The following is a 57,671-nucleotide window of genomic DNA, read 5'->3' on the forward strand; positions in this document are numbered from 1 at the left end:
AACCGCAGGCTTCGATGGCTCCTTGCCGTCGGCCTGGCAGTCGTCGTGGCGGTGATCGCCGCGGCCCTCGTCCACCAGGTGCCGAAGCTCCCGTCCTCCGCGGCCCGCTCGTCGCTCTCCCCTTCCTTTTCCTTCGACGACGCGAGTCCGGCCGTGACCAACCTCGATCCAGCTCTGCTCAAGGCCTTCCGCCAGGCCGCGACGGCTGCCGCGGACGACGGAGTCGAGTTCTACGTCAACAGCGGCTGGCGCTCCCCGGAGCACCAGAATCAGCTCCTTCGTGAGGCGGTCGCCAAGTACGGGTCCGAAGAGGAGGCCGCCCGCTGGGTGGCCACCGCGGAGACGTCGCCGCACGTGTCGGGCGACGCGGTCGACATCGGGCGCTCCGACGCGACGGCGTGGCTGTCCGAGCACGGTGCCGAGTACGGGCTGTGCCAGATCTACAAGAACGAGCCCTGGCACTACGAACTGCGCACCGACGCGATCGACCGTGGTTGCCCGCGGATGTACGCCGACCCCACCCAGGACCCGAGGATGCAGCAGTGAACGGCAGTGAAGAACGAGGACAGACGATGACGCGGACGAGCACGGCGGACACAGCGGACACAGCGGACACGGCGGACACGGCGGACACTGCAGCCACGGCGGAGACCGGACAGGGCGGCTCCGGCACCTGGCGCACGCGCATCCGCCGGGCGGCCCGCGCCTTCTCCCGGCCGGAGCCTTGGAAGCGAGGCCCGCTGCTCGCGGCGGTGGCGCTGCTGCTCGGTCTGCTCCTGCTGCTGCACGCGCGGATCCCGAACCGGATCGGGGGCATCGGCAGCCTGGTCGAGTCCCTCCTGCCGTGGTTCGGCCTGGTCGTCCCCGTGCTGCTGGCCGCGGCGCTCCGGCGACGCTCCGCCTCCGCGGTGGTCGCGCTGCTGCTGCCGGTGGCGGTGTGGCTGAACCTCTTCGGCGGGCTGCTCATCGACAAGTCCCACTCGGGCGGCGACCTCACCGTGGTGAGCCACAACGTCGGCGCCGAGAACCCCGACCCGTCCGGCACCGCCCGCGACCTCGCCGCCTCCGGTGCGGACCTGCTGGCGCTGGAGGAGATCACCCCACAGGCCCGGGGCGCGTACGAGAAGGAACTTGCGAAGACGTACCCGCACCACACGGTGCAGGGCACGGTCGGGCTGTGGAGCAAGCTGCCGCTGTCGGACACGCGGCCGGTCGACACCCGGCAGGACGTCGGGCCGCTGGGTGACACCAAGCCCGCCGACGTCAAGCTGGCCTCCAACCGGGCGCTGCGCACCACGGTGGCCACGGACCAGGGGCCGCTCGCGGTGTACGTGGCCCACCTGGGGTCCGTACGCGTGATGCCCAGGAGCGGCTTCTGGACCGAGAGCCGGGACCGCAACGCGCAGGCGCTCGCCGAGGCCGTCGCCGCCGAGCGGAACGAGCGGGTGGTGCTGCTCGGCGACCTGAACGGCACCACGGACGACCGCGCGTTCGCCGGCATCACCTCGCGGCTGCACTCGGTCCAGGACGCGGCCGGGGACGGCTTCGGCTTCAGCTGGCCGGCGAAGTTCCCGGTGGCGCGGATCGACCAGATCCTGGTCAGGGGCGTGGAGCCGGCGAGCGCGTGGACCCTGCCGGCCACCGGCAGCGACCACTTGCCGGTGGCGGCCGGAATCAGCTGGTGAACATCGCGTAGAGCCTCCAGAAGCCGCCGGAAGCCTCCGGACCCGGCCCGCATCCGAACCGAAATTAGTAGCCATGGACATAGTAGCCATGTACTCTATTGGCCATGAGCAAGGCTTCACCGGGTCCCACGCCCGGCTTCCTGGTATGGCGGCTCGCCAACAAGTGGCGCGTCGCGGTCGATCGCGCGGTCGCTCCGCTGGGCCTCACCCACGCGCAGTACTCACTGGTCGCCTCGCTGTACGGCATGCAGCGCACCGGCGAGCGGCCCAGCCAGCGCCGGCTCGCCGACCACACCGGCCTCGAGGCGCTGTACGTATCGAAGCTGGCACGCGCGCTGGAGTCGGCCGGGCTGATCGAGCGCACCCGGGATCCCCGCGATCCGCGTGCCGTGCAGCTGGCCCTCACCGAGCAGGGCCAGGCCGTCACGCGGCAGGCCATCTCGGTGGTCCAGGAACTGCTTCAGCAGTTGCTTGAGCCGCTCGGCGGGCTCGACGCCGAGCGGACGCGCGCGTTCACCGACGAACTGAAGACCCTGCTCGACGCACCTCTCGCTCCATCCCGACCGAACGACGAGAGCACTCAGGGGACATCACCATGACCACCACCGCAGCCACCTCGGCCACGTCCACCTCCACGTCCGCCTCCACGTCCGCCTCGACCGCATCCACCACCGCACCTGTCGCCAACGCACGCGACCTCGCCCTGGCCCACTACGCCGCCCGGGGCGTCCTGGAGCACGTCCTTGCCCTGCACGGCATCACGTACCAGCAGCAGATCGCGCTGCGCGCCGCCATCACCGCCGACGGCCCGCAGACGCCGGACGAGCTCGTCGCCCAGGTCCGGGGCTCGCTCAAGGCCGATCCTGCCGACATCCGCGTCACGCTCGACGAACTCCTCGCCAAGCGGCTCCTTGCCGTGGACGGCGCGCACCTTCGCGCCACGGATGCGGGGCGCGAGCTGAACGCCACCGTCGGCGCGGAGACCGCACCCGTCTCCGCCCGCATCTGGGGCGGAATACCCTCCGACGACCTGGTCGCCGCGGGCCGCGTCCTCGCCCTGGTCACCGAGCGCGCCGACGCGGAGCTTGCGGCGCTGGCCGACTGACCGAGCCGCTCAAGGGAGCATCCGGGCGAAAAGACGGGTCAGCGGGTGGAAGCGATAGCGGCCCGGCGCCCGCGACTCCAAGAACTGCACGTCGAGCAGTTGCTCCAGGATCACCTCGGTCGCCGACGGCGCGCCGCCCGTGGTCGCGGCCGCCTCCGCCACCGTCAACTCGCCCTGCTCCAGGGCCAGTAGCGGCAGCGCGAGAGCCGCCGCCCGGCCGGAGGGACCGCGGGTCAGCAGCTCTCTGTGGCCCGCTTCGAGGGCCGCACGCATGTCCAGGTCCGCGAAGGACAGCTCCGCCAGGCGGCGCGCGGGGTCGGCGAGCCGCCCCGCGAGTTCCCGCGCCGGCCAGCGGGGGCGTGCCGCGAGGCGGGCGCCCGCGATGCGCAGGGCCAGGGGGAGGTGACCGCAGTGGCGCGCGATCGCCTCGGCGGCGTCGCGTTCGGCGCCCAACCGCCCTTGCCCCGCCCAGAGTTCGAGCACGGCGATGGATGCCGGGGGCCGCAGTGGTGTCAGGTGGAGGTGGTTCGCGCCGTTCAGGGCGGCGAGGACACCGCGGCTGGTGACCAGGACCGCGCAGCCGTGCGCCGCGGGCAGCAGGGGGCGGACCTGGGCGGCGTCGCGGGCGTTGTCCAGGACGATCAGGACCCGGCGCTCGGTGAGCAGCGTGCGGTAGGCCGCCGCCGCGTCCGCCGCGCGGCACGGATACAGCCTCGGCGCACCCAGCGCACAGAGGAATCGCCGCAGGACGTCGGCGGGCGGAACGGGACGCTCGTCGTGGCGTGAACCCCGCAGGTCCGCATAGAGCTGACCGTCGGGGAACCGCTCGGCGAGCCGATGGGCGGCATGCACGGCGAGCGCCGACTTGCCGACACCGCCGGGCCCGTCGAGCGCGACCACGACGGGGCCGCCGCCCCGCGGCCCCGGGCGGAGCACGTCGAGGGCGTCCAACTCCCAGCCGCGGCCCAGGAGTTCAGGGACGTCCGCAGGCAGCTGGCGCGGGGCGGGCAGGAGCGGTCCCGCGTCGTCCGTGCCGGATGAGCCGGTGCGTCCGCCCGCGGCAAGGCGGGAGCGGCGCGCCTCCTCCACGCGGTCGCGGGCCGTCGCGAGGAGCCGCAGTTCGCGGCCGGTCGCGCCGAGCAGCTGGACCAGCGTGTCGAAGCGGTCCGTCGGCGGAAGGGTCTTGCCCGCGAAGTAGTCGCCGATCACCCCGTGCGCCCAGCCCGTACGCGCCGCGAGCTGCCGGTAGGTGAGCTGTGCGCCGCCGTTCCTGCGCGCCGCGCGCCTGCGCAGCTGGCGCAGCAGCGCGGCCAGCGCGTCCGTCGTGTCCACGTGGTCCACCGGGCCGACGCCTGCCGACGTCTCCCGCGGTCCCCCGTCCGGCGGGTGTTCCGCCGCCCCCGTCGCCTCAGCCACCGTTCGCACCCTCCGCACCGGCCCGCGCCGGCGACGCCCTGTGACCGTCGCCTGGCCGAGGCCATCCGGATCTGTCCGGCGGTGCCCGACTTGGCGGACCGCCCCCAGGGGCTCGTTGCGAACATCCGACTACCGCTCGGATCCCGCGTATCGGCGACCGGGCACCGCACCGGCTGTCACTACGGCATTCGTGGAATGCCGTCCGCCGGTTTGGTGCCGCTTCCCGCCGGGTGCCGCAGACCGGGCGCCGCAACACCGCACGACCGACGTCGGAGAACCGGCGCCGGACAACCAAGGAGGCACGACCTATATGAGTAGGGTCTGCAACAAAGCCCCCAATCTGCCTGACGGCAGCGTGGCCGAACAAGCCCTGTACCAGCGCGTGGACGGGCCCATCGCCACCGGTTCGGCCCACTTCATGCGGGCGGGCAGTGAGCTCCACCTGATGCACTCCGACCTGGAGCTCAACGACGTGCGCCAGGCCGCCCTGCGGGTGCGCTGCGCCGCCGCCGCGGTCCAGGCCGGGCTCGTGGAGTACCGCACCTCCCACCGCGCCGCCCAGGAGCTCGGCTTCTACCCGGTCCACGACGAGCGGCTGCGGGCCGCGGGCGGTGGGATCGCCCCGGTGCGCGAGACACTCGGCACCGCCAGGGACGCGGACCTTGTCCAGCTGGACAGGGCCGCCATCGAGACCATCGCGCTCCGCTACGAAGAGGGCGGGGACGAGGCGGCGTTCGGCCACTTCGTCACCGCGCTTGCCGCGTTCTCGGCGGACCTCGACGGCTTCGCGGCCTACGCCGATGTGGCGGGTCCCGCGGACTGGCAGCGCGTGGCCTGGCAGTTGCTCACCGCGTTCGACCGCATCCGGATCTACGGCCAGGCACTGGCCGTCATCAACATCCTCGGCATGACTCCCGGCGCCGTCGCGGTCGCCGGCGCCGGAAACGGAAGGAGCGACAGGATATGAGCGCCGTCTGCAACAAGTACCTCAGCCTCAGCGCGGAGGACCTGCGCGACAAGAAGCAGCTGGCGCAGGCAGCGGGCACCGAGCTGACCGCGGCGAGCAGCGAGGTGTGCCGGGCGCTCGAACTCGCCGAGCACGGCGACGGTCTTGCCGCCGCCTCGGTGTACGCCGCCGCCGCGAAGGACCGGCTCGGCGCCGCCGCCCGGATGCTGGACCAGGTGGCCGACATCCTCGCGACGGGCACCCTCACCCCGGAGACGGCCGCGTGGGCCAGCAGGCTCGACTACGACCGGCTCTACCGCTCGGGCATCAGCCTCGGCCAGGTGCCGCACTCGGCCGAGCTGTGGCAGGAGTTCACCTGGCAGGCCAGGACGGGCGGCCCGCTGGGCATCTGCCACGACATGCGCGAGCGCACCCTCGCCGTGGCCGTGCTCATCGGTGACTGGCTTGAGCGGACCGACGACCCGGCCGCGGACACCGCGCTGACCCGGATCCAGTCCGCGATGGCCGACCTGGCCGCGTACGCCCAGATCGTGGCCTTCGCCAACAAGGTGGAGCCCCGCGACCCGGCGTGGGTGGTGCCGCAGGGCGCCGCCGCGTAGCCGTCGGTGGGCAGAAAGCCCGTAGGCAGTCCGCGGGGGAAACAGGAGGAGCGCCGGCCCGGGCCGGCGCTCCTTTCCGTGTGCCCGTCAGCGGTAGGCGCGCGCCTGGATTCCGTACATCTGCGCGTACAGGCCGCCTTGGGCGAGGAGTTCGTCGTGCCGGCCCGTCTCGGCGACCCGGCCGTGGTCGAGTACGACGATGAGGTCGGCGCCCCGTACGGTCGAGAACCGGTGCGAGACCAGCAGCGTGACCGTGCCCGGATCACCGCCGTAGGGCCAGGGGCGGCGCGCGGCCTCGATGTACCGCTCGAAGATGACGTGTTCGGTCTCCGCGTCCAGGGACGCGGTCGGCTCGTCCAGGATGCGCAGCAGGGGTGCCGGACGCATCAGGGCGCGCGCCAGCGCCAGCTTCTGCCACTGGCCCGTCGACAGGTCGACGCCGCGCTCCCAGCGGCTGCCCAGCTGGGTGTCGGGGCCGTCCGGCAGGGTGCCGGGCAGGTCGGCGGCGCCCGCCCGGTCAAGAGCGGTCGCCACGGTCCGCGGGTGGTCGATGCGCGGCAGATCACCGATGCCGACCGTCTCTCGGAGCGTGAACTCGAAGCGTACGAAGTCTTCGAACGCGGCGCCGATCCGTTCGCGCCACCGCTCCGGGGCGAGGGCGTCGATGCGGACCCCGTCGAGCGTGATCCGGCCCCGCGTCGGCTCGTACATCCGGCACAACAGCTTGACCAGGGTGGACTTCCCGGAGCCGTTCTCGCCGACTAGGGCCACCACTCCCCCGGCCGGCAGCAGCAGTTCGACGTCGTGCAGCGTGGCCGCCGCGGTGCCCGGATAGCGGAAGGAGAGACCTTCGACGGCGATGCCCTGCCGCAGCCTCGAAGGCACCGGCGCCCCTGCGGTACCCGAGTCTGCGGTCGTCGCCGGCGCGAGGCCCGCCTGATCCGCGTAGGCGCGCAGCCAGCGCAACCGCTCGGCGCTCTGCAGGAGTTCGACGACGGCGCCCGTGGCCTGCACGAGTCCGCCGACATGCGCGGTGAACCGTCCGGCAAGGACGACGGCGAGCAATACGGCGCCGAGGCCGGTGTGTCCGGTCACCGCGAGATGCACGACGAAGGCGACCGCGCCGATCAGGCCGAGCGAGTTGAGCAGCCCGGCCGCGCAGCCGATCGCGGTGACCTGCCACTGCGCCCGGCTCTTCACTCCGTCCGCACGACTGCGCAACTCCCTTACCCTGAACCAGAGTTCAGGCCCTGCGTCGAAGACGCGCAGCTCCTTGCCCGCCGCAGGCGAGGTGGCGAGACGGGCGAGGCGCGCTGCGAGCCGGTAGTCGGCCGCCGTGGCCTCCTGGGAGCGGGCGATGACGCCGCGGGCGGAGATCTGCAGGCGCAGGGCGATCGCCCCGATGAGCGGAAGGACGAGCAGGGCTGGGTGGACGGTGGCGAGGAGCGCGGCGGTCACCAGGAAGCCGCCGAGCTGTTCGAGCAGGTTGAGCACCCAGTTGAGCAGCGCGCCCATGGCCAGGGTGCGGTCGCGCAGCAGGTGGAGCCGGTCCTGGAAGGCGGGCGACTCCTGGTGGCGAAGGCCGGGAATGCCCGCGGCGAGCCGGGCCAGGAGACGGTCGAAGGCGAAGCCCACCCGCTCGCTGAGCCCGATCCTTGCCCCGATGGCGGCGAGTTCGACGGCCTCCCACACGCCGAGGCTCACCACGAGCAGGAGCGCCGCCGTCACGGTGGATTCAAGGAGCTCCTGTTGCGCGCCCTCGGCCATGGACCTCAGCCACAGGGCCTGCAGGGCGGCGAGTCCGGCCGCGGCGGGCACGAGCAGCAGTCCGAGCACGGCGAGTTTCCAGGACTCCCGGAAGGACTCGACGACCAGGGTGCACAGCGCGTCGAGCACATCGCGCCAACCGCGCCCGGAGACCTCGGGGACGTCGCATCCGGCGGGGCCTTCCGCCACGGCAGGCGGTGCCGCCCGGGGTGCACGGTCGGCAGTGACACCGTCCCGGAGCCCGGCACCGCCTGGGCCACTGTCACCGTCGGCGAAGCGCTCCGCCTGCAGCCGGTACATCCGGGCGTACCTGCCGCCCGACAGCATCAACGCGTCGTGCGTGCCGCTCTCCACGATCCGCCCGCCGTCCATGACATGGATGAGATCGGCCTTGCGTACGCCCGAGAAGCGGTGCGAGACCAGGATCGTGGTGGCGCCCCCGCTCACCGTGAGGAACCGGTCGAAGAAGGCGGCCTCCGCGCGCGCGTCGAGATGGGCGGTGGGCTCGTCGAGCACGAGCACGGCCCCCGAGCGTGCGGCAAGCAGCGCGCGGGCGAGCGCGACCCGCTGCCACTGGCCCGCGGACAGATCGGCGCCGCCGGCGAACTGCCGGGAGAGCACGGTGTCCCAGCCCGCCCCGAGCGTGCGGGGCAGCTCGGCGCCGTCGGCCAGTTCCAGGGCGCGCTGCAGGGCGCCTTCCAGGGCGCGCGGGCCGCCGCCGGTGTCCGGGGCGCCGATCGCCACGTTGTCGCGCAGCGTCAGCGGATACTTCACGAAGTCCTGGAAGACGACGGAGATTCCCCGGCGCCACTGCCGTGCGTCGCACTCCCGCACGTCCGCGCCGTCCACGGTGATGCGCCCGGCGTCCGGCTCGTACAGCCGCGCGAGGAGCTTGATCAGCGTCGTCTTGCCGCAGCCGTTCGCCCCGACGATCGCCACGGACGTCCCCGCCTGGATCTCCAGGTCGAGGCCGCGCAGCACGGGGGGTTTGTCCGTGCCGGGATAGGCGAAGTCCACCGACTCGAAGGCGATGCGGCGGCGCACCTCCATCGCCCCGCCGCCTTTGTGCCCCTTCCGGGCGCTGTCGGCGGTCCCCCGCCGCTCAAGGGCGGCAAGCGACCTCAGGCCGAGCAGCGCGTCGCGCACCATGAGGTCGTCGTCGCCGATCCAGCCGAGCGCGGGCAGGGCGAGCGCCGCCTGGACGCTGATCACGAGCTGGGTGAGGCTCAGATCGCCGCGCGCGGCGGCGAACGCCGCGTACCCGAGGACCACGCCCTCCGCGAGCACCACGAACCCGACCGCGCCATAGGCGCGCCGCGCGGCCGTCCCCCGGGTGGCCCAGACCCTGGCCATGCCCGACTGCCAGACGGCCGTCATCCGGTCGGCGAGCCAGTCACCGAGCCCGAAGACACGTATCTCCTTGGCGGGCTCGGGATCCACGGCAAGTGACCGCAGATAGCCCGCCCTTCGGATCACCGCGCCGGCCGCCTCCATGCTGCCGTGCACCTGGCGCGACAGACGCAGATAGGAGCGGTAGGTCAGCACCGCGGCGAGCCCGAGCAGCGGCGGCGCCCACCATGCCAGCGGCGCCAACAGGACGAGCAGGCCGATCCCTTCGAGCCGGGGACGCACGATCTCGGGCAGCAGGGCGGCGAGTTGGTCAGGCCGGGTGCCCGGCTCGGTGGCCAGGCGCAGCGTATCGGCGTAGCCCGGCTCTTCGAGGTGTCCGATGCCGTCCGGCCCCGTCCCGGCGGCGATGGCCCGGTCCTCCACCACGCTGGCCGCCCGGAGCCGCAGCACCGCCGCGAGCCCGCCGTCCAGGGCGCGCAGTCCCGTACGTACGAGAATCAGCGCCGCGAACACGGTGAGGACGACCCCGGCGTGCCGGGCCTCGGCCGACCCGGCGCCCGCTTCCACGGCTCCGGGCAGCGCGCCCACGAGCCGCCCGGTCGCGACCACGACGAGCGGGCCGGTGAGCGCCCCGCAGACCACGGTCAGGGCGAGTGCGACGGTGTGCCGGGGCCCGGCCCGCCACAGCAGCCGCACTGCTGCCGTCCATTCCTGCCCTGTACGCATGCCTGTCTCCTGAGCCGCGCCGCCATTGGGAGCCCGATGCTCACAGAGGCCCAGGGCGGCCGGTCGACGGTCCCGGCCGCGACCGGACGCAGCCGGTCGCGGGGGTGTGTGCCCCTGCCGTCGCGGCCTGCGCCCAGGTGGGGCCGCCGTCTCGTCATCCGGCCCGCCCTGCCCGATGCCGGGCTGATCGGTTAGAAAGGTAGGGACCCGGCCGCCGCTCCCCCGATGCAGGCGTCTCGGGGACGCCGCTCCACCCACCGTCGAAGCCCACCCAGAGGTCGTACGCACATGCCCGCCGCCGCAGCCCCCTGGCTGCTCCTCGCCGTCTTCTCCGGCACCCTGATCTCCCTGCAGGCCCGTATCACCGGGGAGCTCGCCGCCGGGCTCGGCGGTGACGGTTTCGCGGCCGCGGTGATCTCGTTCGGCTCAGGGTTCGCGGTGCTGGCCCTCGGTCTCCTTGCGCTGCGAAAGCCCCGCCGTGGGGCGGGCCTGGTGCTCGCGGACGTACGCGGCGGGCGGCTCAAGTGGTGGCAGGTGCTCGGCGGATTCGGCGGTGCGGCCTTTGTCCTCACGCAGGGGCTGACGGTCGGCGCGCTCGGGGTCGCACTGTTCACGGTCGCGATCGTCGCGGGCCAGGTCACGGGAGGGCTGCTCTTCGACCGGATGGGGCTCGGGCCCGCCGGACCGCAGCGGCCCACGCGGCGCCGGGTCGTCGGCGCGGTGCTCGTGCTCGCGGCCGTGGGTCTGTCGATGGCGGACAAACTGGGCGGCGGGTTCCCGTACGCCCTGCTGTCGCTCCCGCTGGTGGCGGGCGTCTGCGTGAGTTGGCAGCAGGCGGTCAACGGGCATGTGAAGAACGCTGCGGGATCCGCGTACACGGGAACGTTCTTCAACTTCCTAGCAGGTACCGGCGCGTTGAGCGCCGTCTTCCTGGTGCATGCCGTGGCGACGGGGCTTCCCTCCCGTCTGCCGGCCGAGCCGTACCTCTATCTCGGCGGTCTGGTCGGCATCTCCTTCATCACCATCGCGGTCGCCACGGTGCAGAAGCTCGGCGTCCTGGTGCTCGGACTGTGCACGATCACCGGCCAGTTGGTCGGCTCCCTCGCCCTCGACCTGCTGCTGCCGCACGGTGATACACAGGTCACGGCGGCCACGGTCGCGGGCGTCGTGCTCGCGCTCGCGGCGGTCTCGGTCGCGGCGCTCTCGGGCACGCGGACGAGCCGGGTCGTCGCCACGGCCCCTAACGCAGCACGGCCGACAGCAGATCCGTGCCCAGCGTCGTCATCGCGGGAAGGTTGAGGGTGTAGCGGATGTAGCGACCCTGCCGCTCGGCCGTCAGCAGGTCGGCACGGCGCAGTACGGCGAGGTGGCGGGAGACCTCCGGGGCCGTCAGCTCCCAGGCGTGGGCCAGTTCGCCGGTGGTGTGCGGGCCGCGGGCCAGGGTGCGCAGGAGGCGCAGCCGTATCGGATGGGCGAGCGCCTCAAGCCGCAGCCCGACCGTCTCCAGCGATACCGGCAATGGAGGGTTCGGCTCGGCCACGGGGTACTGCACCACCGGCTGCCACCCGGGCGTGTGGACCACCGCCAGGTGCGGACTGCAGAAGACACTGGGGATGAAGGTGACCCCGCTGCCGTGGGCGGCGGTCGCCTTGTCCTGGAGCTTGTCCACGGTGATGTGGTCGCCGTCCGGTGCCAGGGTGAGCGCGCCGGAGACCGACGCGAGTGCCGCCGACAGGCCCTGCCGCTTCAGCAGATCGTTCTTCACGCGCAGGTCGGTGGCGAGCTGTACGGCGACGCCCGCCCAGGCGGCGTCGAAGAAGGCCCCGGCGCACAGTTCCAGGGTGTGGCGCACCCGTGCCCGCACGGCGGCGGGGTCCGCAAGGAGCCGTTCCACGAAGGCCTCTTGGCGCGCGCCGCGGGCCTGGGCCAGGTCAAGGGCCCTCGCGCGCGCGGTCGCGTCGGTGAGCGGCGACGGCACGGCGAGGGGGACCCGGTTGCTGCCGCAGGTGGTGATGAGCGCGGCGGTCACATACGTTTCGTCGTCGATCCGGTCCACGTCGTCCAACTCCTCGGCGAGGCTCGGCCGGGGCCGGGCCGGGAGCAGGAAGTCGGCCTGTGAGGAGCGCCAGAGGAACTCCGACTCGCGCAACCGCTCGGCGAGCTCCGGCGCAAGTCCGGCCCAGACGTCCGCGGCCCAGTCGGCGAGCCGCGGATGATGCCCGGGTTCGGCGAGGACGTGCAGCATCGCGGTCAGCTCGGCCAGCGGGGAGGTCGCGAACCGCACGTGCTCGGACGGCAGGCCGGTGATGTCGATGCGCAACGTCATCCCTTCATCATCGCTGGTCGCACGGTCGGTGCAGACGTGGATTGACGGAGTCCGTCAACCCACGTGCCCCACCGGGCGGCCGACCGCACGGTGTGCTCCATGCCCACCACCAAGATCCGCCCCCGCGCCCTCGTCCGTGCGTCCGGAGGCCCCCGCTATGCCGCCGCCCTGGCCGTGGACGCGCTCGGCACCGGTCTGTTGCGGCCCTTTCTGCTGCTCTACGGCGTGACGGCGCTGAGCCTTTCGGCCCCGGCCACCGGCATCGCCATGACGGCCGGCATCGTCGCGGGTCTGGTGTGCATGCCCGCGGTGGGCCGCTGGCTGGACCGGGGCGCACGCAGCACGGTCGTGGCGGCGTCGATGCTGGTGCGGGTGGCCGGCGTCGCGCTGCTCCTCGCCACCCCGGCAGGCCATGTCTGGCTGTTCGCGACGGCCGCGCTCCTCCTCGGCATCGGCAACCAGGCCTGGCCTGCCGCCCACGCGGCCCTCGTCGCCACGGTCGCCCACGGCCGGGAACGCGACGCCGCGCTCGCGGGAGGCCGCGCCCTGCGCAACGCCGGCATGGGCGTGGGCGCGCTCATCGCCACCGCATGCCTGGCGGGCGGCAGCACCGCCCTGCACACGCTGGCCGCCGTCACCGGACTCGCCTATCTCGCCGCGGCGGCCTTGGCGTGGTCGGTCCACCTGCACGCGCGCCCGGCCGCTGCCCCCGCCGAGGCCGACGGCCCCGCACCTCGGATGCGCACGCTGCTTGCCGCCAATGTGGTCTACGTCTTCTGCCTCAACGTCCCCGAAATCGCGCTCCCCCTGGTCCTGGTGACGCAGTTGCACGCATCGCCGGTCTGGTCGGCGGGCATCTTCGTGGCCAACACGGTCCTGGTGGTCACCCTGCAGGTTCCGGTCACCGTCCTGCTGTCCCGCTACTCCCGGCGGACCGTCCTGGCTCTCGGCGGAGTGGTGCTCGCCGCGTCCTACCTCGGCTTCCTCGCGGCCACCTCGCCGGGACACGGCTGGGGCGCCCCGGCCGTCGCCGCCGTGTCCGTGCTGTGCACCATCGGCGAGATCATCTACGCGGGCAGCGCCACCGCCCTCGTCACCGCCCTCGCCCCGGCGCATGCCCTGGGGCGCACCCTCGCCCGCTTCGAGCTCTCCACGGGCTTCGGCCTCGCCGTCTCCCCGGCGGTCATCACCGCTCTGGCACCCCACGGCCCGGCCGCCCTCTGGGGCAGCCTCGCCGCTGCGACACTCCTCTCGGCCGGTGCCGTTGCCACATAGCGGTCGGGCTCAGCGGCCGTGACGACCAGGCCTCAGCCGCGCAGGCGGGCAAGGTGGTTCGACAGCCGGGTACGTACGGGAGATGCCGAGCGACGCTTCTTCGGCGCGCCGCACGCCAGAGACGAGGACCGATAGTGAGCCGTCCGCCCATAGCCCCTGCCGCCCCGAAGCGGGCCATGTGGCCGCTGTACGCGGCGGGGTTCACCACCGCCTTCGGCGCCCACGGCATCGCCGCCAACCTCGGCGGTTCCTCCGCGGACGCCGTCACGTCCCTCATGGTCCTGGGCGGTCTGCTCGCCCTGTACGACGGCGCCGAGGTAGTCCTCAAGCCGGTGTTCGGCTCGCTCGCCGACCGCATCGGCGGCAAGCCGGTCCTGCTCGGCGGTCTGATCGCGTTCGCCGCCGCCTCCGCCCTGTACGCCGTCGCGGACAGCCCCGGCTGGCTGTGGGCGGCCCGCCTGGGCCAGGGCGCGGCGGCCTCCGCGTTCTCGCCGTCCGCCTCCGCGCTGGTGGCCCGCCTCAACCCGGCGGCCAAGCGCGGGCGTGCGTTCGGCAGTTACGGCTTCTACAAGTCCATCGGCTACACCCTCGGCCCGCTGCTCGGCGGCGTCCTGGTCTGGGCGGGCGGCCTGCGCCTGCTGTTCACGGTGATGGCCGTGTGCGCGGCGGCCGTCGCGCTGTGGGCCGCGCTCGCCGTCCCCGCCGTACCGCCGCTGCCCCGCAGGCGACAGACCGTCGCCGACCTGGCACGGCGCCTGGCCGACCGCTCCTTCCTCGCCCCGACCGCCGCGCTCGCCGCAGCCACCGCCGCGCTCTCCGTCGGCGTGGGCTTCCTGCCCGTCTCGGGAGCCGCGGCCGGGCTCGGCACCGTGGCCACCGGCGCCGCCGTCTCCGTCCTCGCCGCCACCGCCGCCGTCGTCCAGCCCAAGGCCGGCCGCGCCTTGGACGCCGGACGCCTGAGCACCCGTACCGGGCTATTGGCCGGACTGCTCGTCACCGCCGCCGGACTCGCCGCAGCGATGCTGCCCGGCCCGGCCGGGGTCCTGTCGGCCGCCGCCCTCATCGGCACCGGCACCGGTCTTATCACTCCGCTCGGCTTCGCCGCCCTCGCCGCATCGACGCCGGAGGAGCGCATGGGTCAGACCATGGGCTCGGCCGAACTCGGCCGCGAACTGGGCGACGCCGGCGGCCCGTTGCTCGTGGCGGGCGTCGCCACTGCCGCCACCCTCACCTACGGCTACGCGGCCCTGGCCGTCCTCCTGGCCGCAGGCGCGCTGCCCGCCCTGGCCGGCCGTCGCCGAACGGCAGACGGACGGAACGCCGGAGGGTCAGTCTCCCGTTGACACCGCCGGCGGGCTCATGGACAAGGCCAAGTGGTCGACCACGTCGTGCAGGTTCGAGCGGCGGCGGTAGACCGCGCGTTGGCGGTCGGCCCCGTTGCCCTCCGCGCACAGGCGCGCCCAGCCGGCCCTGACCACTTCCAGGTCGCCGTGGCGGTGCAGGGCGGGCCGGATCCAGGACAGCATCCGCCGGACGTGCGTCCGCACCGGGACGAGGCGGCCGGTGAGCGGGTCGACGCCGTGGCCCGTCAGCCCGTCGCGGGCCGCGCGCCAGCAGGCCGCGCGCAGCAACTCCGGCTCGGGCCGCGGTGCCGGCTCACCGGACGCGATGGCGCGCAGGGCGGTGGCCGCGAGTGCCCGTACGACGGCGGCGAGCAGGGCGGTGTCCTCGACGGCGCACGCCGCGTCGGCGATGCGGACCTCCAGGGTGGGCACGTGATGGGAGGGCCTGATGTCCCAGTACAGGGCAGTGCGGTCCATGATCGCGCCGGTGGCCACACAGCGCCCCACGAGTTCTTCGAAGTGGGCCGGGGACTCGAAGTACGGCGGTGGGCCCGCGACCGGCCACCGCGCCCAGACCATCGTGCGCCAGCTCGCGTAGCCGGTGTCCCGCCCTGCCCAGTACGGCGAGTTCGCAAGGAGTGCGACGAGGACCGGGAGCCAGGGCCGCAGCCAGTTGCTGACCTGAAGCGTCCCTGCCGGATGGTCCGGCAGACCGATGTGGATATGGCAGGCACAGACGGTCTGTTCGTCGTCAAGGGCGCGGAACTCCGCGACGCTCTGCCTGTAGCGTGCGCCCGGGACGACGGGAGGCGGCGCGGGCTCGTCGATGACGGGCGTTCCGCTGGAGATGGCGCGCACCCCCTGCTGCTCGGCGGCCACGCCGACCGCGGCCCGCATGGCGCGCACCTGCTCCGCCAGTGCGGACAGGTCGGTGTGCACATCGGTCCGCGCCTCGACCTGATAGCGCGTCAGCTCCGTACCGACCCGCGTGCCGAGTTCGGGCGCGGCCGCGGCCACCACCTTCACGCTGTGCGGGGCAAGCTTCCGGAACACCGGGTCGACCAGCAGGTATTCCTCCTCCAGACCCACCGTCAGATGTTCCGGCGCTGCCTGCACGGACGTCCTCCCTCGATGTCGGCCGCAAGGGGCGGTCTTGCGCGTAGGGGGCGGCTCCGGCTCCACTGGGCAGGGGCGGTGGCCATGATGTCACGGCTGGTAACCGCAGGGCAGGGCGCATTCCGGGCATGCAGCCGTGCCTGCCCGGGCGCGGATCCTCCACACGACGAGGAGCTTGGCGTGGACGAGCGGACCCAGGTACTGGTCGCCGGCGGCGGACCGGCAGGCGCCACCGCCGCAACCCTCCTCGCCCGGCAGGGCTTCGATGTGACCCTGCTGGAACGGGACCGTTTTCCCCGCTACCACATCGGGGAGTCCCTGCTGCCCTCGCTGCTGCCCGTACTGGACGTGATGGGCGCACGCGAGGCGGTCGAGCGCCACGGCTTCACCCGCAAGACCGGAGCCTTCTACGGCTGGAGCGGGCAGGAGTGGCAACTGCGGTTCGACACTTCGGACCGGCCCGCCGCCTACAGCTTCCAGGTCATCCGCTCCGAGTTCGACCATCTGCTCCTGGAACATGCCCGCGCGCAGGGAGTGCGGGTGCGCGAGGAGACACAGGTACGCCGTGTCGGATTCGACGGCGACCGCACGACCTCGGCCACCTGGACCTCCCGGGACGGCCGCGCCGGACAGACGCACTTCCGCTGCCTCGTGGACGCCTCCGGCCGGGCCGGAGTCCTGGCCGCACGTCAGTTGCGCACGCGCCGATTCCACGATGTCTTCCGCAATGTCGCCGCCTGGGGTTACTGGCGCGGCGCCGCGCCCCTGCCGGGCGCACCGGAGGGTGCGATCGGCGTCTTCTCCCTGCCCGAGCACGGATGGATCTGGGCCATCCCCCTCCACGACGGCACCCTCAGCGTCGGCCTGGTGACGGACAAGCGCTCCTTCAACCGGGCACGCGATCAACACGGCTCCGTCGACCGCCTCTACGCGCAGGCGCTCACCCAATGCCCGCTGCTCGAGCGCATGTTGGGCGGCGCGCAGCGCGTCTCAGACCTCAAGGTGGAGAGCGATTACTCCTACGTGGCCGAGGAGTTCTGCGGCCCCGGCTACTACCTCAGCGGCGACGCCGCCTGCTTCCTGGACCCCCTGCTGTCCACGGGCGTCCATCTGGCCATGTACAGCGGGCTGCTCTCCGCCGCCGCGATCGGCAGCGTGCTGCGCGGCGAGATCGACGAGGCCTCGGCCCAGCGCTTCTACCGCACCGCCTACCGGCACGCCTACGAGCGCCTGCTCATCCTGGTCGGCGCCTTCTACCGCATCCACGACGGCCGCGACGCGTACTTCCGCAAGGCCCAGACCCTCAGCCACCGCGACCAGCAGGACCTGCGTCTGCACGAGTCGTTCCTCAACATCGTGACCGGTGTCGAAGACCTCGGCGACGCCCAGGACGAAGCCGTCGCCACCCTCATCGACAGACTCCGCCGGCCTCTCGACGGGCACCGCGCGCAGGGCCTCGGCGGTCACGGAACCAGCCACATGGTCCCGCTGCCCACCCGCCCCGAACAGGCGTCGGCCGGCCTCTACCTCACCCTCGCCCCCGTGGGCCTCCGCCGGGCGGAGGCCGACCGCTCATGACGACCGGGCCGCCGGCGGCCCCACCGGGTGAGTGCGCTCACCGGGCGGCGCGGTCATCGCGGCCTCATGGCCGCGCCTACTTCTGCAGGGTGAGGATTTCGGCTCCGTCGTCGGTGATGGCGATGGTGTGCTCGCTGTGCGCCGTACGGCAGCCCGTCGCGCTTCGGAGTGTCCAACCGTCGGCATCGGTGATGAGTTGAGCGGTGTCCGCCATGACCCACGGCTCCAGGGCGAGGAGCAGCCCAGGGCGCAGTTTGTATCCGCGGCCGGGCCGTCCGGTGTTCGCGACGTGCGGGTCCTGGTGCATCGTCGATCCGATGCCATGACCTCCGAACTCGGTGTTGATCCGGTACCCCGCCTCGCCGAGGACCGTGCCGATGGCATGGGAGATGTCACCGATGCGGGCCCCCGGCCCGGCGGCCGCGATCCCTGCGGCCAGCGCGCGCTCGGTCGCACTGATCAGCGCGACGCTCTGCGGCGGCTTCGCCTCGCCCACGATGAAGCTGATGGCGGCGTCCGCGGCGACTCCGCCCTTGGAGACGGCGAGGTCGAGGGTCAGCAGATCGCCGTCGGCAAGCGCGTAGTCGTACGGCAGTCCGTGGAGCACGGCGTCGTTGACGGCCGTGCAGATGTAGTGGCCGAACGGGCCGCGCCCGAAGGACGGCGCGTAGTCGACGTAGCAGGACTGCGCCCCAGCCTCGACGATCATTTTCTCGGCCCACCGGTCGATGTCCAGAAGGTTCGTGCCGATCGCGCTACGGCCCTTCAGCGTCTGCAGGATGTCGGCGACCAGGGCGCCGGTCTCTTTCGCCCGGGCCAGCAGGGTGGGGTTCAGGATCTCGATCATGCGGCGCCCTTCTCATGTAACCAATAACTATACCGGTCAAACTATACCGGTACGAGAATGGGGTCACCCGCAGGCGTCCGAGGCGCCGCTCGCCGCCTCCCGGCGTTGGCTGGAGTCGCTCACGCGGCTGATCGACGACGGTCGCCGTTCCGCGTCCGCGTAGGCTCAACACCCGTACACCGCAAGGAAGGTGGAAGGCGGAGCATGACGCGTGACGAGCTGATCCGGCCGGTTCCCGAACTGCTGAAGGAGCACGCCGAGTCGGCGCCCCGGCGTGTCGCGTACGCCGACTCCCGGCGCAGCGTCACCTACTCCGAGCTCGAGAGGCGCACCCGCGCGCTGGCCGGGTACCTCACCCTGACCGGACTCCGCCGCGGTGACCGCGTCGCGATCTGCCTCGGCAACTGCGTCGAGATGGTGGAGAGTTGCCTCGCCGTCCTGCGGGCCGGGATGGTCGGCGTCCCGCTCGACCCACGGTCCTCCGACACCGAGCTGGCCCACTTCCTTCAGGACAGCGGCGCCGACTTCGTCATCGTGGACGCCACACGCCTCGCACAACTGCGGCGCCTGGGAGCGCCGTACGACCGCTTGGGTGTGCTGGTCACGGGCGCAGATCCGGTGCCGGACGGCGTCCCGAGGTTCGAGAGCGCGGCCGAGAGTGGCAGCGCCGACGAGAGTGCCGGTGCCCCCGAGAGTGGCAGCGAGAGTTTCGGTGCCGCCGAGATCGACCTGCTGGGGCTCGACGATCCGGCCTGGATGCTCTACACCTCCGGCACCACGAACCGACCCAAGGGCGTGCTGTCCACGCAGCGGGCCGCGCTGTGGTCCGTGGCCGCCTGCTACGCCCCTATCTTCGGCCTCTCGTCCGGCGACCGACTGCTCTGGCCGCTTCCGCTGTTCCACAGTTTCAGCCACTCGCTGGCGATCCTGGGCGTCACGGCCGTGGGCGCGAGCGCCCGAATAGCCGATGCGCTGTTGCCGCCTGACGGTCTGAGACAGGAGCTGCGCACGGCGTACGAGGCGCTAGGCGGGCCCTTCACCATGCTGGCCGGCGTGCCCGCCACGTATCACCGGCTTGTCGATTCGGCCGGAGACGCCCCGCAAACCCTCCGGGTGTGTGTCGTGGCCGGTGCACCGAGTGGTCCTGCCCTGCGCGCGGCCGTGGAGGAGGCCACGGGGGCACCGTTGCTCGACATGTACGGCAGCACCGAGACCTGCGGCGCGATCACGGCGAACCGCCCCCAAGGGGCCAGGGTCGACGGCTCCTGTGGGCCGCCCGTCCCGGGCGTGGACGTGCGCATCGTCGACCCGAGGAGCGGCGAGGGCGTCCCGGACGGAGCCGAGGGTGAGGTCTGGGTGCGCGGGCCGAACCTGATGACGGGGTACCACGAGCAGCCCGGGGCCACGGCCTCCGCACTGCGGGACGGCTGGTATCGCACCGGCGACCTCGGCCGCCGCGTCGAACACGGCCACCTCGGACTCACCGGCCGCGTCAGCGAGTTGATCATCCGCGGCGGCGAGAACATCCACCCGACCGAGGTCGAGCAAGCGCTGCTGCAGTGTCCCGGCGTGTCCGACGCCGTGGTGGTGGGGGTGCCGCACGCCGTGCTCGGCGAGGTGCCGGTCGCCTTCGTCGTACCGGGTCCGGACGGGATCGACGCACGGCAGGTACTCGCCGGGTGCCGTACCCGGCTCGCCGACTACAAAGTGCCGACCGAGATCCACGAGATCGCCGCCGTCCCGCGCACGGCGTCCGGCAAGACCGCCCGACACAAGCTGGTCGTCCCTGCCCCGCCCGCCTCGGTCACGGTCGACACCGCTCTCGCCCTGCGCGCGCGGCTCGTCGCTCTCTCGCGCGACGAGCAGGAACGCGCCCTGCGCAAGACCGTACTCACCGAGACTGCCGAGGTCTGCCGCTGCGCGCCGGGCGAACTGCCCGACGCGGACGGCACCTTCGCCGATCTCGGCATGACGTCCGTGGGCGCGGTCGAGCTGGTGGACCGGCTCGGTGCGCTGACCGGGCTGAGCCTGCCGGCGACGCTCGTCTTCGACCATCCGACGCCGGCCGACGTGGCCGGGTATCTGCGCGTCGCGCTCTTCGAGGGTCAGCCCGAGGGGAGCCCTCAGCGGCGCGGTGGGCAGCGCCGGTCCCGCAAGCCCTACGAGAACGATCCCGTCGTGATCGTCGCGATGGGCTGCCGGTATCCCGGTGACGTCAACTCACCCGATGACCTATGGGAGTTGGTGGCTCAGGGCAGGGACGCCATCTCCGAGTTCCCGGCCGACCGCGGCTGGGATCTGGACGCCCTGTACGACCCCGATCCCGACCGGATCGGCACCTCGTACACCCGACACGGTGGATTCCTGCACGGGGCCGGGGAGTTCGACGCCGGTCTGTTCGGGATCGCACCGCGCGAGGCGCTCGCGATGGACCCGCAGCAGCGGCTGCTCCTGGAGACGTCCTGGGAGGTGTGGGAGCGCGCCGGGATCGACCCGGCCCAGCTGCGCGAGAGCGACACGGGGGTGTTCGTCGGCGTGATGCACGGCGACTACGCCGCCCGCTTCACCCGCCCCCACGAGCTGGAGGCGCACCTGGGCCTGGGCTCGACCGGCAGCGTGGCCTCCGGGCGGATCTCGTACGTGTACGGTCTGCGCGGTCCCGCGATCACGGTCGACACCGCGTGCTCCTCCTCGCTGGTGGCGCTGCACTGGGCGGCGCAGGCGCTGCGCTCGGGCGAGTGCTCGATGGCGCTGGCCGGCGGGGTCACGGTGATGGCGACGCCCAACCCCTTCCTCGCCTTCAGCCGCCAGCGCGGCCTTTCGCCGGACGGTCGCTGCAAGTCGTTCTCGGCGGCTGCCGACGGCACGGGCTGGGCAGAGGGTGTGGGACTCGTCCTCCTGGAGCGGTTGTCCGACGCGCGGCGGGCCGGTCATCCGGTCCTTGCCGTGCTCCGCGGCTCCGCCGTCAACTCCGACGGCGCGTCCAACGGGCTCACCGCGCCCCACGGTCCCGCACAGCAGCGGCTGATCGCGCGGGCGCTCGCGGACGCCGGGCTGCGCGCCGCCGACGTGGACGCGGTGGAGGCCCACGGCACGGGTACCCGGCTCGGCGACCCCATCGAGGCGCAGGCCATTCTGGCGACGTACGGACAAGGCCGCGAGCAGCCGCTGTGGCTCGGATCGGTCAAGTCCAACCTCGGGCACACGCAGGCGGCCGCCGGAGTCGCCGGCGTCATCAAGATGGTCCAGGCGATGCGGCACGGCGAGCTGCCGGGAAGCTTGTACGCCGACTCACCGACACCGCACGTGGACTGGAGCGCGGGCCGGGTGGAACTGCTGACGGCCGCCCGGCCCTGGCCCGCCTCGGACCGGCCGCGGCGTGCGGGGGTCTCGGCCTTCGGGATCGGCGGGACCAACGCGCATGTGATTCTGGAAGAGCCGCCGCGGAATGAGCCGGCGGTTCGCCAGCGGGAATCTGAGACAGCCGCACCGGTGCCCGCTCCGATGCCCGCTCCCTGGCTGATCTCCGCCGCCGATGAATCCGCCCTGCACGCCCAGGCGCGGCGGCTGGCGTCCGAACTGGCGGACCGGCCGGACCTGTTGCACTCTGATGTCGCCCACTCGCTGGCCGTGTCGCGCTCCGCGCTCACCCATCGGGCGATGGTGCCGGCCGGTGACCGGACACAGCTCCTGTACGCGCTGAGCGCACTCACGCAGGGGCGGCACGCGCCGGGAGTCGTACAAGGCGTGGCGAACCCGGGGATCCGTACGGCCTTCCTGTTCACCGGACAAGGGGCCCAGCGCCCCCGGATGGGCGCCGAACTGCGCGCCGCCTTCCCCGTGTTCGCCGAAGCCTTCGACGAGGTCTGCCACTACCTGGACGACCGTCTCCCCCAGCCGCTCGGCGCGGTGCTGTCCGCCGATCCGGGCTCGCCCCAGGCGGCCCTCGTCGACCGTACGGACTTCACCCAGGCCGGACTCTTCGCCTTCGAGGTGGCGCTGTTCCGGCTGCTTCAGTCGTGGGGTGTGCGAGCCGACCGCCTCGTGGGCCATTCCGTGGGCGAGTTGGTGGCTGCGCACGTCGCGGGCGTCCTCGATCTGCCCGACGCCGCGACGCTCGTCGCAGCTCGTGGCCGCCTGATGCAGGCGCTGCCCGACGGCGGCGCGATGGTGGCGCTCGACGCGACCGAGGAGGAAGTCCTCGCGGATATAGCCGAGTTCGGGGATCAAGCGGCCGTCGCATCGGTCAACGGGCCTCGTTCAGTGGTGATTTCGGGTGCGGAGAGCACGGTGCGGGCGGTCGCGGCCGGCTTCGAGGAGCGCGGCCGCAGGGCCGTACGTCTGCGGGTGAGTCACGCCTTCCACTCACCCCTGGTGGATCCGATGCTCGACGAATTCCTGGGCGTCGCCCGGACGTTGACCTTCCGGCCGCCGCGCATCCCGGTCGTCTCCACCGTGACGGGCCGGCCCGCAGTGGCCGCCGAGCTGTGCTCGCCCGAGTACTGGGCGCGGCACGCACGGCAGCCCGTCCGCTTCTCCGACGCCGTGCGCACGCTCGCGGACGACGGAGTCTCGGCGTACCTGGAGCTCGGCCCCGGCCCCGCCCTCACCGCGGCGGCCACCGACTGTCTGGGCGATGCGTTCGATGGCGGCTCCGTGCTCGTCGCGGCCACGCGCCGCGATGCGTACGAACCGGAAACGCTCCTGTCAGCGGTGTCGCGGCTGCACGTCGCCGGGGCGGCTGTCGACTGGCCCGCGGTGTACGCGGGCTCCGGCGCGCGGCGCGTGGGCCTGCCGACATACGCCTTCCAGCGCCGACGGTACTGGCTGGACGCGCCGCGGACGGCCACCGTCGACGCTCCGTCGCTGCTGGGCCCCGCTTTCGCGGTGCCGGGCACGGACCGGACCGTACTGACCGGCCTTCTGTCCCTCGTGACGCACCCGTGGCTCGCCGACCATCGCGTCGCCGGGAGGGCGATCGTGCCGGCCACGGTCTTCGTGGAGATGGCCGTGCGAGCAGCCGACGAGGTGGGCTCCGAGGCGGTCGAAGAGCTCGTGCTGCTGTCGCCACTCGCCCTGTCCGGTTCGGCGAGGGTGCGTGTCCAGGTCGTGGTGGGCGCGGTGGACGACTCAGGTTGCCGGACGGTCGACGTCTACTCGCGGCCGGATGGGTCCGACGGGTTCAACGGGTACGGCGGGTACGGCGGGTCCGACAGGCCCGACAGGCCCGACAGGTCCGGCGGGTCCGGCGGGTCCGGCGGGTCCGGCGGGTCCGATGAGTTCAACGGGTCGGAAGGCGGCGGCCCTTGGGCCCACAACGTCTCCGGTCGGCTGGGCAGTGGGCCTACGGCGGAGCACGGGCACGAGCTGACCCAATGGCCTCCCCCTGGCGCCGAGGCACTCGATCTCACCGACGCGTACGCCGCGGTCGCCGATGCCGGACTCGCCTACGGGCCCGCCTTCCAGGGGGTCGGCGCGGTCTGGCGGCGCGGCGACGACGTCTTCGCGGAGGTCCGGCTGCCCGCGTCACACATCGGGGAGGCGGGCCGCTTCGGGCTGCACCCGGCGCTGTTCGACGCCGCGGCGCACGCGTGTCTGTTCGCCGCACCCGCCGACACGGGCACGGTGCGGGTGCCGTTCGCGTGGAGCGGGGTGCGCCTGCACGCCTCGGGAGCCACGGAACTGCGGGTACGGGTGGTTCGGACCGGCGCAGACACGGTCTCGCTCACGCTCACCGACCCGGCCGGGCGACTCGTGGCCTCCGTGGACTCCTTGACCACGAGGGAACTTCCGGCCGAGACCACGAGTCAACTCCCCGCCGACCGGGCCGACATGACGGACGAGCTCACGGCGAGGGCTCTACTGCGCCCCGAATGGGTCGCGCTCGAACTCTCCGGTATCGCCGGTGATCGCGGCTGGACGGTGCAGGGCCGGGACGACTTGAACCTCGCCGGGTTCCTGCCCACCGCCGCACACCCTGAATTCGTAGCCGTCAGCGCCGTCAACACTGTCACCGCCGCCTCGACCGGGTCCGACCCGCTTTCGGCCGTACACGAGTCGACCGACCGCATGCTCACGGCACTGCAGGACTGGCAGGGCGATCCAGGCGCGGCCGGCTCACGGCTGGTGGTGGTCACGCACGACGCCACTGCCCCGGTGCCGGACCTGGCGGGTGCGGCGGTGTGGGGACTGGTGCGTACGGCCCAGGCGGAACTGCCCGGTCGCGTCGTCCTGGTGGATGTGGACGGGCGGCCCGAGTCACTGCGGCTGCTGCCTGCGGCCGTCGCCACCGGTGAGCCGCAACTCCGGGTACGGGACGGTCAGGTGACGGTTCCGCGACTGACCGCGGTCAGGGATGCCGAAGACAATGCGGTGGCCGCCTTCGGCGGGGACGGCACGGTGTTGATCACCGGAGGCACTGGCGCGCTGGGCGCGGAGGTGGCGCGTCATCTTGTCGCGGAACACGGCGTACGGCATCTGCTGCTGACCGGACGCCGTGGGCCGAAGGCGCCCGGAGCCGAGCAACTGCGCGGCGATCTGGAGAAGTCGGGGGCACAAGTCGGCATCGTCGCCTGTGACGCGGCCGATCGTGCCGCGCTGGCCAGGGTCGTCGAGCGCTGCGATCCGCCGCTGGCGGCTGTGGTGCACGCCGCCGGGGTCCTAGACGACGGCGTGCTGGCCTCGCTGACCCCCGATCGGATGGCGGCCGTGCTGGGGCCCAAGGCCGACGCAGCCTGGCATCTGCACGAACTGACCCGGGGCATGGGCCTTTCGGCGTTCGTGGTGTTCTCCTCCGTCTCCGGTCTGCTCGGCCGGGCGGGCCAGGGCAACTACGCGGCCGCGAACGCCTTCCTCGACGCCCTCGCCCACCGCCGCGCCGCCGAAGGGCTGCCGACGCTCTCGCTGGCGTGGGGCCCGTGGGAGCACTCCGGCGGCATGGCTGCGGGGCCGGTTTCCGACCACTCCCGACAACGTCCACAGCCACGTGAAGTGCTCGTGCCGCTGTCGACTCAGCGGGGCCTCGCCTTGTTCGACGCGGCGTTGCGCTCGACGGAGCCGGCACTCGCGCCGATGCTCCTCGACCAAGCCGCGCTCCAGGCAAGTACGGAGCACCAACTCCCGGCGCCGCTACGCGGATTCGTCCACCGGAAGCGGCCGACCGCGGCCACGACGACCTCGGGCTCGGGCTCCGGCTCGGGCTCCGAGCAGGTCGTTGAGCCGGGAGCCTGGCGGAGGCTTCTGCGCCAACTACCCCCGGACGAGCGGGAGTCTGCCCTCGTGAAACTGCTGCGGGCCGACGTGGCCGCGGTGCTCGGGTACCCGCACGCCGACGCGCTGCCGGTCGGCAAGTCCCTCGCCGAGCTGGGGTTCGACTCCCTGACCGCCGTACAGCTCCGCAACCGGCTGAGCACGGCGCTCAAGGTCCGACTGCCGGTGGCAGTGGTGTTCGAGCACCGCACCGCCGAGGAACTGACACGCCACCTGCTCGGCATGCTGGACGACGATGCAACTGCCGCAGCCGCCCCTGAGCCCCCAGAGGCGCCCGAAATCCCCGGGGCCGAGCACCCCACGTACACCCTTTCCTCTCTCTTCCGGACGGTCAGCGCCGCCGGACAACCGGTGGCTGCGATGCACCTGCTCGTCACCGCCTCCTGGGCGCTGCCCACCTTCACGGCCGCCCAAGGCCACGAGCACGCCCTGCCACCGCGCCGCCGCACCCACGGACGCCGCACCCACGGAGGGCCGACCGTCGTCTACTTCCCGGCCTACCATCCGTCGCTCGCACCGGACGGCGGCGACTTCCCCCGCTTCCACGACGCCCTCCAGACCGACCAGTACGACCAGAACGACCTGCACGACCTGCACGACCTGCACGACCTGGGCACCCTGAACATCCTGGAGTTCCCGCATCCCGGCATCGGCGCCGGCGCCGCGGTGCCGGAGGACCGCGCCGCCCTGGCGCGCACCCAGGCAGAGAGCGTGCTGCGGCACGTCGGTGACGGACCCTTCGTGATCGTGGGACGCTCGGCAGGCGGCAACGTGGCGCACCTGGTGGCCCACCACCTGGAAGGCATGGGCCGGGCACCGACCGGCCTCGTACTCCTTGACACGTACCACATCACCCCACACAACAGCGGCAAGGGCTGGCTGCTGTCCCTGGCCGCCCCACCGCAGCGCGAGACCGGAGGGACCGACTTCACCGGCGACGACGACAGCACCCTGGCCGCGGTGGGCGCCTACAACCGGATCTTCCTCGACTGGGCGCCCGAGCCGGTCACCACGCCCACCCTCCTGGTCCGAGCGTCGCTCCCCACGCCCGCCATGGCGGCCTCCGCGGACGCCGACGACTGGCGGACGTCCTGGCCGTCGGCGCACGAGGTGGTGGACGTCCCCGGCGACCACCTGACGATGATGCGGGAGCACGCGGAAACCACCGCGTCGGCGATCCGCACGTGGATCCAGGCACGCACGGCGAAGGCGACCTCCTGAACGGCCTGCCCTGCACGGGGAGTCGGCGACCCAGAGGCTGATGGCCGCCGCGCCTACACGTCACTGATCGCGCAGCTGCTCGGCGGCTTCCTGGTACGCCTCGGCGGCACGGGCGAAGTAGTCGAAGAGGACGTCGAGTTGCTCCGGTGAGTACCCCCCGAGAATCTGCCCGATCTTCTGCCGCGCGGGGGCCATGACGCGGTCGAGGTCCGCGGGTTCGCCGAGCGGCTCGACGGTCACCTTGCGCCGGTCGCCGGGGTCGGGCACGCGGCGGACGTAGCCCGCCTGCTCCAGACGGTCGATCAGACGGGTGGTCGGCCCGGTCGTCAGACCGGTGCGCGCGGCCAGTTCACCCGGGGTCATCGCGCCCGTCAGCTGCAGGATGTTCAGCGCGTACAGATCGGTGGCGCCGAGCTCGCAGGCCCGGGCGCTCGCATGACCGTGGAGCAGCACCGCGCTGAGGTACTGGCGGTAGATCTGGCCCGCATCGGGGCGCTTGGCCGGCGTTGACATGGGCTGCCCCACTCCCTAATCTCTTCCTCAGAGAAGAGAAATCTTTGACGCAGTAACTTCGCCTACGAAGTTATCACGGGAGGGGCATCACCATGAACGCCACCAGCACCCCGCAGTCCGAGAAGTCCGAGCCGGCCGAGCAGGCGGAACCCGCCACCGCCCCGGCTCCGAAGAGCCGCCGTCGCCGCCGCATCAAGATCACCCTGGGCGTCACCGCGCTGACACTGGTCGCGGCCGCGGGCGGCGGATACCTGTGGCTCAACGCCATCTCCGACGCTAAGAACCTCGGCGTGAGTGACTGCAACGCCGTCAAACCCGAAGTCACCGCCACACCGGCCGGCACCGCGACCGCCGACGACCAGCGGGCGGTCTGCCGCACCCTGCGTTCGATGAAGGACGCGTGGGCCCGGCACGACGCCACCGCGTACGGTGACCAGTTCACCAAGGACGCCACGTACACCAGCTACGTGGGCACCGCCTACCAGGGCCGACGCGACATAGCCGAAGGCCACCGCGCTCTGTTCGACGGATTCCTCAAGGGCACCAAGCTCTCCGACTCGTGGCTCAGCATCCGCTTCTACGGCCCCGACACCGCCGTGGCCACCAGCCGCGGCGACACCTACGAGGGCGGGGAGCCGAAGGCGGCCGACCTCTCCAAGACGCAGACCTACACACTGGTCCGCCAGGCCGACGGCACATGGCGCATCGCCGCCTTCCAGAACACCAAGCGCCAGCGCGTCATGGAACGCATCTCATTCCTGTTCTCCCCGGACACCAAGCCCGCGGCCGAGAAGTGAGCCCCCCAAGACATGACGACGGCGCCGGTGACCGGTGCGAGCGCGGGGACCACCGCGGTTCACCAAGCCCCGCCGACCCCAAAGAGGGTGGCGGGGCCGGTACTTCGGGCTGCGTGCGCGTCAGGCGACGGCTGGTGTCGGCTGCTCGGCCTCGGTCTTGGCGTCGGCCGCCCGAGGGGCGAGGAGACGCTGTGCCAGGGCTCCGAAGAGGATGCCGAAGACCGCCCACAGCACGGCCTGGATCGCCAGTGAAGCGACTCGGAACTCCCACAACAGGGCTGCGGGGAACCCGGCCTTGACCGCGTCGTCGTTCGCGGGCAGGAACACGAACGCGACAGCGACCACGGCGATGAACCCCGCCCCGGCGGCAAGCGTCGCGTTCCAGTTGCCCAGACGCGGTGCCAGTCGCCGCCCGATGATGACGGCGGCGATGCCGAGCAGCACGCTGAGCAGGATCATCAGGAAGAACAGTGTGGTTCTCTTCGAGATGGTGTCCGGGTTGCCCACCGCGGGTGGGGTCGCCGGGTACTTCAGGAACGGCACGAGGTAGACGGTGGTGAAGGCGGCGGCGGCCGTGAGCGCGGCGGTCGCCCGTGGGCTGAACCGGCCGACGCGGCCCAGCGCGAAGGAGAACGCCAGGGACGCGATGCCGCCCAGAGCGACCCCGTACACCAGAACACCCGTGGCCAGACCGGCGGTCGACTGCACCGACCGGCTGACCGCTTCTTCCTCCTCGGCGGCTTCCTCCTCGTGCGCGGCGCCACCGTGCCCCGCGTGGGGCGCTTCCTGGGCGGCCTGGGCCTCCTCCACGGCGATCGAGCCGTCGACGGGCGGCTCACCGATCGCGTAGGCCACACCGAAGGCGAAGAGTCCGGCGATCAGGCCCGCGAGCATGCCACGGACCAGCAGATTTCTCACAGTTGAGGCGTGCACGTACTTGTCGCCTCTCAGTGGCACGGGAAGCCGAGCAGATGACGACCGTCGTGGACCCACTCGTGCACGTCGGTGCCGGCGAACACAGAGGTGACGCCCTGCTCGGCACCCACGAAGTACAGCGCGATCAGCGCCAGGAGCCCCACGAACAACGCCCAGGGCAGGACAGCCCGTACGGGCAGAGCAGCCGGTGCAGGAGCGGGAGTGGCGGAAACGGCAGCATTGACGACAGCATCGGCCATGATGAAACCTCCTTGGGGAACACGCGTCCCATACGGTGGTGCAGGACGACGGTCCACGGGTCTGACTCACCGCGGCGTCACCCTCGAAGGGTTCCGCTGCGGCTCACAGTGGCGCGACCGTGCCGGACTTGCACCGGACTTCCGTCTCGCCGTCGTCACGTTCTGTTGAATGTTCGCCGTGACCGTACCGCGTGCCGTACCTCCGGCCAAGGGCGTGAGTCCTGTATCACGCCGATACGCCCCCAACACGCCGACACGCCCCCGCAGATAGGGTTGCCGCGGGTCAACGGCCATGTGAAGGCCCTGCGGAGGAATCGATGACCGTACGTCTCACGCTGATATCTCCCGCGACGAGTGAAGCTCTGAAGGAGGTCCGCTTCGACGACGACAGTCCTCTCGACCCGGCGGGAATCGCACGCGCCGAGGCGGCCGCCGGCTCACTCCCCCCGGCCGTTGCCACCTACACCTCACCGTCCCCGCGCTGCCGCGGGACCGCCCACGCACTCGGCCTTGCCCCCGCCGAACCTCTCGCCGCCCTCGCTGCCTGCGACATGGGCCGCTGGCGAGGACGGACGCTGGACTCCGTGGCAGGCGCCGAAGCGGAAGCCGTCGCTCTCTGGCTGGACGATCCAACTGCCGCACCCCACGGCGGCGAATCACTGCGCGAGGTACGCCACCGCATCGCGGCCTGGCTCGATACGTTGGGCAGCCAGGCCGGGCACATCGTCGCCGTAGCCGAGCCGGACGCGATCCGTGCCGCCCTCGTCCACGCCCTGTCGGCACCCGACCAGGCATTCTGGCGACTGGACGTCCGCCCGCTCACCGCCACCCGGCTCAGCGGCCGCACCGGGCGATGGAACCTCCTCAGCGGTCACGCCCTGGCACCGTAGGGAAGTTCCGCCCCACTGGGCCGTGGTCAGATCACGACACCTGCCCACAGCTGTGGCGCGGAGCCTCACCGAAGATCCTCGCCACAGGAGAACCCCCGGAAGACAGGGCGAACGGACGCCCGACGGACTGGATGCGCCACCTGAAAACGCCACGTCGCGCCACCCCTTCCACCACGTAGAGATATCTACCAGCATGAACATGGCGAACCGGGCCAGAGCACCGGACGTCGGGATTTTTGCGGTCTGCCGAGGGGGTCAGATCTGGCACCACGACATCAGCCTCACGAAGGAGAGCCATGAGAAGTCACGCGCGACAAGCAGTTGAGTGGCTCGCCGCCGCCGCGACGGACCCCCGGGCATGCAAGCGGGCATGGCACGCAGAGAACGGGACCGCAGTACTGGCATCCGGACGGTTCTGGGATGTGCTGAGCGTGCCGGAGGAGCTGGGCCTTTTCACCCTCGACGTCCTGTTGCGCACCCCGCTGCAGGAACCCGGCCCCACACTTGCGGACTTCGCCGCGCACCGGGTGGGCTTCTTCCTGCCCCCGGATCCCGAAAGTCGCTGGGTCGGCTCCGGCATCCGTTACGCGGGCAAGGGCGCGTGGATTGCCGCACCGGCTCCCCATCGGGCAACCGGCTCTCTGCGATGGCTTGTCCCTCCCGACGGCTGCGGCACCCTGTTTGCCCCAACCGCCGTGGAACTGGCGCTCCATCAGGCCACCGGGATACTCGCCACCCTGCTCGAACCGGTCGCACCCCACGACCGCGGCCGTACGACCGCCGGCAGCGCGACCCGTCGCGGCCGTCGCTACCCGCGCGGAACCAGCGCACTGGACGGCAGCAGGTCGGAGTGACCGCCTACGTCGGTGCGGGGTGGGGTGACGAGGGCGGCCCACTGAGCATCGTCCCAGCCAGGCACCATCCGCCCCTTGGCCCACCACTCAGCCACCAAGGTGGAGTAGATCGGCGGGTTCATCCCGTACGCATCGGCGAGTTCGGCGTAGGGCGGATCGGCTGCCTCCTGGTCCAGGAGGCACCCGGTCGTGGTGGAAGTGCTGTCCATGCCGCTGCAACATGGGCGGGGAGGCCGGCGGTACGCCCGCCCTGGACGATGCCCCCGAATCGAGTGAGCACGCCCCCTCGATCGGGGCCATGTACTTGTCCGATAAGAGCTTCCGGACCGGCCATCGCCTCACCTCTCAACGGGCGTTTCCACTCGGAGAGTTGCGCGATGGCCGCCCCATGACCAGGTTCCAGATCCTGCCGGGCGCGGTGTCGACGTGCGGCCCAGATCGCTCGGCATTCTGAGGGCATGGATCATCGCAGCCTCGAACCGGCGGAAGCAGCGGCCCGGGACTACTCCGGCGCGGTCTACGGCTCGCTCCTTGCCGCCTCAGTCATTGCCGCGGTGGGGACGCTGGGTCCCTTCCCTCGGCTCCAGGTCGTGGTCATGCTGCTCACCAACGGTCTGGTCTTCTGGATCACGCACGTCTACGCCCGCGTTGTGGGCGACAAGCTGGCACATCAGGCGCTGTCGTGGGAAGTGATCCGCCGCGAGGCACGCAGGGAATGGCCGATCGCCGGGGTCGCGCTCCCGCCGGCTGCCGCCGTGGTGGTGTGTCCTTCCCTGGGGCTCAGCCCCTCAGGCACCGGGTGGGTTGCCCTCGGCGTCGCCCTCGCCGAGCAGGTCGGCTGGGCCACCGTGGCCCTCGTCAGAGCCGGTGCCCCGCGCCGGCTGATCGCCATGACCGGTGCGGTCAACCTCTTCGTGGGGCTGATCCTCGTGAGCGCGAAGGTCCTGGTCAAGCACTGAATTGCCGCACGCGTGCGCAGGGTGCGGTGCTGGTACAGGATCGCGTTCACCGTCAAAGTGCCACGGCCTCCGGCAGTGTCTGTTCGGCCCAGATCACCTTGCCCTGGGGGGTGTACCGGGTCCCCCAGCGCTCCGCTATCTGCGACACCAGAAACAGGCCCCGGCCTCCCTCGTCCATCGTCGCGGCGTACCGCAGATGCGGTGAGGTGCTGCTGCCGTCGGCCACCTCGCAGATCAGCGTACGGTCGTGGATCAGCCGTACGTGGATCGGCTCGGAGCCGTAGCGGATGGCGTTGGTGATGAGCTCGCTCAGGACGAGTTCCATGCTGAAGCCGAGCTCGGACAGGCCCCACTCGTCGAGCTTCTGGGACACGGCGTCGCGCATCCCCGCGACGGCGGCCGGGTCGAGCGGCACATCCCAGTCGGCGATCCGGTCGGGCGGCAGTCCCCGGGTGCGGGCGATGAGCAGGGCGACGTCGTCCTGGGGACGCCCGGGCAGCAGCTCGTCAAGCACGGCCTGACAGCTCTCCTCGGGCGGCCGGTCAGGGTGGCCCGCCAGCGCATCACGCAGCAGTTCCATTCCCACGTCCAGGTCGCGCCTGCGGTCCTCGATGAGGCCGTCGGTATAGAGGACGAGCTGGGCGCCCTCCGCGAGCTCCAGCTCGGCGGTCCGGAACGGCATGCCGCCGAGGCCGAGAGGCGGCCCGGTCGGCAGGTCCGCAAAGGTGACGGTGCCGTCGGGGTGGACGAGTGCGGGCGCCAGGTGCCCCGCACGCGCCATGACACAGCGGCGCGTCACGGGGTCGTAGATCGCGTACAGGCAGGTGGCCCCCACGACGCCCGCGGCACTGTCCGTACCCACCTCGTCCTGGTCGATCCGGCCGACCAGGTCGTCCAAGTGGCTCAGCAGCTCGTCGGGCGGCAGATCGAGTGTGGAGAAGTTGTGCACCGCGGTCCGCAGCCGCCCCATCGTGGCGGCTGCGTGGAGGCCGTGGCCGACCACATCGCCGACGACCAGTGCCACCCGGCTCCCCGGCAGGGGAATCACATCGAACCAGTCTCCGCTCACGCCCGACTGGGCGGGGAGGTAGCGGTAGCCGATGTCGAGGGCGCTCTGCTCGGGCAGGGCCCGCGGCAGCAGGCTGCGCTGGAGGGTGACCGCCACGGTGTGTTCGCGGGTGTAGTGGCGGGCGTTGTCGATGCCGACCGCGGCACGGGCCACCAGTTCCTCCGCCAGCGACAGTTCCTCCTCGTCGAAGGGCTCGCGCTGCTCGGAGCGCCAGAAGTTGGCCATGCCCAACACGACGCCGCGGGCCTGGATCGGGGCGGCGATGAGGGAACGGATGCCGTAGTCAATGATCTCCTTGGTGCGCTCCGGGTCCTGTGCGTGCCAGCCCGTGGCGGTCGACAGGTCGGTCACCAGCTCGGAGTGGCCGCTGCCGTAGCCGCGCGCCTGGGGCGTGGAGGGCAGAAAGTCGATCAGCCGGCCCTTTTCATAGAGCGGATGGTCGTCCCGGATGCCGCACACGGCCGTGCGTCGCATGGCCGGTGTGGCGGGGGTCGGCTCCTCGCCGTGCAGCACGGCGTCGGCCAGGTCCACGGTGACGAAGTCGGCGAAGCGAGGGACGGCGACCTGTGCCAGCTCCTCGGCGGTGCCACGGACGTCCAGGGTGGTGCCGATGCCGAGTCCGGCGTCGTACAGGAGCTTGAGCCGTTCCCGTGCGGTCTCGGCCTTGCCGGTCACGGCCTGCAGCTCGGTGGAGTCGCGCAGCGTCACCACCGTTCCCTCGGGGCCTCCGCCGCGATCCGTCGGCCGCTGGTTGACCGCAAGGAGCCGCTCTCCGGCGAAGTGCACCTCGTCGGTGACCTCGCGCCCGGAGACGAGCAGCGCCACTGTCTCGGGGTCGAGGCTCGACAGTTCCGACACGAGCCGCCCCTCGACGTCCGGGGGCAGCTCAAGGAGTCGTTTGGCCTCGTCGTTCGCCAGCAGCAGCCGTCCGTCGCCGGCGACGATGAGCACCCCTTCGCGCACGGAATGCAGGACCGCGTCGTGATGCTCGTACATGCGGGTCATCTCGTCCGGGGCCAGGCTGTGGGTCTGCCGTCGCAGCCGCCTGCCCACCAGCGCCGTCCCGCCGGTGGCCACCGCGAGCGCCCCGGCCCCGGCGCCCAGGATGATCGGTAGTTGCCGGTCCACCTGATTGCTCACGTTCTTGACCTTCAGCCCGGCGGAGACGAGGGCCACCACCTTGCCGTCGGCGTTTTCGACGGGGACGATGGCCTGCACCTCGTGGCCGAGCGGGCCGTGGACGCTTTCCGTGTAGACCTTCCCTGCCAGCGACGGTCCGATGGTGCCCACGAACTGCTTGCCGATCCGGTCCGGCAGGGGGTGGGTGTAGCGGATGCCCTTGGTGTCCATGACCACGATGAAGTCGACGCCGGCAGCCTTGCGCCCCACCTCGGTGAGCGGCTGGAGAATCTGGGTCGGGTCGGGGCTCCGCAGTGCCGCCAGGACACCGGGAGAGTGCGCGAAGGTCTGCGCCACGGCTACGGAACGGCGCTTGGCCTCTTCGTTGGTGTCCCGCTCGGACTGCAGGACGAGGGCGATGACGGCGCAGGCCACGAGCAGCACTACCACGGCCACCTGGAGCACGAACACCTGCCCGGCTACGCTTCGCGGACTCTTGCTGACAAGTGGCCTGAGCAATAGGCGACGAAAACGGGCGAAAAGACTCGCCATGCACCCTTTTTAGCACTGGCGATCCAAAGGGGCCAGGGCCCGCCCGACGACTGACCCCCACCCGGCCAGACCTTGGGCGACTGCTCAAGCATTGCGTTCCGCAGCCTCTGCCATTCCGGCCACTGCGGCATCCTGGTCGGCGGGATCCACCGCGCACGAGCACATACTCCAGCAGGGATAAATGCCCGCTTAGACCGATATGATGCCTTTCGTGATCACGTTCGGACGGCTGCGACGCCATCGTCCGCCCTACGGCGACAAGTGGGCCGCTGCCCATCTGTCACCGGTGATCCTTACCGTCCTCATCGCCGGCCTGGCGTTCTCCACACCGAGGCAGATTGCCTTCAGTCGCCTTCTGCCCGCCGCCCCCGCCCTCGCCGCCGCGATGTGGCCCGTGCTTCCCACAATCCTGTTGGGGGCGTTCTGCCTGTTGGTCATGATCAGCCTCAGCTTCTTCTACGCCGATCTGGGGACGCAGTACACGGCGGCCGCAATCGTCGCGGTCACCTTGGCTGCCGCATACGCAAGCCATGTCCGACTCCAGCGGGAGGAGATTCTCTTCCAGGTCCGGCTTGTCGCCGACGCAGCCCAGAAGGTGCTGCTGCGCCCCTTGCCGCGCCGCTTCGAGGACATCGAGATCGAGTCGCTGTATCTGGCGGCCCAAGAGCAGGCCCGGATCGGCGGCGACTTCTATGAGGCGGCCGACACACGCTACGGAGTCCGGCTGCTCATCGGCGACGTTCGGGGCAAGGGCCTGACCGCGGTGGGGGCGGCCTCAGCGGTGATCAGTTGCTTCAGGGAGGCCGCGTACGACGAGCCCGACCTGAGGGGCGTCGTCCATCGTCTGGAGACCAGCATCGCCCGCCATAGCGCTGCGTTTCTCGCCCCGGATCTGCCAGAGCACTTTGCCACCGCTCTCATCGCCGAGATCCCGCACGGCGGCGGCCACGTCAGACTTCTCAACTGCGGGCACCCCCCACCACTGCTTGCGCATGGCGGAAAGATCCGCATCCTGGAGCCCACCACCCCCTCGGCGCCTCTCAACCTCGCAGCACTCATCGGTGACTACTACTGCGTCGACACCGTGGCCTTCGCCCAAGGCGACCAGCTGTTGCTCTACACCGACGGCGTATCGGAGACCCGGGACCGCACCGGCGAGTTCTTCCCGCTGCCGGACTGGATGCGGCGGCAGGGCCCGGAGGAGCCCCGCGAGCTGCTCGACCGGCTTCACCGGGACCTGCTCCACTACAGCGGCGGAAGGCTGGACGACGACATCGCGGCCCTCGCAGTGAGGTGCCAGAACACCCAGGGCCAGGAGCACCCGGCGTAGGTGGCCCACCAGCAGTCCCTGTCGGTCGGGAGGCACCGGTGTGCAGCCGGACATCCCTTGCGTTGCCGCCGACAGACCCCGAGACATACGAAAGCCGGGAGCTCCAGCAGGGGCTGCGGCTCCGGTGGAGGGCGAGAAGCGTCGGGGCGATAATTCAGGTGATAACCGTTTCGGTTTCGCTTCGGTTGGGAGGCCCTCGTATGCAGGTGTCCTCGGCCCGCGGCGCGGTCCTGCTCATCGGTGTCACCCTGGTCCTGTCCTGCGGATGCGGCGGATCGTCGGACACCGGGTCCCCCGACAGCCCGCGGAGTGCGGCTGCGGCGGGCGCCGTCCCGGTTGTCGCCTCGACCAACGTGTACGGCGACCTTGTCGAGCAGATCGGCGGCGACAAGGTCGACGTCATCTCGATCATCAGCGACCCGGCGCAGGACCCCCACTCGTACGAGGCCAGTACGCAGAATCAACTGTCCTTGTCCAAGGCGAAGTTGGTCGTCGCGAACGGCGGCGGCTACGACGACTTCATCGGCAGGATGCTGCGCAGCGCGGACAACCCGTCGGTCGATGTCATCGACGCCGTGCAGGTCTCGGGAAAGGCCCCGGCCGAGGGCGGGGAATTCAACGAGCACGTCTGGTACGACGTCCCCACGGTGGACAAGCTCACCGACCAGATCGCGGACGCCCTGGCCAAGGCCGCTCCCGCCGACGCCGACGTATTCCGGCAGAACGCCAAGGCGTTCAAGGAGGAGCTGACGTCCCTCCAGGCCGAGGAAGCGCAGATCAAGGAGGACCACGAGGGCGCCGCTGTCGCCGTCACGGAGCCCGTTCCGCTGTATATGACCGAGGCGAGCGGGCTGCGGAACAGCACACCCGAGGACTTCAGTGAAGCCGTCGAGGAGGGGGACGATGTCTCTCCGGGCGTCCTGCGGGAGACGCTCGAGCTGTTCACCGACCGGCGGGTCGAGGCCCTCGTCTACAACGAGCAGACCTCCGGCCCCCAGACGGAGAAGGTCAAGGAGGCCGCCGAGGACAACGGGGTCCCGGTGGTACCCGTGACCGAGACCCTTCCCCGGGGTGAGGACTACGTCAGCTGGATGACGGCCAACGTCGATGCCCTCAAGAGTGCGCTGGACGGCTAGGACAGCTCATGGACCGCACGGAGGCCCTCACGCCGCTCTCCCGACCGGGTGACGCCGCCCGCGGGAGCCCCGACCCCGCCGCGCCGGTGATCAGCCTGCGGGGCGCCGCGCTGGCGTACGGCGACCGTGTGCTCTGGCGCGACCTGGACCTGGATGTGGAACCCGGGGAGTTTCTCGCGGTCCTCGGCCCCAACGGATCGGGCAAGACCAGCCTGCTGCGGGTGCTGCTCGGCCGGCAGCAGCTCACCGCGGGATCGCTGACGGTTCTCGGACGGGCCCCGCGGTGCGGCAGCCGGCACATCGGCTACGTACCCCAGCAGAAATCCCTGCCGGCACACACCATGCTGCGGGGCCGTGACCTCGTGCAGCTCGGTGTCGACGGGCACCGCTGGGGGCTGCGGCTCGCCCGCCGTACGGTCCGCCGCCGGGTGGACGACATCCTGGCCTCGGTCGGGGCGACGCCTTACGCGGATGTTCCCATCGGCAGGCTCTCCGGCGGCGAACAGCAGCGCGTCCGCATCGCGCAGGCCCTGGCCACCGACCCGCGGATCCTGCTCTGCGACGAGCCGCTGCTCTCCCTCGACCTGCAGCACCAGCGCACGGTCACCGCGCTGGTGGACCAGCGGCGCCGCTCCGCGAACACCTCGGTCGTCTTCGTGACGCACGAGATCAACCCCGTCCTGGGTCTTGTGGACCGGGTTCTGTATCTGGCCCAGGGGGGATTCCGCATCGGTCCGCCGGAAGAGGTGATGACCTCGGCCACGCTGTCGCAGCTGTACGGGACACAGGTCGACGTGGTCCGGGTCAGGGACCGCATCGTCGTCGTCGGCGCACCCGACGCCGCCACCGTGCACCACCACGCGCGCGGCCCGAACGGAAACGGTCTGAACGGAGGCGTGCTGAACGGAGGCGTGCTGAACGGGGGCGGACAGCCGTGACCGGACGTGAGCCGCTCGCCGAAGGGGACGACACGAGCGTCTGGCAGCAGATCTTCAACTTCGACAACTACGGCGAACTGCTCGGCCTGGTCCAGAACTCCCTGCTGGCCGGGGCCCTCCTCGGCCTGGTCGGCGGCCTGGTCGGGGTATTCGTGATCATGCGCGATCTGCCGTTCGCCGTGCACGGGATCAGTGAGCTGTCGTTCGCCGGGGCCTCGGCGGCGCTACTCCTCGGGCTGAACATCGTGGCCGGGTCCATCGTCGGTTCCCTGCTGGCGGCGGGAGCGATCGGCCTGCTCGGCGTCCGCTCCCGCGACCGCAACTCGATCATCGGCATCATCATGCCGTTCGGCCTTGGCCTCGGCGTGCTCTTCCTGTCCCTCTACAAGGGCCGGGCGGCGAACAAGTTCGGCATTCTGACCGGCCAGATCATCGCCGTCGGCACCCCGCAGATGGCGTGGCTCGTCGGCACGTCCGTGGTGGTGCTCCTCGCGCTCGTCATCGTCTGGAAACCGCTGACCTTCGCCAGCGCCGATCCGGAGGTGGCCGAGGCACGGGGTGTTCCCGTACGCGCCCTGTCCCTCGCGTTCATGCTGGTGCTCGGCCTCGCGGTGGCCCTCTGCGTGCAGATCGTCGGGGCGCTGCTGGTGCTCTCGCTCCTTGTCACCCCGGCTGCCGCCGCCGCGCGGATCACCGCTTCTCCCGTACTGCTGCCTGTACTGAGCGTCGTCTTCGCGCTGGTCTCGATGGAGGGAGGGATTCTGCTCGCCCTCGGCAGCACCGTCCCCATCAGCCCTTATGTCACGACGATCTCGTTCGTGATCTACCTCGTCTGCCGCCTGACCGGCAACCGGCGGGCCCGCGCTCCCTCCGCCCTCGGTTCGACCCGGCGGGTCACGGAGGCGCAGACTTGAGGAGAGTCCCGTCGTGCCCGATCGACCCCGATCGATCCCGTTCGGCACCGGCGGAAGGAGCCTGTTATGCATCCCGTCGCGCTCGTCGGTGCCGCAGGTGGGCGCCTCGTGCACTACGCGATCTCCGGTGTCGTGGGCGGCCTGATCATCAAGGGAGCCGCCAAGCGTCTTCCGGAGGCCAAGCCCGCAGCCCGCAAGGCGCTCGTCGGAGGCATCGCGAACGGAATCGTCGCCGGCCGGTGGGTCGCGTCGGCCGCTGAAGAAGCCCGGCTCAAGGCAGGCGACATGCTCGCCGAGGCCCGGACCACCCTGGGCGAAGAGGTACCGCCGCCCTCCGCTGTCAGCGTCGATGACCACGATCACGGACACGAGCACTGATCATGTCGGGCGTGGTCGTCTGCTCTGTCGCCACGGGCCGGGCCCGGCTGAGCGTTCCCTGGGTACGGGCCCGTCCCGGCAGCGCGGGCCTGGTCGACGAGCGCCTGACCGGCCTCGCCGGGTTCCGGGCGCTGCGGATCTTCCCGCGTACCGGAAGCGTGGTCATCTGGGTGGCGCCGGACCGCATGGACGTCGACCGTCTTGTCGCCCTGCTCGAAGAGGCGCCGCCCGATTCCGCGCCGGCCACCCCCACCCGTTCCACCCCCGACTCCTCCACCGGCGAGGTCGCCCGCCTGGTGGTCGGCGGCGCGGTCCTCGCACTCGTGGCACTGCGCCGTCTGCTGCGCCGCCCACGGATCACCCTCGGCTCTTCGGGATTCCTCGGCGCGGTGACCGTCTTCACCGGCCTGCCCTTCTTCCGCGGCGCGCTGCGCTCGCTCCGGGGCCGCAGCTCGCCGGGGACGGACACCCTGGTCACGGCGGCCACGGTCATCTCGCTGGTACTCCGCGAAAACGTCGTCGCCCTCACCGTGCTGTGGCTCCTGAACATCGGCGAGTTCCTCCAGACACTGACGCTGCGCCGCACCCGCCGCGCCATCGAGGAGCTGCTCACCATCGGTGAGGAGCGCGTCTGGCTCGTACAGGACGGCGTCGAGGTCGAGACGGCCATCGAGGACGTCGGGAGGGACGACGTGGTCGCCGTGTACGAGCACCACCGGATCCCGGTCGACGGACACGTCGTCTCCGGCGACGCACTGGTGGACCAGGCCGCGATCACCGGCGAGGCCCTGCCCGTCTACGCCCGCGCCGGTTCCCACGTCTACGCCGGCACCATCGTCGCGTCGGGTTCCCTCACCGTCCGGGCCACCTCCGTCGGACGGGACACCACCGTGGGCCGGATCATCAGCCGAGTCGAGGAGGCCCAGGCGGACCGGGCGCCGATCCAGACCGTGGCCACCCGCTTCACCCAGCGCTTCGTCCCCGTCTCCTTCGCGCTCGCCGCGCTGACGTACGTGCTCACGCGCGACGCGCGCCGCGCCATGACGATGCTGCTCATCGCCTGCCCGTGCGCGGCCGGCCTGGCCACGCCGACGGCCATCAGCGCCGCCATCGGCAACGGAGCGCGCCGCGGCACCCTGATCAAGGGCGGCACGCACCTGGAGGGCGTCGGGCGGGTCACGGCCGTCGTCTTCGACAAGACCGGCACGCTCACCTTCGGGCGGCCGCTGGTCACCAGTGTGGTCACCCTCAGCGACGTCTTCACGGCCGACGAGGTGCTGAGTCTGGCCGCCTCCGGAGAGCTGCACGCCCGGCACCCGCTCGCGCAGGCCATCGTCGCCCGCACCGAGGAGCAGCACCTGCACGTCCCCATCCACCAGGCCTGCGAAGTCGTGCTCGGCATGGGCATGCGAGCCGAGCTGGACGGCAGCCGTCTGCTGGTCGGCAGCCCCGCCCTGCTGCGCCAGCACGGCGTCGAGCTGACCAGACAGGCCCAGGGCTGGACGGAGCGGCTGCGGGGCGCCGGCGAGACCGTCATCTGCCTGGCCCACGACACGGACGTGATCGGAATACTGGGGGTCTCCGACGCCGTACGTTCCGGGGCCGAGACCGTCATCCGGCAGCTGAGGGAGCTCGGAGTGTCCCGCCTGGTGCTGCTCACCGGCGACGCCCCCGAAACGGCACAGGCCGTCGCCGACACGCTCGGCATCACCGAGGTGCACGCACACGCCCTCCCGGAAGGGAAACTCCAGCTGATCCGTGACCTGCAGGCCGAGGGGCACACGGTGGCGATGGTCGGCGACGGGACCAATGACGCCCCCGCCCTGGCCCTCGCCGATGTCGGGATCACCATGGGCGAGCACTCCTCGCACGTGGCGCTGGAGACGGCCGACATCGCCCTCGCGGGCAACGACCTGCGCCAGGTCGCCGCCGTCGTCGAACTCAGCCGCCACACGCTGCGCGTCGTACGCCAGAACTACGGCCTCGCCATCGGCGTCAACCTGCTCGGCCTGCTCGCCGGCGCCGGGGGATCCATGAACCCCGTCCTCGCGGCCCTGCTGCACAACACCAGCAGCATCGCCGTGGTCGGCAACTCGGCCCGCCTGGTCAACCACACCCCGCATCTGCCCAGGACGAACGGCGACGTGCTGAGGGCAGCACCGCTGGAGGACCGGCGGGTGCGTTGACGTCAGTACTACGTCACGTGATCTCCACCTCGGCCACTGAGTCCGCCGCCAGAGTCTTGACCACGGCCCGGGCATCGAGCACGTCCGCCGCGAAGTGCACGCCGGGCCGCGCTGCGCCGGACAGGACGTGTTGCGCGACGGTGGCCGTGAGGAAGCCGCTGAGCTCGTAGGAGTCCTCGGCGCGCAGGGTGAGGGTGCGGGCGGGTGAGCCGTCGTGGGTGTCGTGCCATACGCGGAACTCCTGCCCGTACCAGGATCCGTGACGGCGTACGTCCTCGTCCGCCGCTAGAACCAGGTCGGCGGTGTCCTCGGTGCCCATGGCCCAGGCCATGGCGAGCTCCTCGGCGAGGCGCTCGCCGCCGAAGACGGTGTACCAGTGCACCTGGCGGATGCCCACGGCCTCGGCGAGCCGGGCGGTCTCGGTGGGCAGATAGGGGAAGCGGTCACCGGCCGGGGGAAGGCTCGCAGGCGCAGGTCACGCCGCGGTTGCAGGGCTCGGTCGCGCAGCCGCCCGTCTTCCCAGGCGGCGGAGGGGATTCCGTGCTCGGGGCCTCGGGCGAGGAGTACGTCCCCCGCGGCGGCGGGGGTGAGCGCCGCCACGCCGCCCACGTATCCCTCCAGGCGGGCGGGGACCACGGCCGGGTCCAGCAAGGCACGCGGCAGGAGTCCGGAGAGCCCCGGCAGCGCTCCGGCGGAGAGCACCGCGCTGCGGCCCGCGCTCCGCCACGCTGCGGACCCGCCACCGCCCTCCGCCGTCAGCCGGGCGTGGACGGGGTCGTCGCCCGCCGCGTCGACGTAGTCCACGCCGTGGCGCAAGGCCGCCCGCGCGACCGTGTCGAGGACCCGATACGACGGGCCCGCGCAGTTGACGACGAGGCGACAGCGGCTGACGAAGGAGTCAAGCGTCGGCCCCCAGAGGTCAACGGCCGCCGTGCTGACGTCCGTTCCGAGGACGGCTTCGGCGCGGGACGGGTCCCGGCCGCCCACCAGGAGCGGGCCGATGCCGGCCTGCAGCAGGCGGCGTACCACCGCGCTGCCGACGGCTCCGTAGCCACCGAGGATGCCGATCTTCGGGGTGGAGTCCATGAGTTCGCCCTTTCGTTGGATGTTACGGCCCATCACATGAAGTTGATAACTATTATCAATAAGAGATCGATAGGGCGTGACGCCCTGCGGCGCAACACAGGCGCCTTGAGAACTGCGGAGGAGAACGATGTCGTACGACGTACTCGTGGTCGGTGGAGGTCCAGCCGGTCTCAACGCGGCGCTCGTGGCGGGCCGCCAGCGCCGCGACGTGCTGCTCCTGGACAGCGGCGCGCCGCGCAACGCGCCGGCGGCCGAGATGCACATGCTCCTCAGCCGTGACGGCTTCCCGCCCGCCGAGCTGCGGCGCATAGGCCGTGAACAGCTCGCGGCGTACCCGGGGGTGGTGGTCCGCGAGGCGTTGGCGACCACCGCGGAGAGGGAGGGGAACGGGTTCACGCTGACGCTCGCGGACGGCGAGCGGGTGTGGGGGCGCAAGCTGGTCATCGCCACCGGGCAGGTCGATGTCCTGGACCAGGTGGAGGGTCTGAGCGAGCTCTTCGGCCGGGGTGTCTATCACTGCCCCTTCTGTCACGGCTGGGAGACCCGCGGCATGACGCTGGCCGTCCTCGGTCATGAACTCCCCCAGGTCATGCAGGCGTTGTACGTCGCCGACCGGTTCAGCGACGACGTGGTGGTGTGCACGGACGGGCATCCGGTGCCCGAGCAGACTGCGGGCAGGCTCGCCGACGCCGGGATCGCCGTCGACGAGACGCCGGTCTCCCGGATCGAGGGCAAGGAGGGCGCGGTCCGGCTCGTCCTGGCGGACGGCCGGGTGCTCGAACGGCAGGCCGTCTACCACCGGGCTCCGACCCGCCAGCACTCCCCGCTCGCCGAGCAACTCGGCTGCGAGGCGCTTCCCGACGGCTGCGTACGCGTGGACGAGTTCCAGCGCACGAGCGTGCCCGGTGTGTACGCGGCCGGGGACGCCGCCCGGCTCGAGGCGCTGCCGGACGCGCTCACCTTCGTCGTCACGGGCGCCGCGGACGGGGCACGCGCCGCGGTCTGGGCGGAGCAGGAGCTCTTCCGGGAGGACGCGGGGCTCGGCGGCTGAGCCGGTGTGCGGCGGGAGCACGGCTTGTGCTCCCGCCGCACGACGTCGTCAACCCGCCTTGGGAGCGCCCGCCTCACGTACCGCTGCGGCGAGACCCGCCACCGTGGGGCGTTCAAGGAAGCGGCGGGGTGTCACCTTCCCGACTCCCTTGCGGGCCAGTGCGCCGAGCATCCGCACCGCGAGGAGCGAATCGCCGCCCGACGTGAAGAAGTCCGCCGCCCGGTCGTTCACCTCGTACCCGAGCAGCTCGGTCCAGTCTGCCGCGATGGCCAGTTCGAGGTCGTCACGGGGAGCTCCGGGCTCCTCGCCCGGTGTCTGCCGCGTCGACGGGACGGACAGCCGCCCTCCCATGGCTTCGAAGTCTGCCTGTCGGGCGTCCAGTTCGGCGGGCAGCTCGACCGGTGCCGACCAGCCCTCCTTGTCCACCAGAGATTCGACGGTGGTCAGCACGTCCTGGAACATGCGGTCCACATCCTCGGCCGTGAAGAGCTCCTCCACCAGTGAGAAGACGACGACGAGTTCGCCGCGCAGCTCGAAGAGGCGGACTTCGAGGGCCACCTGAGGGGTCCTCAGCTGCTGATGGTGGCTGAGCAGGTCGATCCGGCCCAACGGGCCTGCCTCGTAAGGGACTTCGCTTCCCAGTGCCGCGTCCACCCCGAGGGTGCTCTGGAAGACCACGGGGGCGACCGGACGGCGGGTGCCGCGGCGGCGGCCCAGCTCCCGGGAGACCTCGACTCCGGTGATCAGGTGGTGGGCGAGGGCGTCGCCCATGGACTGCTGGGCGCTGACGGCCAGATCGGCGAATACGGGGTTCTGCGGCAGCTCGACCGGCATCAGCATCGTGGACGAGAACGCTCCCACCAGGCGGGGCACGTCCGGGTGCAGCGGAAGCCGGTTCAGCTGGAGGGTGTTGAGCAGGAAGCGCCGGTGCCCACAGGCACGGGCCACTGCGGCTGAGAACACGGCGAACATCGCGGCCGACGGTGTGACACCGTGCTCGGCGCAGTGGGCGCGCAGCGCGGCCCACCGCTCGGCGTCGAGGACGGCCTGCCGGGTGCCCATCAGCGTCGGTCGTACGTCGGCGGGGTCCGCCACCAGGGGCAGTGCCGGGGGCAGCGGAAAGGCGTCGAGGCGCTCCCACCACCAGTCGCGGTCCTGACGCCACTGCTCGGTGTCGGGCAGGTCGCGCAAGCTGGTGACGTAGTCGCCGAAGTCGACCTCCAGCGGGGCGAGTACCGCGTTGTAGTCGGATACGAGGGCGAACAGATCCCGGTAGAAGACTCCGGACGACCAGCCGTCGATGATCAGCAGGCTGGTCGAGGAGTGCAGCCGGGCCCGCTGCCCCGGGAGCAGGGTGAGCCGCATGCCGAGGCCGCAGCCCACGGCCGGGTCGGGGCCCTCGGTGCTCATCTCCTGCCGGATCGCCGCGAGGGTGGTGGCAATCTCCTCCTCCCCCGCCGTGCTGAGGTCGGCCACCAGCAGCCGCGGCATGGCGTCGGGATCGTCGAGGGGGAGAATCCGCTGCCTGCCATCGGGAAGGATGCGCGCCCTCAGCACCGACTGGTGTTCCGCGAGGCGTTCCAGCGCGTCCTGGAGCGCCTCGGCGATCTCTTCGCTGTCGATGTCCTCCAGGCCGATGTCCACGTAGTGGTGGGCGGAGCGGTAGGAGAGCTCCCAGGCGTCCTGCTGGCCGACGAAGTACCCCTGCTGGAGCGGCAGCAGAGGAAAGGGTGCGTCCGGGTCGGCGCGCCGCTCGATGTCCAGATCCAGCCTGCGCGGCGCGCCGCTTCCCACGGTGCCGCGCTCGTGGAGGAGCGCGGCGAGGCAGCAGCGGCGCCGGGACGGGACGTTAGCGGAACATCAGCAGGACGTGAGCGGCGGGCACCAATCTGGTGATCAGGGACACGTTGAGCCTCCTAGGGCACACACGCAGTAGCTGATTATCTGGTCGACGAGGGGGTAGCGGTGCACGCTCATGTCTGCCGCGCTCGAACCCCTGGGCCTTCATGGACGCAGAAGGAGCTCTAGCCCGTGCAGCAGCAGACCAACGAGATTGTCCCTACGACCGAGCGGGTGCTGTTGTCCGTTCACACAACGGATCCCATTTCCCGGGCCGGAGTGCGCAGCCAGCTCCGTCAGTACGCGGAGATCGAGTTGGTGGACACCACACAGCAGGACTGCGGCCAAGTCGCCCTGCTCGTCGCCTGCTCCGTGGACGAGACAACTCTCCTGAGTCTGCGCACGCTCGTCCGCATCAAGGGCGTCCGGGCGGTCCTGGTGGTGGACCGGATGCGGGAGGCCGACCTGTTGGACGTCGCCGGGTGCGGCGTCACCTCGATCGTATGGCGACGAGAGGCCACGCCGGCGCGGCTGCTGCGGGCCGTGCTCGCCGCCCACCGGGGTGACGGTGACTTACCGGCCGATTTATTGGGCACATTCCTCACCCGCATGGGACAGCTCAACAGCAGCACACCAGGTCCGGCCGGACTCCCCACGATGGGAATGACCCCGCGTGAGGTCGAAGTCCTGCAGTTGGTGGCGGAGGGTCTTGACACCGGGCAGATAGCGGTCAAGCTCGCGTACTCCGAACGGACGGTGAAGAACGTCCTGCACACTCTCACCTCCCGCCTCCAACTGCGCAACCGCACCCACGCGGTGGCCTACGCGGTGCGTGCGGGCTACATCTGAGGTCCGCACACGGTCGCGTACGGCCGCGACGGGGGCTGGACCACCTCCTCGTCCAACCCCCGCCTCTCTTACGCCTGTCCGACGGCTACGGCACTGCGCAGCCCCTCACGCGTCAGCGAGATCACTTCCGCCGCTCGCGAGCTGAGGAAGAAGTGGCCCCCGCGGAACGTGTGGATCTCGAACGCGGCGTTCGTGTGGGAGCGCCACGCGTCGGCTTCGAGGACCGTCGACTTCGGGTCCGCGTCGCCTATCAGGGCGGTGATCGGGCATTCGACGGTCGCGGTCACGGACACGGAGCCGTACGTCTCGATGGCGCGGTAGTCGCTGCGGATCGAGGGCAGCACCATCCGCAGCAGTTCCTCGTCACCGAGTACTTGGGCGTCGGTGCCGCTCATGGCCTTCATCTCGGCCACGATCCCGTCGTCGTCCCGCTGGTGGACGTTCTCCACGCGTCGCGTCGACGGTGCGCGCCTGCCGGAGGCGAACAGCAGCGCGGGCTTGTGGCCCTTCTCCTCCAGCCTGCGCGCGACCTCGAACGCGAGGATCGCGCCCATGCTGTGCCCGAAGAGCACGACGGGCCGGTCGAACAGCGGCTCGAGTACGGGCGCGATCCGGTCGGCGAGCACGCCTATGTCGTCCACGTTCGGCTCGGACCGCCGGTCCTGACGGCCGGGGTACTGCAGGGCCACCACGTCGCAGTCGCTCTGGAGCGCGGCCGAGACGGGGAAGTAGAAGGTCGCCGATCCGCCCGCGTGCGGGAAACACACCAGCCGGACCGGGGCCTCCGGTGCGGGGTGGAACCGGCGGAGCCAGAGGTCACTGCCGTCGGTAACAGTCATGTTGATCGTCCGTTCTCTGCTGTAGTTGTCGTACGCAGTGCTGCTGTGATTGTCGGGGCTTTGGTTGCGCTCAGCGGGAGTTGGTGCCCCGGTCGTCGGCCAGCCAGTCCCGTACGGCGAGTGCCGTCGACTCCGAGTGGTCGTCCATGATCGTGAAGTGGTCGCCGGGGACGTCGGCGTCCTCGTGCGGCAGGGGCCACTGGGGACGCCAGTCGTCCTCGGTCTCCAGCGCCTGCGACTCCCCCGGCGGGAAGGTGGCGTGCACGTACAGCGTCGGGGTGTCGATCGGCTCGGGCTCCCAGTCGCCGAACACGCGCAAGTAGCCGCCCTGCCCTGTCAGTTGCGCGCCGGACATGAGCTCGAACGCCTCGCTGGTGGCCGCGCGCTGCCGCAGCGCCTCCTCGAGCCGGCTCTCGAACGAGTTCGTCGCCGTGTAGGTGTCGACCAGCACCACCGCCACCGGTGAGGTGCCCTCCTGTTCGAGCAGCGCGGCGACCGCGTTGGCCAGCCAGCCGCCCGACGAGTAGCCGACGAGCACGAACGGCCCGTCGCCTGCCTGCCTCTTGACGGCCTCGGCCTGGAAGCGCACGACCGCTTCCCTGGTCGCGGGCAGTGCCTCCCCCGCCGCGAAGCCGGGGTTGGGCAGCACGGTCACGTCCCGCTCGCCCGCGAACACGGGGGCGAAGCGGCCGAAGTAGTGCGGGCCGGACGGCGCCATCGTCGGCGGGAGGCAGAGCAGCGGGGTTCCGGGCCCGGTCGCCAGCGTCACCGGCGGCAGTGCGGGCACCTCGTCCGGCGTCTCGAACACCGGACGCACTCGCGCGGCGGCGTTCACCATCTGCCACCCCTCCTCGTACAGGCCGAGGTCGCAGGCCTGCCGGTACAGGCCGGTGAGCGTGTCCTCCACCGCCAGGGCCGCGGTCGAGGCGGGGGCGTCGTCGCCCCCGGCGCCCGATGCGAGTTCGCACCGGAGGTAACCGGCGAGCGCCGGTCCTGTCGGCTGGTCGAACACGACGGTGGTGGGCAGCCGGAGCCCGGTCGCGCCGGCGAGCCGGTTGCGCAGTTGGAGCGCGGTCAAGGAGTCAAGGCCGAGCTGGGTCAGGGCGCCGGAGACATCGAGCTCCTCCGGCGCGTAGCCGAGCACGGCCGCGGTCTGGTCCCGGACGAGCAGCAGGAGTTCCCGCCCCTGCTCCTCCTCCGTAAGACCGGCCAGCCGCTGCGCCAGCGGCTCCTCGCTCGCGGCGGCCGCCTTCGTGGCCCGCGGGCGCACGAGGCCGCGCAGCAGCGCAGGCACCTCGTCGGGCCCGCCGCGCAGGGCGCCGAGGTCGAGCCGCATCGGCACCACGACCGCGTCGTCCGCCGCGCATCCGAGGTCGAACAGCGCGAGGCCCTGCTCCTCGGTCAGTCCCCCGACACCGGAGCGGGAAAGGCGCGCCAGGTCGGTCTCCGCCATGTCGCCGGTCATCGCGCTTGCCGTCTCCCACAGGCCCCACGCCAGTGATGTCGCGGGGAGTCCGGCGGCCCTGCGGTGGTGGGTGAGCGCGTCGACGAACGCGTTGGCCGCCGCGTAGTTGCCCTGGCCGGGGCCTCCGAGGATGCCCGCCGCCGAGGAGAACAGCACGAACGCGGACAGGTCCAGGTCACGGGTCAGCTCGTGCAGATTCCAGGCCGCGTCGACCTTGGGCCGGAACACCCTGTCGACCTGATCCCGGGTCAGCGAGGTGATCGTGCCGTCGTCCAGGACGCCCGCCGAGTGCACCACACCGGTCAGCGGGTGGTCCGCGGGCACCGCGGCAAGGAGTTCCTTCAGCGCGCCCGGATCGGTGACGTCGCAGGCGGCGAGCGTCACGTGCGCGCCGAGGCCGGTCAGTTCGGCGCGGAGGGCGTCGGCGCCGGGTGCGGCGGCGCCGCTGCGGCTGGCGAGGACGAGGTGCCGGACGCCGTGCTCTGCCACGAGGTGCCGGGAGACGAGGCCGCCGATCATGCCGGTGGCGCCGGTCACCAGGACGGTGCCGCCGGGCGCGAACTCGATTCCGGACTCCGCGTCGGACGGCCTGGCGCGTGCGATGCGCGGCACCAGCAAGTCACCGGTACGCACCGCCAGTTGCGGCTCGGCGGCGGCGAGGGCTGCGGGCAGCGCGGGCCAGGATGTGTCGTGCCCGTCCACGTCGACCAGCGTGAACCGGTCGGGGTTCTCCGACTGCGCCGACCGGATCAGTCCCCACACCGCCGCGTCGGCGATGTCGGGCACGTCCTCGTCGGGTCCGGTCGCGGTGGCCCCGCGGGTCACGAAGACGAGGCGCGATGCGAGGAACCGGTCGTCGGCGAGCCACTCCTGGGCAAGGCGCAGCGCGCGCAGGGCAGCGGTGCGGGCCGCGGCGACCGGCTCCGTGTCGTCATCGGCGCACGGGACGACGACGACCCCCGGCACAGCCGCCTCGGCGAGGGCCGCGAGGTTTTCGTGCTCCTCGACGGCTACGCCGGCCGCGGCGAGGCCCGCGCCGACCTTCAGGTCGTCGGGACCTACGACTGCGCAACCGCGGGCGGGAGCGGGGGTGGCCGCACGGGTCGGTGCGGCCACCCACTCCAGCCGGAACAGTGAATCGCGGTGGCGCGCACCCCATTGGTCCGCGGCGATCGGCCGCAGGACCAGGGATGCGACCGTCGCCAGGGGGTTCCCCTGAACGTCGGTCAGTTCCAGGGAGACGGCGTCGGGTCCGGCCGGTGTGAGCCGTACCCGCGCCGCTGTGGCACCGGTCGCGTGCCATCGGATCCCGCTCCAGGAGAACGGGAGCCGGGGGCGACCGGCGTCTTCGACGAGGCCGCCGAGCATGCAGGCGTGCAGCGCGGCGTCGAGCAGCGCCGGGTGCAGGCCGAACGAAGCGGCGTCCCGGTGCTGGTCCTCGTCAAGGCTGATCTCGGCGTACACGGCGCCCTCGCCGCGCCATGCCGCCCTGAGGCCCTGGAAGGCGGGCCCGTAGGCGAACCCGGCCCCTTCCAGGCTGTCGTAGAGGCCGTCGATGTCGACGGGCTCGGCTCCGACGGGCGGCCACTGCGTGACCGCGGCCGGCTCGACGGGGGCTCCCGTGGTGAGGAAGCCGGTGGCGTGCCGGGTCCAGTCGGCTCCGGCGGCGGGATCGTCCGGGCAGGAGTCGATGCTCAGCGCCCGCCGGTCGGAGCCGTCGTCGCCGCCGACCGTCACCCGCAGGCGCACTCCGCCGCGTTCGGGCAGCACCAGCGGTGCGGCAAGCGCCAGTTCCTCCACCTCGTCCAGGCCGAGCCTGCCGCCCGCCGCAAGCGCGATCTCCGCGAAGGCGGTGCCGGGCAGGAGCGTCGTCCGTGCGACGGCGTGGTCGGCGAGCCACGGGTGGGTGTCCATGCCCAGCCTGCCGGTGCACACCAGGCCCTGCTCGTCGGCGAGCTCCACGGCGGCGCCGAGCAGCGGGTGGTCGGCGTCCGCAAGGCCGAGACCACCGGCCGCTTCGACGAAGCGCAGGTCACGGGGGACGTCGAGCCAGTAGTGCTTGCGCTGGAAGGGGTAGGTGGGCAGGTCGACGGGCCGCCCGGCGGGCACCACGGCACGCCAGTCGAACGGCAGGCCCCCTACGTACGCCTCGGCGGCGGAGAGCAGGAAGCGGTCGAGGCCGCCCTCGTCCCGGCGCAGCGTGCCCACCATGAGGGCGTCGCCACCGGTGGCCTCCACCGTCTCGGACACTCCGATGGTGAGGACGGGGTGCGGGCTGCACTCGACGAACACGCCGACCCCGTGGTCGAGCAGACCGCGGGTCGCGTCCTCGAACCGCACGGTGTTGCGCAGGTTCTGATACCAGTACTCGGCGCCGACCTCGGTCCCGGTCAGCCACTCCCCCGTCACCGTGGAGAGCATCGGCACAGCCGCGGGCAGCGGCTCGACTCCGGCCAGTACGCCCGCCAACGCCTCCTGAATACGCTCCACGTGCGGCGAGTGCGACGCGTAGTCCACGGGGACACGACGGGCGCGCACCTCGTCTGCGGCACAGGACTCCATCAACTCGTCCAGTGCGTCGGCGTCACCCGCCACCACCACCGAACTCGGGCCATTCACTGCAGCGACAGATATACGTCCGTCCCACCGCGCGATCCGCTCACGCGCGGCATCGGCCGTCACCGAAAGGGACACCATGCCGCCCTGACCCGACAGCGCCAGGATCGCCTTGCTCCGCAACGCGACCACCTTGGCCGCATCCGCCAGCGACAACGCCCCCGCCACATGCGCGGCGGCGATCTCGCCCTGGCTGTGCCCCACCACCGCGCCCGGCTCCACACCGTACGAACGCCACAACGCAGCCAACGACACCATCACCGCGAACAGTGCGGGCTGAACGACGTCCACCCGCTCCAACTCGGCGCCATCCGCCAGCACCTCGTGCAACGACCAGTCCACATACGGCGCAAGCGCATCAGCACACGCATCGAGAGAAGCGCGGAACACCGGCGAAGACTCCGCCAACTCCGCACCCATCCCCAGCCACTGCGAACCCTGACCCGGAAAGACGAACGCCACCTTGCCCACAGGCCGCGCCACACCCATCGCCACACGAGCAGACTCAGAGCCCGCCGCCACCGCCGCCAACGCGTCGGAACCACCCGAGACCACCACCGCCCGGTGATCGAACACCGACCGCGACAACAGGGCATCCGCCACATCCACCAGCGCCGACCCCTCCACCACAGTGACGAGTTGGGCGGCATGGGCGCGCAGGGCAGCTTCCGTACGCGCGGAGAAGACCAGCGGGACCGGCACGGACACCGAAGCCGAAGCCGAAGCCGAAGCCGAAGCCGAAGCCGCCGGAGTCTCGTCGGGCGTCGCGTCCGGAGTCAACTCCTCCGGCTCCGGGGCCTGTTCCAGAATCGTGTGTGCGTTCGTCCCGCTCACGCCGAACGACGACACACCCGCCCTGCGCGGTCGACCGACGGCCGGCCACGGACGGGTCTCCGTCAGTACGTCGACCTCGCCCGCCGACCAGTCCACGTGCGAGGAGCGTTCGTCGACGTGCAGCGACTTCGGCAGTTCGGCGTGCCGCAGCGCCATCACCATCTTGATGACGCCACCGACACCGGCAGCCGCCTGCGTGTGGCCGATGTTCGACTTCAGCGACCCGAGCCACAGGGGCTCTCCGGCACGGTCCTGGCCGTAGGTGGCAAGGAGGGCCTGGGCCTCGATCGGGTCGCCCAGGGTGGTGCCGGTGCCGTGCGCCTCGACCGCGTCCACGTCGGACGGGGTCAGGCCCGCGTTCGCCAGGGCCTGGCGGATGACGCGCTGCTGCGAGGGGCCGTTGGGCGCTGTCAGGCCGTTCGACGCTCCGTCCTGGTTCACCGCCGAACCCCGCACGACCGCGAGGACGCGGTGGCCGTTGCGCCGGGCGTCCGAAAGCCGCTCGAGCACCAGCATGCCGATGCCCTCGCCCCAGCCGGTGCCGTCGGCGCTCTCGGAGAACGCCTTGCAGCGCCCGTCCGGAGCCAGGCCACGCTGCCTGCTGAACTCCACGAAGGTCGCCGGGCTCGCCATCACCGTCACGCCGCCCGCGAGGGCCAGCGTGCACTCACCGGAGCGCAGCGCCTGGGCCGCCAGGTGCATCGCCACCAGCGACGACGAGCACGCCGTGTCCACGGTCACCGCGGGACCTTCGAGTCCGAAGACGTAGGACACGCGGCCGGACGCGACGCTGCCGGAGCTGCCGACACCGAGCTGGCCCTCGAAGCCTTCCGGAGAGCGGCCGAGCCGGGCGGCGTAGTCGTTGTACATCACGCCCGCGAACACGCCGGTCGCGCTGCCCCGCAGCGACTTGGGGTCGATGCCGGCCCGCTCGAACGCCTCCCAGGAGGTCTCAAGGAGCAGTCGCTGCTGCGGGTCGACCGCGAGCGCCTCGCGCGGCGACATGCCGAAGAACACGGGGTCGAACTCGGCGGCGTCGTGCAGGAAGCCGCCCGACCTGACGGTGCTGGTGCCGGTGTTCTCGGGATCGGGATCGTAGAGCGCCTCGACGTCCCAGCCCCGGTTGTCGGGGAAGTCGGACACCGCGTCGCGGCCATCGGCGACCAGTCGCCACAGGTCCTCCGACGAGCGCACTCCGCCGGGGTAGCGGCAGCTCATGCCGACGATGGCGATCGGCTCGTCGTCGGCGGCGGCCGTGCGGACGGTCGCCGTCCGCGTCTCGTCGTCGCCGAGCAGCGTGGCGCGCAGGTGCTTCGCGAGGGCCAGAGGCATCGGGTAGTCGAAGACCAGCGTGGCGGGAAGGCGCAGGCCGGTCGCCGCGTCGAGCCGGTTGCGCAGCTCGACCGCGGTCAGCGAGTCGAACCCGAGCTCGTCGAAGGCCCGCTCCGCCTCCACCGCGGCGGCAGAGGCGTGGCCGAGCACGGCGGCGACACAGGTGCGTACGAGGTCGAGCACGGCCGGGAGCCGCTCCTCCACCGGCAGGGCGGAGATCCGCGCCGCCAGGCCCCCGTCGGCCTTGGCGGCCTCGGGTCGCGCCGTGCGCACGAGCGCGCGGAGCAGGGAGGGCACGGCCTCGGGGCGGGCCCGCAGCGGGGCCAGGTCGAGGCGCATGGGTACGGCCACGGCCGACGGCAGCGCGAGGGCGGCGTCGAAGAGGCGCAGCCCCTCCTCGGCGGAAAGACCGGCGACACCGGCCCGCGCGAGGCGGCCGCGGTCGGTCTCGGCCAGCTCGTCGGTCATGCCGCTCGCGTCCGCCCACAGGCCCCACGCCAGCGACGTCGCGGGCAGGCCCTGCGCTCGCCGGTGCTGGGCGAGTGCGTCCAGGAACGCGTTGGCCGCCGAGTAGTTGGCCTGGCCTGCGTTGCCGAAGGTGCCTGCCGCTGAGGAGAACAGCACGAACGCGGACAGGTCCAGGTCGCGGGTCAGCTCGTGCAGGTGCCGGGCGGCGTCGACCTTGGGCCGGAACACGGTGTCGATCCGCTCCGGGGTCAGCGATTCGATCACGCCGTCGTCCAGGACACCCGCCGCGTGCACGACGGCCGTCACGGGGTGCTCCGCGAGGAGCGCCGCCACCGCGTCGCGATCGGACACGTCGCAGGCGACGGCCGCGACCTCGGCACCCAGTCCGACCAACTCGTCGTGCAGGTCGCCCACTTGACCGCGCCTGCTCGCAAGCACCAGACGCCGCACCCCGTGCCGTACGACCAGATGGCGGGCCACAAGGCCGCCCAGCATCCCGCTCGCACCGGTCACAAGAACCGGACCGGCACCGAAGTCCGGCTCGTCCTCGCTCGCGGGGCGGGCCCGCACCAGCCTCGGCGCCAGCAATTCACCGGCGCACAGGGCCAGTTGGGGCTCAGCGGTCGCGACGGCGCCCAACAGAGCGTGTGCCCCGTCCGCCGACCAGTCGGTGTCGGTGTCGGTGTCGGTGTCGATGAGCACGAACCGGCCGGGGTGCTCGGACTGCGCCGCGCGCACGAGGCCCCACACCGGGGCGTTGGCCAGGTCGAGGACATCCTCGTCGTGGCCGGACGCCACCACGCCGCGGGTGACGAACACCAGTCGCGCCGAGCCGAACCTCTCGTCGGCGAGCCAGGCACGCACCAGGGCCAGCGCCCGGTGCGTCGCCTCCGCGGGGTTCGCGGCCGGGGGCACGGGGGCGAACACGAGGTCCGGCACCTCGCCCTCCGCCAGCGCGGCCAGGCCCGCGTCGCCCAGGACCGCCCAGCGGGAGGAGGCCGATTCGGCGGGCCTCACCTGCGTCCAGTCGACCCGGAACAGCGAGTCGAGGCGGTCGCCGGTGAGGCCGTCCGCCGACAGTGGCCGCAGCGACAGTTCCTCGACCGAGGCGACGGGGGCACCCGTGCCGTCCGTCAGCGCGATCGCGACGCCCGATGCGCCCGCCGGGGACAGCCGCCCCCGCAGTGCGGACGCGCCGCTGCTGTGCAGCCGCACGCCGCGCCAGGAGTACGGCAGGTGCAGCCGCTCCGTGTCGGCGACGAAGTCGCCGAGGCCGATGGCGTGCAGCGCGGAGTCGAGCAGCGCGGGGTGCAGTCCGAAGGAGCCCGCACTGTCCTGGTCGGGCAGCTCCAGCTCCACGAACACCTCGTCGCCCTGCCGCCACGCCGCGCGCAGGCCGCGGAACGCGGGCCCGTAGCCGAGTCCGGACGCGGCGAGGTCGTCGTAGCGGCCCTCGATGTCGATGCGTTCGGCTCCGGCGGGCGGCCAGGCTCCGGTGTCGGCGGTCGGGGCCGCCGCTCCCGACGCAAGCGTGCCGAAGGCGTGCCGCGTCCACGGCTCGTCGTCGGGCGCGTCGTCGGCCCGTGAGTAGAGGCTCAGCGCGCGGCGGCCCGACTCGTCCGGGGCCCCGACGGACACCTGGAGCCGTACCGCGCCGTCCGCGGGCAGGACCAGCGGCGCCGCCAGCGTCAGCTCCTCCACGTGGTCGAGCCCGACCTGGTCGCCCGCCCTGATCGCCAGCTCCACCAGCGCGGCGCCGGGTACGAGGACCACGCCGCCGACAGTGTGGTCGGCCAGCCACGGGTGCGTGGCGAGGGAGAGCCTGCCGGTGAGCAGGGCGCCCTCCTCGTCGGCGAGGGTGACCGCGGCTCCGAGGAGCGGGTGGTCGGCGGGCCGCAGGCCCACCGAGGTCATGTCTCCCACGTGCGCACCGACGTCCAGCCAGTACCTGGTGCGCTGGAAGGGGTACGTGGGCAGGTCGGTGCGCCGGGCGCCTCGGCCCGCGAACACCGCCTGCCAGTCGAGGGCGACGCCCCGCACGTGCAGTGCCGCGACCGCCGAGGTGAGCGTGGCGCCCTCGGGCCGGTTCGCGCGTGCGCCTGCGACAAGGAGCGCGCCCTCCTCGGCGCAGTCGCGGCCCGCCGCGGTCAGGACCGCGTCGGGGCCCAGCTCCAGGAAGTTGGTGACGCCCTGCTCGCCCAGGCACCGCAGGCCGTCGAGGAACCGCACCGCCTCGCGCACGTGGCGCACCCAGTGCTCCGGGTCGCGGGCCTGTGCCGGGGTCAGGACGGCGCCGGTCAGGGTGGACACCACCGGGATCGCCGGAGTTCCGTACGTGATGGTCCGGGCGACGGCGCGGAAGTCGTCGAGTACGGCGTCCACGTGCGGGGAGTGGAACGCGTGACTGACCTTCAGGTACCGGGTCTTGCCGCCGCGCTCCCGCCACGCGTCGTCGATCGCGGCCACGGCGTCGGCGTCACCCGCGACCACCGTGGACTCGGGGCCGTTGACCGCCGCGACGTCCACCGTGCCGCCGTGCTCGGCGACGAGGCGGCGGACGGTGTCCTCGTCCGCGCGCAGCGACAGCATCGCGCCGCCCTCGGGCAGGGCGCCCATCAGCCTGCCACGGGCGGCGACGAGCGTGCACGCGTCGGCGAGGGAGAACACGCCCGACACGTGCGCCGCCGCGAGTTCGCCGATGGAGTGGCCCGCGAGGAACTGCGGGGCGAGACCCCACGCGGTGACGAGGCGGAACAGCGCCACTTCGATCGCGAACAGCGCGGGCTGCGTGTAGGTGGTCAGGTCGAGCAGGGCGGCGGTCTCGGTGCCGGGCTCGGCGAAGAGCACGTCCCGGAGCGGCCGGTCCAGGTGCGGGTCCAGGCCCGCGCAGATCTCGTCGAGGGCCTGCGCGAACACGGGGAACTCCCCGTACAACTCACGGCCCATGCCGACCCGTTGGCTGCCCTGTCCGCTGAACAGGAACGCGAGCTTGCCGCGCATACCGACCGTGCCGCGCACCAGGTTCGGTGCCTCGACACCTCCGGCCAGGGCCTCAAGGCCGCGCAGCAGTTCCGCGCGGTCCGCGCCGACGACGGCGGCGCGGTGCTCAAGCGCGGTCCTGCTCAGGGCGAGCGAGTAGCCCACGTCCACCGGTGTCTCGTCCCGGCCGTCCAGGTGGGACACGAGGGCGGCGGCGCGCTCGCGCAGGGCGGCGGGGTCGTTGCCGGAAAGGACCCACGGCACGGCGTCGGCAAGGACGGGGTCGACGGGGGCGAGCGGCTCCCCCGGCTCGTCGTCGGCGTCCTCGGCCGGGGCCTGTTCGAGGACGACGTGGGCGTTGGTTCCGCTGATGCCGAAGGACGACACCGCTGTCCTGCGCGGCTGCCCCGTCTCCGGCCACGGCCGCGCCTCGGTCAGCAGTTCCACGGCGCCCGCCGACCAGTCGACGTGCCGGGAGCGCTCGCCGACGTGCAGGGTCGGCGGCAGCACGCCGTGCCGCATCGCCATGACCGTCTTGATCACGCCCGCGACGCCTGCTGCGGCCTGGGTGTGACCGATGTTGGACTTCACCGAACCGAGCCACAACGGCCGGTCGGCAGTGCGGTCCTGACCGTACGTCGCAAGGAGCGCCTGGGCCTCGATCGGGTCACCGAGCGTGGTGCCGGTGCCGTGCGCCTCGACCGCGTCGACCTGGCCGGCGGTCAGCCCGGCACTGTCGAGCGCCTGGCGGATCACGCGCTGCTGCGACGGGCCGTTGGGCGCGGTGAGGCCGTTGGACGCACCGTCCTGGTTGACCGCAGAGCCGCGCACGACCCCAAGGACGGTGTGGCCGTTGCGCCGGGCGTCGGAGAGACGCTCCAGGAGCAGCATGCCGGCGCCCTCACCCCAGCCG

General features: G+C 71.9%; 38 protein-coding genes and 1 riboswitch (2 of these 39 cut by a window edge). Of the genes, 23 read left to right on the top strand and 15 right to left on the bottom strand.

Translation table 11 applies throughout. The features are described 5' to 3' along the window. The 4 genes from AB0G47_RS17035 to AB0G47_RS17050 all read left to right on the top strand — a co-directional run. Positions 1-546 carry the 3' portion of a M15 family metallopeptidase gene (locus AB0G47_RS17035; protein WP_360769853.1) on the top strand. The gene continues 48 nt to the left of window position 1, outside the view, so 546 of the gene's 594 nt are visible here — the last part of the coding sequence; its start codon lies off the left edge, out of view; the stop codon is at positions 544-546. A 26-nt stretch (positions 547-572) separates the two neighbouring features. Further along, entirely contained in the window at positions 573-1,685 is a 1,113-nt protein-coding gene (locus AB0G47_RS17040) for an endonuclease/exonuclease/phosphatase family protein (RefSeq protein ID WP_360769855.1), read from the top strand. Between the two features lie 104 nt (positions 1,686-1,789). Continuing rightward, positions 1,790-2,284, top strand: coding sequence for a MarR family transcriptional regulator (locus AB0G47_RS17045; protein ID WP_360769858.1), 495 nt, complete (start codon positions 1,790-1,792; stop codon positions 2,282-2,284). Then, positions 2,281-2,790, top strand: a complete 510-nt coding sequence (locus tag AB0G47_RS17050; RefSeq protein ID WP_360769861.1) for a MarR family transcriptional regulator — start codon at positions 2,281-2,283, stop codon at positions 2,788-2,790. The genes AB0G47_RS17045 and AB0G47_RS17050 overlap by 4 nt, the downstream gene beginning before the upstream one ends. 9 nt (positions 2,791-2,799) lie before the next feature. Here AB0G47_RS17050 and AB0G47_RS17055 read toward each other — a convergent pair whose 3' ends face one another. Then, complete coding sequence (locus tag AB0G47_RS17055) at positions 2,800-4,206, bottom strand: NB-ARC domain-containing protein (protein WP_360769864.1); 1,407 nt, start codon at positions 4,204-4,206, stop codon at positions 2,800-2,802. 310 nt (positions 4,207-4,516) lie between these two features. Here AB0G47_RS17055 and AB0G47_RS17060 point away from each other — a divergent pair, with 310 nt between their 5' ends. Together AB0G47_RS17060 and AB0G47_RS17065 are read left to right on the top strand one after the other, a co-directional pair. Then, the gene (locus AB0G47_RS17060; protein WP_360769867.1) at positions 4,517-5,173 is read left to right on the top strand and encodes a hypothetical protein; all 657 of its coding nucleotides are present in this window, start codon (positions 4,517-4,519) and stop codon (positions 5,171-5,173) included. After that, complete coding sequence (locus AB0G47_RS17065; protein WP_360769870.1) at positions 5,170-5,772, top strand: hypothetical protein; 603 nt, start codon at positions 5,170-5,172, stop codon at positions 5,770-5,772. Before AB0G47_RS17060 ends, AB0G47_RS17065 begins: the two co-directional genes overlap by 4 nt. 87 nt (positions 5,773-5,859) lie before the next feature. Here AB0G47_RS17065 and AB0G47_RS17070 read toward each other — a convergent pair whose 3' ends face one another. Beyond that, positions 5,860-9,615, bottom strand: a complete 3,756-nt coding sequence (locus tag AB0G47_RS17070) for an ABC transporter ATP-binding protein (RefSeq protein WP_360769873.1) — start codon at positions 9,613-9,615, stop codon at positions 5,860-5,862. A 288-nt stretch (positions 9,616-9,903) separates the two neighbouring features. Here AB0G47_RS17070 and AB0G47_RS17075 point away from each other — a divergent pair, with 288 nt between their 5' ends. Continuing rightward, entirely contained in the window at positions 9,904-10,914 is a 1,011-nt protein-coding gene (locus tag AB0G47_RS17075; protein ID WP_360769876.1) for a DMT family transporter, read from the top strand. Here AB0G47_RS17075 and AB0G47_RS17080 read toward each other — a convergent pair. Continuing rightward, entirely contained in the window at positions 10,856-11,941 is a 1,086-nt protein-coding gene (locus tag AB0G47_RS17080; RefSeq protein ID WP_360769878.1) for a DUF5937 family protein, read from the bottom strand. The two genes, AB0G47_RS17075 and AB0G47_RS17080, sit on opposite strands and share 59 nt — an antisense overlap. A 99-nt stretch (positions 11,942-12,040) precedes the next feature. Here AB0G47_RS17080 and AB0G47_RS17085 point away from each other — a divergent pair, with 99 nt between their 5' ends. Together AB0G47_RS17085 and AB0G47_RS17090 are read left to right on the top strand one after the other, a co-directional pair. Next, the gene (locus AB0G47_RS17085) at positions 12,041-13,216 is read left to right on the top strand and encodes an MFS transporter (RefSeq protein WP_360769881.1); all 1,176 of its coding nucleotides are present in this window, start codon (positions 12,041-12,043) and stop codon (positions 13,214-13,216) included. A 176-nt stretch (positions 13,217-13,392) separates the two neighbouring features. After that, a complete protein-coding gene (locus AB0G47_RS17090) occupies positions 13,393-14,559 on the top strand; it encodes an MFS transporter (RefSeq protein WP_360770012.1) in 1,167 nt (388 codons plus the stop codon). On the opposite strand, the gene AB0G47_RS17095 is transcribed toward AB0G47_RS17090, so the two are convergent. Continuing rightward, on the bottom strand, positions 14,545-15,675 hold the full coding sequence (locus tag AB0G47_RS17095; protein ID WP_360769884.1) for a glutamate--cysteine ligase: 1,131 nt from the start codon (positions 15,673-15,675) through the stop codon (positions 14,545-14,547). The two genes, AB0G47_RS17090 and AB0G47_RS17095, sit on opposite strands and share 15 nt — an antisense overlap. Positions 15,676-15,855: 180 nt before the next feature. On the opposite strand from AB0G47_RS17095, the gene AB0G47_RS17100 reads away from it, so the two are divergent. Continuing rightward, positions 15,856-17,253, top strand: a complete 1,398-nt coding sequence (locus AB0G47_RS17100; protein ID WP_360769887.1) for a tryptophan 7-halogenase — start codon at positions 15,856-15,858, stop codon at positions 17,251-17,253. A 76-nt stretch (positions 17,254-17,329) separates the two neighbouring features. Here the strand turns inward: AB0G47_RS17100 and map are convergent, their stop codons facing one another. Further along, complete coding sequence (gene map / locus AB0G47_RS17105; RefSeq protein ID WP_360769890.1) at positions 17,330-18,100, bottom strand: type I methionyl aminopeptidase; 771 nt, start codon at positions 18,098-18,100, stop codon at positions 17,330-17,332. Positions 18,101-18,304: 204 nt separating this feature from the next. Between map and AB0G47_RS17110 the strand changes: the two genes are divergently transcribed. Then, complete coding sequence (locus AB0G47_RS17110) at positions 18,305-26,590, top strand: SDR family NAD(P)-dependent oxidoreductase (protein WP_360769893.1); 8,286 nt, start codon at positions 18,305-18,307, stop codon at positions 26,588-26,590. 60 nt (positions 26,591-26,650) lie between these two features. On the opposite strand, the gene AB0G47_RS17115 is transcribed toward AB0G47_RS17110, so the two are convergent. Beyond that, on the bottom strand, positions 26,651-27,103 hold the full coding sequence (locus AB0G47_RS17115; protein ID WP_360769895.1) for a MarR family transcriptional regulator: 453 nt from the start codon (positions 27,101-27,103) through the stop codon (positions 26,651-26,653). Positions 27,104-27,195: 92 nt separating this feature from the next. Between AB0G47_RS17115 and AB0G47_RS17120 the strand changes: the two genes are divergently transcribed. Then, complete coding sequence (locus tag AB0G47_RS17120; protein ID WP_360769897.1) at positions 27,196-27,900, top strand: SgcJ/EcaC family oxidoreductase; 705 nt, start codon at positions 27,196-27,198, stop codon at positions 27,898-27,900. A 120-nt stretch (positions 27,901-28,020) separates the two neighbouring features. On the opposite strand, the gene AB0G47_RS17125 is transcribed toward AB0G47_RS17120, so the two are convergent. Both AB0G47_RS17125 and AB0G47_RS17130 read right to left on the bottom strand, forming a co-directional pair. Then, positions 28,021-28,833 (bottom strand): CbtA family protein, encoded by an 813-nt coding sequence (locus AB0G47_RS17125; RefSeq protein ID WP_360769899.1) that lies wholly within the window; start codon positions 28,831-28,833, stop codon positions 28,021-28,023. A 14-nt stretch (positions 28,834-28,847) separates the two neighbouring features. Beyond that, a complete protein-coding gene (locus AB0G47_RS17130) occupies positions 28,848-29,075 on the bottom strand; it encodes a CbtB-domain containing protein (protein WP_360769902.1) in 228 nt (75 codons plus the stop codon). Positions 29,076-29,114: 39 nt separating this feature from the next. Next, positions 29,115-29,257, bottom strand: a riboswitch (cobalamin riboswitch). Between the two features lie 135 nt (positions 29,258-29,392). On the opposite strand from AB0G47_RS17130, the gene AB0G47_RS17135 reads away from it, so the two are divergent. Next, complete coding sequence (locus tag AB0G47_RS17135; RefSeq protein WP_360769905.1) at positions 29,393-29,965, top strand: histidine phosphatase family protein; 573 nt, start codon at positions 29,393-29,395, stop codon at positions 29,963-29,965. A gap of 296 nt (positions 29,966-30,261) precedes the next feature. Further along, a complete protein-coding gene (locus tag AB0G47_RS17140) occupies positions 30,262-30,819 on the top strand; it encodes a hypothetical protein (protein ID WP_360769909.1) in 558 nt (185 codons plus the stop codon). Here the strand turns inward: AB0G47_RS17140 and AB0G47_RS17145 are convergent. Beyond that, positions 30,774-31,028, bottom strand: coding sequence for a hypothetical protein (locus AB0G47_RS17145; RefSeq protein WP_360769912.1), 255 nt, complete (start codon positions 31,026-31,028; stop codon positions 30,774-30,776). The genes AB0G47_RS17140 and AB0G47_RS17145 overlap by 46 nt on opposite strands. A 249-nt stretch (positions 31,029-31,277) precedes the next feature. Here AB0G47_RS17145 and AB0G47_RS17150 point away from each other — a divergent pair, with 249 nt between their 5' ends. Next, entirely contained in the window at positions 31,278-31,778 is a 501-nt protein-coding gene (locus AB0G47_RS17150) for a hypothetical protein (protein ID WP_360769915.1), read from the top strand. Positions 31,779-31,830: 52 nt separating this feature from the next. On the opposite strand, the gene AB0G47_RS17155 is transcribed toward AB0G47_RS17150, so the two are convergent. Next, the gene (locus AB0G47_RS17155) at positions 31,831-34,518 is read right to left on the bottom strand and encodes a SpoIIE family protein phosphatase (RefSeq protein ID WP_360769918.1); all 2,688 of its coding nucleotides are present in this window, start codon (positions 34,516-34,518) and stop codon (positions 31,831-31,833) included. Between the two features lie 211 nt (positions 34,519-34,729). Here AB0G47_RS17155 and AB0G47_RS17160 point away from each other — a divergent pair, with 211 nt between their 5' ends. The 6 genes from AB0G47_RS17160 to AB0G47_RS17185 all read left to right on the top strand — a co-directional run bounded on the left by AB0G47_RS17160 (position 34,730) and on the right by AB0G47_RS17185 (position 41,400). Then, positions 34,730-35,848 carry a PP2C family protein-serine/threonine phosphatase gene (locus tag AB0G47_RS17160; RefSeq protein WP_360769921.1) on the top strand — a complete coding sequence of 373 codons (1,119 nt, stop codon included), beginning with the start codon at positions 34,730-34,732 and terminating at the stop codon, positions 35,846-35,848. 200 nt (positions 35,849-36,048) lie between these two features. Next, a complete protein-coding gene (locus AB0G47_RS17165; RefSeq protein WP_360769924.1) occupies positions 36,049-36,984 on the top strand; it encodes a zinc ABC transporter substrate-binding protein in 936 nt (311 codons plus the stop codon). Between the two features lie 8 nt (positions 36,985-36,992). After that, positions 36,993-37,922, top strand: coding sequence for a metal ABC transporter ATP-binding protein (locus AB0G47_RS17170; protein ID WP_360769927.1), 930 nt, complete (start codon positions 36,993-36,995; stop codon positions 37,920-37,922). Further along, entirely contained in the window at positions 37,919-38,836 is a 918-nt protein-coding gene (locus tag AB0G47_RS17175; protein ID WP_360769929.1) for a metal ABC transporter permease, read from the top strand. The genes AB0G47_RS17170 and AB0G47_RS17175 overlap by 4 nt, the downstream gene beginning before the upstream one ends. A gap of 66 nt (positions 38,837-38,902) precedes the next feature. After that, complete coding sequence (locus AB0G47_RS17180) at positions 38,903-39,214, top strand: DUF1490 family protein (RefSeq protein WP_360769932.1); 312 nt, start codon at positions 38,903-38,905, stop codon at positions 39,212-39,214. 2 nt (positions 39,215-39,216) lie between these two features. Then, complete coding sequence (locus AB0G47_RS17185; protein WP_360769935.1) at positions 39,217-41,400, top strand: cation-translocating P-type ATPase; 2,184 nt, start codon at positions 39,217-39,219, stop codon at positions 41,398-41,400. A 13-nt stretch (positions 41,401-41,413) separates the two neighbouring features. Here the strand turns inward: AB0G47_RS17185 and AB0G47_RS17190 are convergent, their stop codons facing one another. Both AB0G47_RS17190 and AB0G47_RS17195 read right to left on the bottom strand, forming a co-directional pair. Further along, complete coding sequence (locus AB0G47_RS17190) at positions 41,414-41,731, bottom strand: hypothetical protein (RefSeq protein ID WP_360769938.1); 318 nt, start codon at positions 41,729-41,731, stop codon at positions 41,414-41,416. Next, positions 41,686-42,486, bottom strand: coding sequence for a saccharopine dehydrogenase NADP-binding domain-containing protein (locus tag AB0G47_RS17195; protein ID WP_360769941.1), 801 nt, complete (start codon positions 42,484-42,486; stop codon positions 41,686-41,688). Before AB0G47_RS17195 ends, AB0G47_RS17190 begins: the two co-directional genes overlap by 46 nt. A gap of 127 nt (positions 42,487-42,613) precedes the next feature. On the opposite strand from AB0G47_RS17195, the gene AB0G47_RS17200 reads away from it, so the two are divergent. Then, positions 42,614-43,537, top strand: coding sequence for an NAD(P)/FAD-dependent oxidoreductase (locus AB0G47_RS17200; RefSeq protein ID WP_360769944.1), 924 nt, complete (start codon positions 42,614-42,616; stop codon positions 43,535-43,537). A 48-nt stretch (positions 43,538-43,585) separates the two neighbouring features. On the opposite strand, the gene AB0G47_RS17205 is transcribed toward AB0G47_RS17200, so the two are convergent. Beyond that, entirely contained in the window at positions 43,586-45,331 is a 1,746-nt protein-coding gene (locus AB0G47_RS17205; RefSeq protein ID WP_360769946.1) for a condensation domain-containing protein, read from the bottom strand. A 237-nt stretch (positions 45,332-45,568) separates the two neighbouring features. Between AB0G47_RS17205 and AB0G47_RS17210 the strand changes: the two genes are divergently transcribed. Next, positions 45,569-46,225: a response regulator transcription factor gene (locus AB0G47_RS17210; protein WP_360769949.1), complete on the top strand. Its 657-nt coding sequence runs from the start codon at positions 45,569-45,571 to the stop codon at positions 46,223-46,225. Positions 46,226-46,293: 68 nt separating this feature from the next. Here the strand turns inward: AB0G47_RS17210 and AB0G47_RS17215 are convergent, their stop codons facing one another. Beyond that, positions 46,294-47,064 (bottom strand): alpha/beta fold hydrolase, encoded by a 771-nt coding sequence (locus AB0G47_RS17215; protein WP_360769952.1) that lies wholly within the window; start codon positions 47,062-47,064, stop codon positions 46,294-46,296. A 70-nt stretch (positions 47,065-47,134) separates the two neighbouring features. Then, on the bottom strand, positions 47,135-57,671 hold the 3' portion of the coding sequence (locus tag AB0G47_RS17220) for a type I polyketide synthase (RefSeq protein ID WP_360769954.1). 794 nt of this gene lie beyond the right edge of the window; 10,537 of the gene's 11,331 nt are visible here — the last part of the coding sequence; its start codon lies off the right edge, out of view — the gene reads right to left on this strand; the stop codon is at positions 47,135-47,137.

It is taken from the genome of Streptomyces sp. NPDC021622, assembly GCF_040640795.1.
Classification (GTDB): Bacteria; Actinomycetota; Actinomycetes; order Streptomycetales; family Streptomycetaceae; genus Streptomyces.

Bases quoted from the DNA above. Each gene is read 5' to 3' on its own strand.
- AB0G47_RS17080 (WP_360769878.1), bottom strand. From the start codon at position 11,941: ATGACGTTGCGCATCGACATCACCGGCCTGCCGTCCGAGCACGTGCGG.
- AB0G47_RS17075 (WP_360769876.1), top strand. From the start codon at position 9,904: ATGCCCGCCGCCGCAGCCCCCTGGCTGCTCCTCGCCGTCTTCTCCGGC.
- AB0G47_RS17170 (WP_360769927.1), top strand. From the start codon at position 36,993: ATGGACCGCACGGAGGCCCTCACGCCGCTCTCCCGACCGGGTGACGCC.
- AB0G47_RS17215 (WP_360769952.1), bottom strand. From the start codon at position 47,064: ATGACTGTTACCGACGGCAGTGACCTCTGGCTCCGCCGGTTCCACCCC.
- AB0G47_RS17135 (WP_360769905.1), top strand. From the start codon at position 29,393: ATGACCGTACGTCTCACGCTGATATCTCCCGCGACGAGTGAAGCTCTG.
- AB0G47_RS17115 (WP_360769895.1), bottom strand. From the start codon at position 27,103: ATGTCAACGCCGGCCAAGCGCCCCGATGCGGGCCAGATCTACCGCCAG.
- AB0G47_RS17120 (WP_360769897.1), top strand. From the start codon at position 27,196: ATGAACGCCACCAGCACCCCGCAGTCCGAGAAGTCCGAGCCGGCCGAG.
- AB0G47_RS17070 (WP_360769873.1), bottom strand. From the start codon at position 9,615: ATGCGTACAGGGCAGGAATGGACGGCAGCAGTGCGGCTGCTGTGGCGG.
- AB0G47_RS17065 (WP_360769870.1), top strand. From the start codon at position 5,170: ATGAGCGCCGTCTGCAACAAGTACCTCAGCCTCAGCGCGGAGGACCTG.
- AB0G47_RS17150 (WP_360769915.1), top strand. From the start codon at position 31,278: ATGGATCATCGCAGCCTCGAACCGGCGGAAGCAGCGGCCCGGGACTAC.
- AB0G47_RS17045 (WP_360769858.1), top strand. From the start codon at position 1,790: ATGAGCAAGGCTTCACCGGGTCCCACGCCCGGCTTCCTGGTATGGCGG.
- AB0G47_RS17200 (WP_360769944.1), top strand. From the start codon at position 42,614: ATGTCGTACGACGTACTCGTGGTCGGTGGAGGTCCAGCCGGTCTCAAC.
- AB0G47_RS17140 (WP_360769909.1), top strand. From the start codon at position 30,262: ATGAGAAGTCACGCGCGACAAGCAGTTGAGTGGCTCGCCGCCGCCGCG.
- AB0G47_RS17130 (WP_360769902.1), bottom strand. From the start codon at position 29,075: ATGGCCGATGCTGTCGTCAATGCTGCCGTTTCCGCCACTCCCGCTCCT.
- AB0G47_RS17090 (WP_360770012.1), top strand. From the start codon at position 13,393: ATGTGGCCGCTGTACGCGGCGGGGTTCACCACCGCCTTCGGCGCCCAC.
- map (WP_360769890.1), bottom strand. From the start codon at position 18,100: ATGATCGAGATCCTGAACCCCACCCTGCTGGCCCGGGCGAAAGAGACC.
- AB0G47_RS17195 (WP_360769941.1), bottom strand. From the start codon at position 42,486: ATGGACTCCACCCCGAAGATCGGCATCCTCGGTGGCTACGGAGCCGTC.
- AB0G47_RS17060 (WP_360769867.1), top strand. From the start codon at position 4,517: ATGAGTAGGGTCTGCAACAAAGCCCCCAATCTGCCTGACGGCAGCGTG.
- AB0G47_RS17050 (WP_360769861.1), top strand. From the start codon at position 2,281: ATGACCACCACCGCAGCCACCTCGGCCACGTCCACCTCCACGTCCGCC.
- AB0G47_RS17110 (WP_360769893.1), top strand. From the start codon at position 18,305: ATGACGCGTGACGAGCTGATCCGGCCGGTTCCCGAACTGCTGAAGGAG.
- AB0G47_RS17165 (WP_360769924.1), top strand. From the start codon at position 36,049: ATGCAGGTGTCCTCGGCCCGCGGCGCGGTCCTGCTCATCGGTGTCACC.
- AB0G47_RS17085 (WP_360769881.1), top strand. From the start codon at position 12,041: ATGCCCACCACCAAGATCCGCCCCCGCGCCCTCGTCCGTGCGTCCGGA.
- AB0G47_RS17185 (WP_360769935.1), top strand. From the start codon at position 39,217: ATGTCGGGCGTGGTCGTCTGCTCTGTCGCCACGGGCCGGGCCCGGCTG.
- AB0G47_RS17190 (WP_360769938.1), bottom strand. From the start codon at position 41,731: ATGGCCTGGGCCATGGGCACCGAGGACACCGCCGACCTGGTTCTAGCG.
- AB0G47_RS17040 (WP_360769855.1), top strand. From the start codon at position 573: ATGACGCGGACGAGCACGGCGGACACAGCGGACACAGCGGACACGGCG.
- AB0G47_RS17155 (WP_360769918.1), bottom strand. From the start codon at position 34,518: ATGGCGAGTCTTTTCGCCCGTTTTCGTCGCCTATTGCTCAGGCCACTT.
- AB0G47_RS17180 (WP_360769932.1), top strand. From the start codon at position 38,903: ATGCATCCCGTCGCGCTCGTCGGTGCCGCAGGTGGGCGCCTCGTGCAC.
- AB0G47_RS17145 (WP_360769912.1), bottom strand. From the start codon at position 31,028: ATGGACAGCACTTCCACCACGACCGGGTGCCTCCTGGACCAGGAGGCA.